This is a genomic window from Crocosphaera sp. (assembly GCF_030064895.1).
In the GTDB taxonomy this organism is placed as follows: domain Bacteria; phylum Cyanobacteriota; class Cyanobacteriia; order Cyanobacteriales; family Microcystaceae; genus Crocosphaera.
In genome coordinates this window covers 1-49,599 of the sequence record NZ_JASJEB010000115.1, presented here as the reverse complement: position 1 = coordinate 49,599, position 49,599 = coordinate 1, and the positions used below count along the sequence as shown (strand labels likewise).

The 49,599-nt window shown below is 34.4% G+C and carries 51 protein-coding genes and 1 tRNA gene; 29 read left to right on the top strand and 23 right to left on the bottom strand.

The window, feature by feature from the left end; all coding sequences use genetic code 11:
• Both QNJ66_RS21860 and cimA read right to left on the bottom strand, forming a co-directional pair.
• Positions 1 to 1,738: hypothetical protein (locus QNJ66_RS21860; protein ID WP_300510749.1), on the bottom strand; the 1,738-nt coding region annotated here is incomplete at its 3' end.
• Between the two features lie 64 nt (positions 1,739 to 1,802).
• On the bottom strand, positions 1,803 to 3,431 hold the full coding sequence (gene cimA, locus QNJ66_RS21855) for a citramalate synthase (protein WP_300510747.1): 1,629 nt from the start codon (positions 3,429 to 3,431) through the stop codon (positions 1,803 to 1,805).
• 280 nt (positions 3,432 to 3,711) lie between these two features.
• On the opposite strand from cimA, the gene QNJ66_RS21850 reads away from it, so the two are divergent.
• A complete protein-coding gene (locus QNJ66_RS21850; RefSeq protein ID WP_300510745.1) occupies positions 3,712 to 4,077 on the top strand; it encodes a hypothetical protein in 366 nt (121 codons plus the stop codon).
• Between the two features lie 129 nt (positions 4,078 to 4,206).
• Here the strand turns inward: QNJ66_RS21850 and QNJ66_RS21845 are convergent, their stop codons facing one another.
• Positions 4,207 to 6,006 carry an SLC13 family permease gene (locus QNJ66_RS21845; protein WP_300510742.1) on the bottom strand — a complete coding sequence of 600 codons (1,800 nt, stop codon included), beginning with the start codon at positions 6,004 to 6,006 and terminating at the stop codon, positions 4,207 to 4,209.
• 161 nt (positions 6,007 to 6,167) lie between these two features.
• Between QNJ66_RS21845 and hpsL the strand changes: the two genes are divergently transcribed.
• The 7 genes from hpsL to QNJ66_RS21810 all read left to right on the top strand — a co-directional run bounded on the left by hpsL (position 6,168) and on the right by QNJ66_RS21810 (position 13,692).
• Positions 6,168 to 7,913, top strand: a complete 1,746-nt coding sequence (gene hpsL, locus QNJ66_RS21840) for a hormogonium polysaccharide biosynthesis protein HpsL (protein WP_300510740.1) — start codon at positions 6,168 to 6,170, stop codon at positions 7,911 to 7,913.
• Positions 7,914 to 7,932: 19 nt separating this feature from the next.
• Positions 7,933 to 8,967, top strand: a complete 1,035-nt coding sequence (gene hpsN, locus QNJ66_RS21835) for a hormogonium polysaccharide biosynthesis glycosyltransferase HpsN (protein WP_300510738.1) — start codon at positions 7,933 to 7,935, stop codon at positions 8,965 to 8,967.
• Positions 8,968 to 8,996: 29 nt separating this feature from the next.
• Complete coding sequence (hpsO, locus tag QNJ66_RS21830) at positions 8,997 to 10,172, top strand: hormogonium polysaccharide biosynthesis glycosyltransferase HpsO (protein WP_300510736.1); 1,176 nt, start codon at positions 8,997 to 8,999, stop codon at positions 10,170 to 10,172.
• A gap of 61 nt (positions 10,173 to 10,233) precedes the next feature.
• A complete protein-coding gene (locus QNJ66_RS21825; protein ID WP_300510735.1) occupies positions 10,234 to 11,079 on the top strand; it encodes a hypothetical protein in 846 nt (281 codons plus the stop codon).
• A 203-nt stretch (positions 11,080 to 11,282) separates the two neighbouring features.
• Positions 11,283 to 11,453 (top strand): NAD(P)H dehydrogenase subunit NdhS, encoded by a 171-nt coding sequence (locus tag QNJ66_RS21820; protein WP_007304908.1) that lies wholly within the window; start codon positions 11,283 to 11,285, stop codon positions 11,451 to 11,453.
• Between the two features lies 1 nt (position 11,454).
• Positions 11,455 to 12,123, top strand: coding sequence for an HAS-barrel domain-containing protein (locus QNJ66_RS21815; RefSeq protein ID WP_300510730.1), 669 nt, complete (start codon positions 11,455 to 11,457; stop codon positions 12,121 to 12,123).
• Positions 12,124 to 12,237: 114 nt separating this feature from the next.
• Positions 12,238 to 13,692: a HAMP domain-containing sensor histidine kinase gene (locus QNJ66_RS21810; protein WP_300510728.1), complete on the top strand. Its 1,455-nt coding sequence runs from the start codon at positions 12,238 to 12,240 to the stop codon at positions 13,690 to 13,692.
• A 216-nt stretch (positions 13,693 to 13,908) separates the two neighbouring features.
• On the opposite strand, the gene QNJ66_RS21805 is transcribed toward QNJ66_RS21810, so the two are convergent.
• From QNJ66_RS21805 to QNJ66_RS21790, 4 genes are all read right to left on the bottom strand, one after another.
• Entirely contained in the window at positions 13,909 to 15,339 is a 1,431-nt protein-coding gene (locus tag QNJ66_RS21805; RefSeq protein ID WP_300510726.1) for a glycosyltransferase family 2 protein, read from the bottom strand.
• A 128-nt stretch (positions 15,340 to 15,467) separates the two neighbouring features.
• Complete coding sequence (locus QNJ66_RS21800; RefSeq protein WP_300510724.1) at positions 15,468 to 16,271, bottom strand: ADP-ribosylglycohydrolase family protein; 804 nt, start codon at positions 16,269 to 16,271, stop codon at positions 15,468 to 15,470.
• 135 nt (positions 16,272 to 16,406) lie between these two features.
• Positions 16,407 to 16,619, bottom strand: a complete 213-nt coding sequence (locus QNJ66_RS21795) for a DUF1517 domain-containing protein (protein ID WP_300510722.1) — start codon at positions 16,617 to 16,619, stop codon at positions 16,407 to 16,409.
• Positions 16,576 to 16,704, bottom strand: a complete 129-nt coding sequence (locus tag QNJ66_RS21790) for a hypothetical protein (protein WP_300510756.1) — start codon at positions 16,702 to 16,704, stop codon at positions 16,576 to 16,578. The genes QNJ66_RS21795 and QNJ66_RS21790 overlap by 44 nt, the downstream gene beginning before the upstream one ends.
• A 308-nt stretch (positions 16,705 to 17,012) precedes the next feature.
• Between QNJ66_RS21790 and QNJ66_RS21785 the strand changes: the two genes are divergently transcribed.
• The 4 genes from QNJ66_RS21785 to QNJ66_RS21770 all read left to right on the top strand — a co-directional run bounded on the left by QNJ66_RS21785 (position 17,013) and on the right by QNJ66_RS21770 (position 24,277).
• Positions 17,013 to 20,276, top strand: a complete 3,264-nt coding sequence (locus QNJ66_RS21785; RefSeq protein ID WP_300510720.1) for an NACHT domain-containing protein — start codon at positions 17,013 to 17,015, stop codon at positions 20,274 to 20,276.
• A gap of 202 nt (positions 20,277 to 20,478) precedes the next feature.
• Entirely contained in the window at positions 20,479 to 21,606 is a 1,128-nt protein-coding gene (locus tag QNJ66_RS21780; protein ID WP_300510718.1) for a class I SAM-dependent RNA methyltransferase, read from the top strand.
• Positions 21,607 to 21,781: 175 nt separating this feature from the next.
• A complete protein-coding gene (locus tag QNJ66_RS21775; RefSeq protein WP_300510716.1) occupies positions 21,782 to 23,140 on the top strand; it encodes an OB-fold nucleic acid binding domain-containing protein in 1,359 nt (452 codons plus the stop codon).
• 39 nt (positions 23,141 to 23,179) lie between these two features.
• The gene (locus tag QNJ66_RS21770) at positions 23,180 to 24,277 is read left to right on the top strand and encodes an AI-2E family transporter (protein ID WP_300510714.1); all 1,098 of its coding nucleotides are present in this window, start codon (positions 23,180 to 23,182) and stop codon (positions 24,275 to 24,277) included.
• A 108-nt stretch (positions 24,278 to 24,385) separates the two neighbouring features.
• Here QNJ66_RS21770 and QNJ66_RS21765 read toward each other — a convergent pair whose 3' ends face one another.
• From QNJ66_RS21765 to QNJ66_RS21745, 5 genes are all read right to left on the bottom strand, one after another.
• The gene (locus QNJ66_RS21765) at positions 24,386 to 26,173 is read right to left on the bottom strand and encodes a mechanosensitive ion channel family protein (protein ID WP_300510712.1); all 1,788 of its coding nucleotides are present in this window, start codon (positions 26,171 to 26,173) and stop codon (positions 24,386 to 24,388) included.
• A gap of 3 nt (positions 26,174 to 26,176) precedes the next feature.
• Positions 26,177 to 26,734 carry a biopolymer transporter gene (locus tag QNJ66_RS21760; protein WP_300510755.1) on the bottom strand — a complete coding sequence of 186 codons (558 nt, stop codon included), beginning with the start codon at positions 26,732 to 26,734 and terminating at the stop codon, positions 26,177 to 26,179.
• Entirely contained in the window at positions 26,715 to 26,987 is a 273-nt protein-coding gene (locus QNJ66_RS21755; RefSeq protein WP_300510710.1) for a helix-turn-helix transcriptional regulator, read from the bottom strand. The genes QNJ66_RS21760 and QNJ66_RS21755 overlap by 20 nt, the downstream gene beginning before the upstream one ends.
• A gap of 476 nt (positions 26,988 to 27,463) precedes the next feature.
• A complete protein-coding gene (locus QNJ66_RS21750) occupies positions 27,464 to 27,964 on the bottom strand; it encodes a DUF1772 domain-containing protein (protein ID WP_300510708.1) in 501 nt (166 codons plus the stop codon).
• Positions 27,965 to 28,011: 47 nt separating this feature from the next.
• On the bottom strand, positions 28,012 to 28,641 hold the full coding sequence (locus QNJ66_RS21745) for an NAD(P)-dependent oxidoreductase (protein WP_300510706.1): 630 nt from the start codon (positions 28,639 to 28,641) through the stop codon (positions 28,012 to 28,014).
• A gap of 145 nt (positions 28,642 to 28,786) precedes the next feature.
• On the opposite strand from QNJ66_RS21745, the gene QNJ66_RS21740 reads away from it, so the two are divergent.
• The 5 genes from QNJ66_RS21740 to QNJ66_RS21720 all read left to right on the top strand — a co-directional run bounded on the left by QNJ66_RS21740 (position 28,787) and on the right by QNJ66_RS21720 (position 34,142).
• Complete coding sequence (locus QNJ66_RS21740) at positions 28,787 to 29,611, top strand: AraC family transcriptional regulator (protein ID WP_300510704.1); 825 nt, start codon at positions 28,787 to 28,789, stop codon at positions 29,609 to 29,611.
• 37 nt (positions 29,612 to 29,648) lie between these two features.
• The gene (locus QNJ66_RS21735; RefSeq protein ID WP_300510702.1) at positions 29,649 to 30,416 is read left to right on the top strand and encodes a DUF2092 domain-containing protein; all 768 of its coding nucleotides are present in this window, start codon (positions 29,649 to 29,651) and stop codon (positions 30,414 to 30,416) included.
• Between the two features lie 69 nt (positions 30,417 to 30,485).
• The gene (locus QNJ66_RS21730; RefSeq protein ID WP_300510700.1) at positions 30,486 to 31,394 is read left to right on the top strand and encodes a DUF6515 family protein; all 909 of its coding nucleotides are present in this window, start codon (positions 30,486 to 30,488) and stop codon (positions 31,392 to 31,394) included.
• Between the two features lie 68 nt (positions 31,395 to 31,462).
• Positions 31,463 to 33,001, top strand: coding sequence for an N-6 DNA methylase (locus QNJ66_RS21725; protein WP_300510698.1), 1,539 nt, complete (start codon positions 31,463 to 31,465; stop codon positions 32,999 to 33,001).
• A gap of 148 nt (positions 33,002 to 33,149) precedes the next feature.
• Entirely contained in the window at positions 33,150 to 34,142 is a 993-nt protein-coding gene (locus tag QNJ66_RS21720; RefSeq protein ID WP_300510696.1) for an aspartate carbamoyltransferase catalytic subunit, read from the top strand.
• A 115-nt stretch (positions 34,143 to 34,257) separates the two neighbouring features.
• Here QNJ66_RS21720 and QNJ66_RS21715 read toward each other — a convergent pair whose 3' ends face one another.
• A complete protein-coding gene (locus QNJ66_RS21715; RefSeq protein ID WP_300510694.1) occupies positions 34,258 to 34,662 on the bottom strand; it encodes a PIN domain-containing protein in 405 nt (134 codons plus the stop codon).
• Positions 34,659 to 34,979: a hypothetical protein gene (locus QNJ66_RS21710; protein ID WP_300510692.1), complete on the bottom strand. Its 321-nt coding sequence runs from the start codon at positions 34,977 to 34,979 to the stop codon at positions 34,659 to 34,661. Before QNJ66_RS21710 ends, QNJ66_RS21715 begins: the two co-directional genes overlap by 4 nt.
• Positions 34,980 to 35,172: 193 nt before the next feature.
• Here QNJ66_RS21710 and QNJ66_RS21705 point away from each other — a divergent pair, with 193 nt between their 5' ends.
• Complete coding sequence (locus tag QNJ66_RS21705; RefSeq protein WP_300510690.1) at positions 35,173 to 36,114, top strand: RluA family pseudouridine synthase; 942 nt, start codon at positions 35,173 to 35,175, stop codon at positions 36,112 to 36,114.
• Between the two features lie 76 nt (positions 36,115 to 36,190).
• Here QNJ66_RS21705 and QNJ66_RS21700 read toward each other — a convergent pair whose 3' ends face one another.
• Together QNJ66_RS21700 and QNJ66_RS21695 are read right to left on the bottom strand one after the other, a co-directional pair.
• Complete coding sequence (locus QNJ66_RS21700; protein ID WP_300510688.1) at positions 36,191 to 36,871, bottom strand: PEP-CTERM sorting domain-containing protein; 681 nt, start codon at positions 36,869 to 36,871, stop codon at positions 36,191 to 36,193.
• Between the two features lie 40 nt (positions 36,872 to 36,911).
• Complete coding sequence (locus tag QNJ66_RS21695) at positions 36,912 to 37,508, bottom strand: ribonuclease HII (protein ID WP_300510687.1); 597 nt, start codon at positions 37,506 to 37,508, stop codon at positions 36,912 to 36,914.
• Between the two features lie 52 nt (positions 37,509 to 37,560).
• Between QNJ66_RS21695 and QNJ66_RS21690 the strand changes: the two genes are divergently transcribed.
• Both QNJ66_RS21690 and QNJ66_RS21685 read left to right on the top strand, forming a co-directional pair.
• Entirely contained in the window at positions 37,561 to 37,734 is a 174-nt protein-coding gene (locus QNJ66_RS21690; protein WP_300510685.1) for a hypothetical protein, read from the top strand.
• Positions 37,735 to 37,811: 77 nt separating this feature from the next.
• Positions 37,812 to 38,126, top strand: a complete 315-nt coding sequence (locus tag QNJ66_RS21685; protein WP_300510683.1) for an STAS domain-containing protein — start codon at positions 37,812 to 37,814, stop codon at positions 38,124 to 38,126.
• Positions 38,127 to 38,146: 20 nt separating this feature from the next.
• Here QNJ66_RS21685 and QNJ66_RS21680 read toward each other — a convergent pair whose 3' ends face one another.
• On the bottom strand, positions 38,147 to 39,295 hold the full coding sequence (locus QNJ66_RS21680) for a SpoIIE family protein phosphatase (RefSeq protein WP_300510681.1): 1,149 nt from the start codon (positions 39,293 to 39,295) through the stop codon (positions 38,147 to 38,149).
• A gap of 145 nt (positions 39,296 to 39,440) precedes the next feature.
• Here QNJ66_RS21680 and QNJ66_RS21675 point away from each other — a divergent pair, with 145 nt between their 5' ends.
• The 4 genes from QNJ66_RS21675 (at position 39,441) to QNJ66_RS21660 (ending at position 41,700) form a co-directional block, all read left to right on the top strand.
• A complete protein-coding gene (locus tag QNJ66_RS21675) occupies positions 39,441 to 39,905 on the top strand; it encodes an anti-sigma regulatory factor (protein ID WP_300510679.1) in 465 nt (154 codons plus the stop codon).
• Positions 39,906 to 39,928: 23 nt separating this feature from the next.
• Positions 39,929 to 40,759 carry a sulfurtransferase gene (locus QNJ66_RS21670; RefSeq protein WP_300510677.1) on the top strand — a complete coding sequence of 277 codons (831 nt, stop codon included), beginning with the start codon at positions 39,929 to 39,931 and terminating at the stop codon, positions 40,757 to 40,759.
• Between the two features lie 142 nt (positions 40,760 to 40,901).
• Positions 40,902 to 41,438: an NYN domain-containing protein gene (locus tag QNJ66_RS21665; protein WP_300510675.1), complete on the top strand. Its 537-nt coding sequence runs from the start codon at positions 40,902 to 40,904 to the stop codon at positions 41,436 to 41,438.
• Between the two features lie 13 nt (positions 41,439 to 41,451).
• Positions 41,452 to 41,700 carry a hypothetical protein gene (locus QNJ66_RS21660; RefSeq protein WP_300510673.1) on the top strand — a complete coding sequence of 83 codons (249 nt, stop codon included), beginning with the start codon at positions 41,452 to 41,454 and terminating at the stop codon, positions 41,698 to 41,700.
• A gap of 80 nt (positions 41,701 to 41,780) precedes the next feature.
• Here the strand turns inward: QNJ66_RS21660 and QNJ66_RS21655 are convergent, their stop codons facing one another.
• Positions 41,781 to 42,245, bottom strand: coding sequence for a VOC family protein (locus QNJ66_RS21655; protein ID WP_300510672.1), 465 nt, complete (start codon positions 42,243 to 42,245; stop codon positions 41,781 to 41,783).
• 233 nt (positions 42,246 to 42,478) lie between these two features.
• Positions 42,479 to 42,919, bottom strand: coding sequence for a pentapeptide repeat-containing protein (locus QNJ66_RS21650; protein ID WP_300510670.1), 441 nt, complete (start codon positions 42,917 to 42,919; stop codon positions 42,479 to 42,481).
• Positions 42,920 to 43,211: 292 nt separating this feature from the next.
• Between QNJ66_RS21650 and deoC the strand changes: the two genes are divergently transcribed.
• The 3 genes from deoC to QNJ66_RS21635 all read left to right on the top strand — a co-directional run bounded on the left by deoC (position 43,212) and on the right by QNJ66_RS21635 (position 44,578).
• Positions 43,212 to 43,877: a deoxyribose-phosphate aldolase gene (gene deoC / locus QNJ66_RS21645; protein WP_300510668.1), complete on the top strand. Its 666-nt coding sequence runs from the start codon at positions 43,212 to 43,214 to the stop codon at positions 43,875 to 43,877.
• 146 nt (positions 43,878 to 44,023) lie between these two features.
• Positions 44,024 to 44,461, top strand: coding sequence for a Holliday junction resolvase RuvX (gene ruvX, locus QNJ66_RS21640; protein ID WP_300510753.1), 438 nt, complete (start codon positions 44,024 to 44,026; stop codon positions 44,459 to 44,461).
• Positions 44,462 to 44,506: 45 nt separating this feature from the next.
• A tRNA-Gly gene (locus tag QNJ66_RS21635) sits at positions 44,507 to 44,578 on the top strand.
• 50 nt (positions 44,579 to 44,628) lie between these two features.
• On the opposite strand, the gene QNJ66_RS21630 is transcribed toward QNJ66_RS21635, so the two are convergent.
• The 3 genes from QNJ66_RS21630 to QNJ66_RS21620 form a co-directional block, all read right to left on the bottom strand.
• Positions 44,629 to 45,507 carry an aspartoacylase gene (locus QNJ66_RS21630; RefSeq protein WP_300510666.1) on the bottom strand — a complete coding sequence of 293 codons (879 nt, stop codon included), beginning with the start codon at positions 45,505 to 45,507 and terminating at the stop codon, positions 44,629 to 44,631.
• Positions 45,508 to 45,581: 74 nt separating this feature from the next.
• Positions 45,582 to 46,085, bottom strand: coding sequence for a YceD family protein (locus tag QNJ66_RS21625; protein ID WP_300510751.1), 504 nt, complete (start codon positions 46,083 to 46,085; stop codon positions 45,582 to 45,584).
• A 41-nt stretch (positions 46,086 to 46,126) separates the two neighbouring features.
• Positions 46,127 to 46,906: a biotin--[acetyl-CoA-carboxylase] ligase gene (locus QNJ66_RS21620; protein ID WP_300510664.1), complete on the bottom strand. Its 780-nt coding sequence runs from the start codon at positions 46,904 to 46,906 to the stop codon at positions 46,127 to 46,129.
• 95 nt (positions 46,907 to 47,001) lie between these two features.
• Between QNJ66_RS21620 and QNJ66_RS21615 the strand changes: the two genes are divergently transcribed.
• Positions 47,002 to 47,340 (top strand): P-II family nitrogen regulator, encoded by a 339-nt coding sequence (locus QNJ66_RS21615; RefSeq protein ID WP_300510662.1) that lies wholly within the window; start codon positions 47,002 to 47,004, stop codon positions 47,338 to 47,340.
• A gap of 37 nt (positions 47,341 to 47,377) precedes the next feature.
• Here the strand turns inward: QNJ66_RS21615 and rdgB are convergent, their stop codons facing one another.
• Positions 47,378 to 47,953, bottom strand: a complete 576-nt coding sequence (gene rdgB, locus QNJ66_RS21610; protein ID WP_300510660.1) for an RdgB/HAM1 family non-canonical purine NTP pyrophosphatase — start codon at positions 47,951 to 47,953, stop codon at positions 47,378 to 47,380.
• 333 nt (positions 47,954 to 48,286) lie between these two features.
• On the opposite strand from rdgB, the gene QNJ66_RS21605 reads away from it, so the two are divergent.
• A complete protein-coding gene (locus QNJ66_RS21605) occupies positions 48,287 to 49,561 on the top strand; it encodes a transposase (RefSeq protein WP_300510658.1) in 1,275 nt (424 codons plus the stop codon).
• The last annotated feature ends 38 nt before the right edge of the window (positions 49,562 to 49,599 follow it).

Here is a 49,599-nt window from a genome sequence, read left to right as displayed (position 1 = left end):
TAACTGAAAATAAAATAATAATTTCAGCAGAATTCTTTTTCATAAATGACAATAGTTTTTTTGTTTTAAACGAGATACTCGGATCATTATATAACTCAAAAGAAGACCCCTTGTTTAAGGCGAAATGTTCTATTAAATGTATCTTTTCTCGTAAGTTTCTACATTTATTTGTGTCTCCTTCATGCAATATAAAAAATCTCCAAAATTGCCACCATCTTCTACAATTTAGTTCTTTATATTTATTAAAAACTCTAGCATAATGATAATTAGCACCTAATTGAATAAAGTGACTTGAAAAATCTAATAATGGTTTATCCTCTTCAAACCAATTATTTCTTAAACAATTCTCTAGTTCAAAAAAAGGATCAAAAGAAGCCCAAACTGTTACCTTATCATCTTCCCAAAGTGCAGGATAAGTAAATAAACTAAAAATTGTATCAAATTGGATCAAATCATTTTTAATTCCCAAACCTAAAGATTCATAAAACAGATGAATTGCTCTATAATCTTGAAATATATCTGAATAAAAAACTTCGATTCCAGTTCTGGTTTTTGTATATGGTAAGAGTGCTTTACAAGCATTAGTGTATCTTTTCTGAGTTTTTTCTATTCGATCTATTTCTGTTTTCACTTCTTTGCTTTTTGGTATTTTACAGCTTTCGTATTGATATAAACCTTCTTTATTTTTTGGTTTATTTATCATTTTCCTCATCATCTTTATTCTTTGCTCATTATTTCTATAACCTCCTGTTTGTTCATCATAGAAACAATTGTCAGCTTCCTTATATAAAAGAAAACACTGAGTTTCCTGTGTTTGAATAGGTGTTTGAATAGGTTTTTGTAGTTTTTGACATTGTTCTTCATCATTTACAAAATGAATCGTAACAATTTTAGCCATTTGCTTCTCATCAATTTCATTTTCAATATTATTATAATATTTAAGTTCTATTGAGCTAGATAGACTATTGTGAATAATCTTAAAACAAAATTTTTTTTGCTCCTTTGTGTCCTGACATTCTTTCTTAAGTTGGCTATTAATTATGTTTATTTGTTCTTCAATAGACAATTTTTTTACCTCAGATATTTTTAATTCAGTTGATTTATTTTTTTCACTTTCTTTGATTTTAATTGCTTCTTTTTCTCCATTAATATTCCCTAACCTAATAATTTTTTGTGGTGAATGTTCTGTACCTGGTATTCTAATATAGTTAATCTCAAAATCATTCAAAAATTGACTGATATTAGGTTGAATAATCTCATGATAAGTTGTCAAATATTCCCCATAATCTTTATAAGTTGATAAATCTCTTCTTGTGGCAATTTCATCTTGTCTGCTTTGGGAATCAATATATACACTAGCCGCATTTATCGCTGTGATTAGTGCGATGAATCCAACGAATATATTGACAATAGCTTCAGCATTTTCAATATTAGATTTTTGATTCCAATCTCGCCTAAAATCTTTGAACCATTGTTTGATTCTAGACTGTAATGAGTCAGATTGATTAACTTCTTCTATTGTTACAAGTTTCCTAATAATAGGTAAAACAGAATTTACTGCTTTTCTTCTGGCTTCATTTTTCTTTTGTCCAAGTTTGGTTTTTGTTATTATAGTCTCTTCAAAAATAATAACACAAGTACACTGCCATTTACCCTCCTTCCATTGATACTGAAATTCAGGTTCTTGTAGTTGATATTTTTGAGCGATTTCTCTTAACTCATCAATAGGATCATTCATGTTTCATAAGCGATATATGTTGCTATCAGAACCATTGAATCGAGAATATTATCTATGTTTTTATTCACAGTGAATTAACTATGTTTTTAACATTAGATTTTAACAATAAACCGTATTCAATACCTTCTACCACTGCTTGATAAGAAGCTTCTAAAATGTTAGGAGAAACCCCAACAGTTGTCCAGCGTTCATTACCATTACTAGACTCAATTAAAACCCGAGTATTAGCTGAAGTTCCGGCACCTCCATCTAAAATTCTAACCTTATAATCAGTGAGATGAAATTTTGCAATTTCCGGGTAAAAATTAACTAAAGCTTTGCGTAATGCACTATCTAAAGCGGAAACAGGCCCGTTACCTTCTGCTACTTCTAATCTATCTTCCCCATTAACCGTTACTTTAATAGTAGCTAAAGCATTACTGTAAGGCATTCCTTCCCCATATAACATATCACAATGAACTTGAAATCCTTGTAACTGAAAAAAGCTTTTTGTTTGCCCTAAAGCTTGACGCATTAATAGCTCAAAACTCGCTTCTGCTACTTCAAATTGATAGCCTTTGTGTTCTAATTCTTTAATTTTTGCCAAAATTTCCCGACAAGCAGGATCTTCTTTCTTTAACTCAATCCCGAAGGTTTTGGCCTTAGATAAAACATTACTTAAACCCGCCATTTCTGAGATAACAATGCGCCTTTCATTGCCAATATTTTCTGGTTTAATATGTTCATAAGTTAAAGGATTTTTCTGCACCGCAGACACATGAATACCTCCCTTATGGGCAAAGGCAGAACGTCCCACAAAAGGCGCGTGATCATTCGGGGCTAAATTAACCATTTCGCTGATCAAACGGCTCGTTTTTGTCAGTTGGGTTAACTCGGTTTCTGCTAAACAGTGATAACCCATTTTTAACTGTAAATTAGGAATTAAAGTGCATAAGTTAGCATTACCACACCTTTCTCCGTAACCGTTGATGGTTCCCTGGATCATTCTCACCCCTTCTACCACACCGGCTAACCCGTTGGCTACGGCGGTTCCTGAATCATTATGAGTATGAATGCCTAACTGGGGGCTATCATTGTCGGGTTGAATGTCTAAGGCCACCACCACATCTTTAACAATACGGGTGACATCGTGGGGTAAGGTTCCCCCGTTGGTGTCGCATAACACTAACCATTCTGCACCGGCTTCTTTGGCGGTTTTTAGTGTTTTTAGGGCATATTCAGGGTTATTCAGATAACCATCAAACCAATGTTCTGCATCGTAAATTACACGCCGTCCCTGACTGCGGAGATATTCAATGGTATCGGCAATCATGTTTAAATTTTCTTCTAGGGTGGTTTTAAGCCCTTCTGTGACGTGCAAATCCCAAGATTTACCAAAAATGGTCACCCAACGGGTTCCGGCGGCTAAAATCGCTTTTAAGAGGGGGTCTTCTGCTGCTAGTTTATTGGGGCGACGGGTGGAACAAAAGGCCACAACTTCTGCTTGTGTAAGAGGTTCTTCTTGTAATTTCCAGAAAAACTGCACATCTTTGGGGTTTGCACCTGGCCAACCCCCTTCAATGAAGGGAATACCCATTTTATCCAGTTGACGGGCAATTTTCAGTTTATCTTCTAAGGATAAGGATATTCCTTCCCGTTGGGCCCCATCTCTGAGGGTGGTATCGTATAGCCAAATGCGCTTATCAGTCCCCATAGAATTACTTTGGTTTGATGAAATAGTTGAAAGATAGTTTGTCCTATTTTCTAGATTACCTCATGATAAGCGATCGGGCTGATTAATTATTTCTATAGATAGGTTAAAATAATTGAACAAGTTACTCGTTTTATCCTCCTTCTGGTTTTCTCACAACTGAAACCTGATTGCTATAGGAGTAAATTTTTTCTTAACTCCTAGCAATAAAAGGTGTAAAATAGAGATAGAAGAATCTAGGAAAAAAATTAAGATTCTCTCATTAGAGTTGAGGCCAAGACCAATGATCAATAAATCATTAAGTTTATTTCTAGGAATTACTCTATCTTTAGGTGTTTTAGCTACAGAAACCTTAGCTTATCCTCGCCGAACGCGTGTCAGTCCTAGTCCTGGAATTCATCGCACAATTACTGCCCCAAATAGAAGAATAGGCAATAATTATTCTCGAGGTAATTCTTATTATAGAGGTAGGGGAAATTATCCCTTCCGAGAAAGAGTTGTCATTCAAAGAAATCAACGGGGTTCTTGTTACAATTGCGGTTACTATAATAACTATAATCCCTACCAAAGTTATCGTGGTCGTGGTCGTGGTCGTGGTCGTAATCGTCATGTTGTTCCTAATTCCCAATACTATCGTTATTATAGGTAAATTCATGTCAGTATTCAGCTATCAGGTATTAGATATTAGCTTATTTTATATGTTTCTAGAAAGTAACTGGAATTATACAAATGCTGCTTTTTTATCTCTTAGCTGAATACCAAATGGTTATAAATTAACTCACAGTCCGTAAACAATAATAATTAATAAAGGAACAATAAAAGTAAACATTAGGGTTAGGGGAAGTCCTACACGGGTAAAGTCTAAAAAGCGATAACCTCCTGGTCCATAAACCATTGTATTTGTTTGATAACCAATGGGGGTTATATAACTGTTGGAAGCAGCAAACATAACCGCTAATATGAAAGCGATAGGATTAAGATTGAGATTTTTAGCAACTTCAGCAGCTACAGGTAACATCAATAAAACAGCAGCATTATTAGAGATAATTTCAGTTAATAAAGCTGTCAACAAATAGAAAATAACTAGAACTAAATAGTTAGGTAAATAAGAAGCTAAATTGACAATATACTCAGCAATTAATTGATTAGTTCCTGATGTATCCATAGCAATACCTAAAGGAATTAATCCTGCTAAAAGAAAAATAATATCCCAACGGACTGCTCCATAAATTTCTCCTGGTTTTAAACATCCTGTAAATATCATCAACATTACCCCCACTAAACTACTGACCAAAATAGGTAAAATTTTCAAAGCAGCTAGAATAACAACCCCCAAAACAATAGCGATCGCAATATAAGATTTATTTTGTCTTAAAGTTTCAACGTCTCTTTCTTCTAATACCAATAATTCCCTGGTTGTTTGTAATCCAATAAAGCTTTCTCTTGGTCCTTGTACTAACAATAAATCACCAAATTTTAAGCGTACTTTTCCCAGTCTTTCTCGTAATAATTCTTCCCCTCGACGAATAGCAATAACTGTCGCATTATATCTTTGTCTAAAGCGTAAATCTTTGAGAGTAGAACCAATTAAACGAGAATTAGATAATATCAAAACTTCAGCTACTTTATCCTCTCCAAAAGTTAGTTCTTCTTCAATTTTTTCTTGATCAAATTGTACATCTGCCAAAATATCCACCCCCCTTTCATCTCTAATTTGTAATAAATCTTCTTTTCTTCCTCTTACTAATAAAATATCGCCCAAAGATAAAATTTTATCGGCTAAAGGTTGAGGAAAATGAATATCATTATGGATGATTTCTAGAACATCAACATCAAATTTTCTTTGTATGCCACTTTTTCTTAAAGTTTGTCCAATTAAACTAGAACGAGGAGTAATAATAATCTCACTCACATAGTCTTTCATTTCATAATCAACATCCAAACCATTGTTATTAACAGATTTGCGATCGGGTAAAATTTTCGGAGCAATAAAAGTTAAATAAATTAAGCCAATAAAAAATACAGGAATGCCAATGGGTGTTATCAAAAAAATACTAAATTCCCCATAACCTAATTTTTCTGATAAACCACTAGCTAAAATATTAGTAGAAGTTCCAATAATAGTAAGAACTCCCCCTAAAATTGCCGTATAAGAAAGTGGAATTAGTAATTTAGATAAAGATATTTGACGCTTTTTACCCCAACCTTCTATGATAGGTAAAAAGACAGCAACAACAGCAGTATTATTAATAAAAGCACTGATAAATCCCACGATAATACCCAGAGCCGCAATTTGCTTTTTTAAACTTTTTCCCCCCAATTGAAACAGTAAATCTCTAACAATTTGTAAGCCCCCTGTTCTTGTAATTCCTGCACTTAAAATAAACATAGCCATCACTGTGATGGTCGCTGAATTACTAAATCCAGAAATTCCCTCTTCTGGGGTAACTAATTTACATAATATCAATAAAACTGTAATGCCAATCGCTGTAGTATCCACAGGAAAAAATTCACAAACAAAGCTAATTAAAGCTAATACTACAATAATTAAGGTTAAAATAATGGGTGAAATAGACATAACAAGAAAATTTAATCTCTTTAGAATTAACCATCATATCATAAGATCAGTGTAATCCTTCGACGCGAAATAAGGTGATCTCAAATCCTCAGAAAAAAGAGAAGAATTTTTAAAATAAGTGGGTATAATTTATAAAGACAGTCGAAACTTTTGCATATCTAATGACGCGTTCTCTAAGAAAAAGACAATCAAGAAAACGGAAACCAGATAATTCATCTGTTGACATCAAAGATAAACTCGCACAAAAACGTAAAGCTAGAGAAAGTCGAAGAAAACTAATGGGGTTAATTGGCTTTTCCCTATTCTTTGCCATTCTTGTTGGTGTTCCCCTGACTTTTACTGTAAGTCCTAAAATTGGTGGCGCTGTGGGGTTACTAATTCCTTTGTTTGTAATGTGTTACAATTACCCCCGCACAGCTTTGTGGGCTTTTCTAATTTATATGCCATTTAGTGGGACTGTAACCTATTGGATTGGTGGTGGTAATGCCCTATTCCAGCTTTCTAAAGATGCTTTTTATATTCCTGGACTTTTGGGTTTGATGCAGTATTGTAGAAGCAAACGACAAAGCATTATTGTCTATAAACCACTTCTGACTACCTTGATACTACTAATTACTTGTGCCTTATTAACTTTATTTTTAGTTAATGGATTCAAGCAATTTTTACCCACTTGTGATTCTCTTCCCGAGTTCGACAGATTATTGCGTGATGCTAATGGAGAACCTATTTTAAATGCGCAGGGAAGAGTCATTGTAACCCCTTGTAAAGAGTCAATTCCCTTTGCCCAAGGACTTTTAGGGTTAAAAGTTTTAGCTGGTTACATCCCTCTAATTTTTTGTGGTTATTACTTAGTCAAAGATAAAAAACAGTTATTGTTTCTAGGCCGTTTATTAGTGTTGTTGGCAATTATTTGTTGTGGCTTGGCACTGATACAATTTTGGATGTTTAAAACTGGAAGATGTCAAGGCACAAATCATTTAGGCGGATCACAATTGTTTAAACCAAACCTAGACGCAAAATGTTTAGTTGGAGGTGCTGCTTTATACTCTCCAAGTCAGGGGCAAATACGTATGCCTGGAACTTTTGTTTCTCCTTGGCACTGGGGGTGGTTTTTAGTGGCAAATGCTGCTATTTGTTTTTCGGTTGCTTTTAGTGATACTGCATTCTTTTGGAGAAATTGTGGTTTGGTTGGCATGGCCATGGTCTTTATTAATGCTGTTATTTGTGGTCAAAGATTGGCCTTAGCTGTGGTTCCAGCTGTGCTAATTATTATGCTAGTTTTAACTGGAAAAATTGCTGATTTTAAACGATTTATTCCCATTGCTGTCGGTTTATCTGTGGTCTTATTTCTAGGATTTTCTTTTTTCAATCCTGACTTTATTCAAGAGCGAATTGATAGTTTTGTCGGGCGATGGAATGCCTCTCCCCCTTACCTATTCATTCAAGAACAATTTGATTTTGCATTCAGAACTCAACGAGGTATTTTAGGACATGGCTTAGGTTCAGCTACCAACTCAACCCGAATATTTGGAAAAGTTTCTCTCGTAGAAACTTATCATCCTAAACTTTTCTTTGAAATTGGTCCTGTTGGTTTGATAGCTTTTATGATTTTTGTCAGTCATTTATGTTTTTTAACCTTCAAAGAATACCGTGGTTTAAAAGATGAATGTCTAAAAAGCTTTGCCTCTGGTTTTTGGGTATTTCTATTAATCATTAGTTATTTTCCTTACTGGTATCCTCTGGATACAGATCCAGTCTGTGTTTATTTTTGGTTGTTTGCTGGAGTTCTTTTGAAACTTCCTGTAATAGATAAAGAAGAACAAGCTAAACTTAAAGCCCAAAAAGCAGCCGAAGATGCACTTAAAAAGCGTGTTAAAATTCATAGAAAAAAACCATCCGCCATTTAATTTATAAACCTTAAAAATCATGTCTTATCCTTCCATTTCCCTGATTATCCCAACCTATAGACGAGAACAAATTTTAAAAGATACCTTAGAGGATGTTCTTAAACAGGATTATCCTCATCTGGAAATTTTGGTAATTGATCAAACAGAAAACCATGCTCCTAAGATTCAAACTTATCTAGAAAACCTAGCTAAGACTGATAAAATAAAGTTGTTTTCTGTTAGTTGGGCAAGTTTACCAGCAGCTAGAAATTATGGGGTTCGTCGTTCTCAAGGTGAGATTATTATCTTTATCGATGATGATGTTGAACTACCCAAAAATTACTTATATACTCATGCAAAGGTTTATCAACAAAATTTAGAAGTTGGAGCGGTAGCTGGAAGGGTTTTAGATAGAATGAAATTGGCTGATTCTGAAAAAATTAATGATTCTCAAAATCCTTATACCATAGAACTATTACCCCCAGAAGCAATGGACCCTGGTATTGCTTGGTATCATATCGATCTAGTTCATACTACAAAACCTCAAGAAGTTATTTCAACTCGCGGTTGCAATATGTCATTTAGACGAGAAATTTTTACTAAGTATAATATTTGGTTCGATGAAAGATTTAGAGGAAACGCTGTTAGAGAAGAATCAGATTTTTGTTTACGTTTACGTCAAACAGGTTATAAAATTTGGTATGAACCTGATGCTTACTTGGTTCACTTAGGGGAAGAAACTGGTGGTTGTCACGATCTAAGTACCCGTTCTTTTTCCTATCAAATAACTTTCTATCACAACCATTTTTTAATGGCACTAAAAAACTTAAATTCGCCACAACAATTCCGTTTATACACAAAACTTTTTGACTGCCATGTATTGGGGAACCCTCCTTGTAATAAAGGGGGATCTCCTCTTAAGATTATAGTACGTTTCTTCTTTTACATTTTGGGATTTATAGATGCTGTTAAAACTACCTTTCTATCTCGCTGGGACGATGGACAAATATACAGTAAAAATGATAGCTACAATCAGCAATTAAAACCTAATAATTCTCTTGAATCTGTATCTTAAGTTTTAATAATAAAAAACACGAAAAGCTCATGAAAATCTTAGTTGCTAGTCACACTTATATTGTTGACCTTAATTGTGAAAAATTTGAAACTTTAGCAAAACTTCATCCTGATATTGAAGTTACTATTATTGTTCCTAAAAAATGGAAACCTGGAGGAGTTCAAAATAAAATTATTGAGACTAAACCCCAGAATAAAGGCAATTTTCGAGTTGTTCCTATCTCCAATTTTAGTCAGAATAATCAGGGATTACTGACTTTTGGAAGTGATATTATTAAAATATTGAATGATTTTAGACCCCACATTATCCAGGTAGAACAAGGTGTTAAATCTTTTGCTTATGCTCAATTAATAACACTGAATAAATGGTTAAATTTGCAAGCAAAAAATGTATTTTTCACCTGGTGGAATCTTCCCTATAAATCGAAATTTCCTGTTTCTTATTTAGAAAGATACAATTTAAGTAATACAGATGGTTTAGTGGCAGGAAATCAGGATGCAGCCGATATCCTTCGAGATCATGGTTATGATCAAGATGTCGTAGTTATGCCACAATTGGGAGTTAATGAAGACTTATTTTGTCCCCAAAAACAACCAGATTTATCTCATCAATTAGGTATTAAAGAAGAAGATTTTGTCATTGGTTTTGTAGGAAGATTTGTGGAAGAAAAAGGTGTTTTAACTTTATTAAAAGCTATTCAATCTTTACCAGAAAAAAAATGGAAATTTCTTTTATTAGGAAGAGGAGAACTGAAAGAAAAAATTATTCAAGAAGGTCAAAAAAATGGCATTAACAAGCAAATAATAATTGTGGAAAGTGTTGCTCACGATCAAGTTGCTAAATATATTAACTTAATGAATGTTTTAGTCTTACCTTCAGAAACAACTTATAAGTTCAAAACCTTAACTGCTGTGGGTTGGAAAGAACAGTTTGGTCATGTTTTAATCGAAGCAATGGCTTGTAAAGTTCCTGTGATTGGTTCAAATTCTGGGGAAATTCCTAATGTTATTGGAAAGGCCGGTTTGATATTTCCTGAAGGAGATGATCACGCTTTACAAAATTGTTTAACTCGATTAATGTTAAATAAAAAGTTAGCTGGTGAATTGTCGGAAAAAGGCTATAAAAGAATTTTAAATTATTATACAAATAAAGCCCTAGCACAAAAATCACTCAGTTTTTATGAAAGCCTTGCTAAAATCACCTAAATAAAACAAAAATCTGCTACACTATTATTTGTTATTTTCCATTAAATCCTGAGATGTAAAAATGTTAGACTCTACTTCAAAAGCTAATGAACCATTAGATATAGAAAACAACTTTGCCTTGATTTTAACAGCTACCATCTGTGTGGATAATTTACCAAGAGTCTATCCTGCTGAGAAATCAGTGAGAGAACAGCAATACTTGAATACTTTAAATTATTATCTCCATAATCATCCCAGACTAAAAAAAATTATTTTTATTGAAAATTCTGGAAGTTCCTTAAATGCTTTAGAACAAGCAACTAAAAATAATCCCTATCAAAAGCAAGTGGATTTTATTTCTCTCAATAATAACCTCAGTTACGGTTTTAAAGGAAAAGGATTTGGAGAATGTTTGCTGATTCAAGAAGGCTTAAAAGAATCAAAGCTAATTCAAACTGTAACTCACTTTGGGAAATTAACAGGGCGCATTTATCTTGAGAATATTACCCAAATTTTAGAAACCTGTCCTGCTAATTTTGACTGTATTTGCGATTATAAAGATCAAGGTTATAAATTTAAAAATGCTTTATCTAAACAAAATAATATTACTCCTTTTTGTGATACCAGATTTATTGCATTTAGCTGGAAATTTTATAGCAAGTACATTGAGTCTTTACATTTACAGTTTATTGAAAAACATCCTAATAAGGGATTTTTCATCGAACCTGAATATTATCGGATAATCCACTCACTAGAAAAAGAAGCAAAGATTATCAAAAGATTTAAAAATGAGCCAAAATTTTGCGGAGTTTCTGGTCATTCAGGAGGAAAAAAATATGGAGGTAAGGACTATAATAGTTTCAGTGAACAACTAAAGTATAAGTTCAGATCCACTACTCGTCAACTGCTTCCTTGGTTGCACATCTAAACCTGAGTTAGGAGTTCGGGGTTGCAACTTTGTTAAGGAAATAATCAATGTTTGAAATTTCCGATTTTGACAAGTTATCTATCAATTTACTTATATAGAACTCAGGTATCTAGGAATAGGGAATAATAGTAAGCTTATTATTAATGGTGAATTCAACAGAAATAATATGCTATACTTAACCCAGTATATACTTACAAAAAATTATGCTAATTTTACCAGGAACCACTGTTAAAGTAACAAACCCTAATGATACCTATTATAAGTTTGAAGGCTTAGTACAACGAGTCAGTGATGGCAAGGCCGCTGTCTTATTTGAAGGAGGTAACTGGGATAAATTAATTACTTTTCAACTTTCTGAAATCGAACCTGTTTAGTATGAGACTGCCTTTACCTCAGTTTGCCACGGATGATCATCACCCTGATCATATTGCCGAGGTTATAGAAACATCAAGCACGCAATTTTTAGCCCAATGTTTGGAACCAGAAGACCTAAGTTTTCCGGTGATGCCACCCTTTGGCAGTTGGCTGAAATCTTTAGATGAAGAATCAGGTAATAAAATAATAGCTGTTGTCACCTATGCTACCACTACTCCCATTGATTCTGTACATCGTGCCAGAGCATTAGGGTTGTCCTTAAGCGAGTTAAGAGAACAACAACCCCAAATTTTTGCTATGTTGAAAACAGAATTTAAAGCCACTATTGTTGGCTTTGAAACTTATCAAAATGCAGCAAATGGCAATGGTCATAACTTAGGTAAAGTTTATCAATACTTGCCTCCCCGTCCCCCTCAAATTCATCAAGGAGTTTATCGTTGTGAAGCGGCAGAAATTCTGAATTTTAGTGAGCAAGTTGAATTTTTACGTATCTTATTACAGGTTAGAGATGCACCAGTAGATGCTCTAATGGCCGCTGCTATTCGAGATATTTATCTCTTGAGAAAAGGTGATAAAGATTGGTTAGTAAAAGTGGGAAGAACCCTCAGCATTTTATTACGAGATGATTACGATCGCCTACAATACATTCTCAGTCAAGTTACTTTGTAAAAAAGCCTAGCAGGAAATTGCCACTTTTTCGGTTCGGTTCCACCACTGTTTTAAATGAGTTAATCAGTTTATCATCAAAGAAGTTAGAAGTCAGTGGCAGACTGAGAAAGATTTATGATGGTTTCCGAGGCGTTATCAGAAAAATTAAGCGATATTCTCAACCGCGATCGAGGGGTCAACTTGATACCCTCTCCCCCTCAACCTACCCAGACAGAAGTTGAGCAACAACGACTGAAAGCTCAAGGACAATGGGTTAGTGCGATCGCCTCTCTAGAAACCCTCTTATTATCAGACGGAGAAGGCACTCCAAAGAAAACTCCTCAAGGACTGATTATATCTGCCCCAACCCCTATTTTATGCCATCCCCATCTAACGAAAACACTGCACACAGGGATTTTTACCCTACAACATCCTCATCATAGTTATCAACAATTTCAACTTCCTGGGGTATCTGAGGACGCTGAGGATAGGAATACTTCCAATTTAACCGAATTGCCAATTTTTCCCCAAGATCCCCTGGCAACAGAGCAATTTTGCCTTGTTTTAACCCCGAAATTTCCTTTGTTGATGGTACTAGGGGAAGATAGCTTAGGACTGCCGGCTTTTCAATTTTCTTTTGCTCCCCAGGTGGTTACTCAAGGGTGGTTAAGTTTGCGATCGCGTCTCAAATTAGTTAGCCATCCCCAACTTGCTTATTTAGATCAATTAGTTAAACAATTTACACCTGTAACTCCTAGCTATGAAGTGGTTACAGAGTTTACTCGCTTATTACTTAATTATTTTCCGCAAATTCCCCCTATTATTAGCGGCAAAAATTCTTATCTTCAAGACTTAGAAAAAAACCATCATCAATCCCATTCACGTCAACAGAAACCAGTAAAGGGTTCTAAGGTTGAAGAAACCACCGATGTTGCTTTACTGCAAGCCTTAAGTCACGAAATTCGTACGCCTTTAACCAGTATTCGTACCATGACTCGCTTACTGTTGAGGAATAAGGACTTAGAGCAAAAAATGAGACGCTTATTAGAAAATATTGATCAAGAATGTAGTGAACAAATTAACCGCATGGAGTTGATTTTTCGGGCAACAGAATTGAAAAGTAAAAGTTATCAAGATTGTTCTATAGAATTGGTTAAAACACCGTTAGATAGTCTATTTCGTCAGTCTATTCCCCGTTGGAAAAGACAAGCACAAAGACGAAACGTTGATTTAGAAATCGGACTTCCTAAAAAATTACCGCAAGTGGTCAGTGATGCAGGAATGTTAGATCAAGTGTTAACGGGGTTGATGGAAAAATGTACCCGTAGTCTTGCAGGTGGTGGAGAAATTAAGGTACAAGTAACAACAGCAGGTCATCAATTAAAACTACAATTTGAAACAGAATCTCACCGAAAACATAACCCTTTCAAAGCTTTAGGACAACTATTATTATTACAACCAGAAACCGGCAGTGTTAGTTTAAATTTAGATGTGACAAAAAACTTATTTAACCGTTTAGGGGGTAAATTAATTGTTCGTCAGCGATCGCAACAAGGTGAGATTTTTACTATTTTCTTACCGTTAAATTAGAAAATCTTTATTGTAAGCTGTTGTGCATTTAAACCGCACATCATGAGGTTAAGCAACAAATTAGCTTTCCCCTCTCCCCGTCTCCCTTTCCCCCCGTCTCCCCGTCTGTCTAGTATAGTAATTTAGATGCTTAACAGCTTAGGGGTCAACGGTTCTTGACCCCTACGTCAATGTGTGTTTTAAAATAGGGATGCGATCGCATCCTTATTGCTCAGCCTAAACTTGATAACTTTCTTCTGGGGTTCCTTCATGAACAGTTTTCACCCATTTTAAGCGTTTGGGACGAAAGGACATCCGCGCAGTGACACAGGGCATAATAATTAACCAGTGCATCATATACACCATTCCTCGTAAAGTTTGCCACCCCAAACCAAAGATATCCATAAACTGAAACGTCTCTTGATTTTTGATCCGACGTAACCCTGTGAACATTCCCCAAAAAGAAAGGGATAACATTAACCCAGTCAATGGCCCCAATACAGGTAAACGATGACGAGTAACCACCATCATTAGATCGGGAATAGCTGCGCTAGGGAGAAGATATTGCATCAAAATAAAGGAGATCAGGTCAAATTTTTTCCCTAACCCCATAGGTTGATTAAAAATAAACCGCCAATAATCTAAATAGCGTTGATAACCACCTTCGGCCCAACGGTTTCTTTGGTGCCATAATGCTTTAGCAGTGGTCACTCCTTCTTCTTGAACCGCCGGATGGTTTAAAAAGCCAATTTTCCAATCATCCAAGTGTAAACGCATGGTTAAATCTAGATCATCGGTGATTGTTTGTTCGTTCCATCCCCCGCAGTTAATTAAGGCTGTACGGCGCACAAATTGACCGTTACCTCGTAATTCGCCAATACCACCGAGGGCTATGCGTTTTTGTTGAAAAAAGCTGTCTAACGCCATTTCTGCTGCTTGTCCTTTCGTCCAGAAGTTGAGGGGTTCATTGGCGATCTGTTTTCTCACTTGAACGGCCCCAATGTTTTCTTGATTAAATAGGGGAACTACCCGTTTTAATAGGTCTGGTGTTACTTTTGCATCTGCATCAAAGACAGCGATAATGTCTCCTTTGGTTTGGGGAAAGACACCATTTAGGGCCCCAGACTTACCCCCTTGGGCCCCGGCCCCACGATGAATAACATTGAGTTGGGGATAGTCTTTGCTCAAGCGATCGAGTATTTCAGGGGTTTGATCCGTACTATGATCGTCAACAATCCACAAATCGTATTTTTCCCTAGGATAGTCTAGATTGCACAATTGCTGTACTAATTTGCCGATAACCGCTTCTTCGTTTTTAGCTGCCACTAATAAGGAAACGGAAGGGGCCTGTTGTAAACTTTCCCCGGATAAGGGTTCGGGAATGGGATCGGGTTGAGCAAAAATAAGACGAAAAGCTTGTAAGGTAAAAACTGTGGTTAAAGCAATAATAATTGCTGTTCCCCAAGCGACTACATGGAGAGTCATCACAATACCCCAAACTCCCATCAAGACAAAGGCCGCTTTTTTGCGTCTTCCTGATAACCCCTGAAAAAAATCGCTTCTAAACTCTTCTTCTTCCTCTTCTGGGTCAGACCATTCTGATAAGAGGGAAGTGATGGGGTCTAAGTTGTCTTGTTCGTCTTTATCTATCCAGTAATTTTTTGCCATAATTCAAGGGTTAGTTTAATTTTGTTTTTTTCTACTAAGAGCGGGGGAGGATGATTTTTGATCCCCTGTGTTTGTTAATATCGTTTATTCCATATTCTAACCAAAAATGTGACTTGTTTTACTAGGAATTAACGGTTATTGATCTTGACTGGGTTAATAACCTGATTTTTTACGGGTCTAATTATCTTGAAGGGATCATCTACACCAACCCATTTTTTCCATAATTGAGTAATTTGTTGTTCTCTTAAGTTATTTTCGTTGTCTAAACTCATAGTTAAACGCCAAGGTATACTAATACCAGAATAACCGTTATAACCCCCAGATAGGGCTGCTGTAATGCCAAGAATTAGGGGATGGTTAAATTGAGATGCTTGTAAAATACTCAATTTAAAGTTGTCTGGAGTTCGAGCAAAACAATATAAAGATAATAATAAATAGTTACTATTTAAAACTTTTTTTTCTCGAAACTGTCGCTTTATTTCTGTTAATGGTGTTTGATTATTTAACAAATTTTGTACTTTTTCTAGAGATTGGGATAGATTACAGATATTTTGTAATAAGTTTTCTTTGTTTTCCAAAATCAAGTTAATGATTTGCCTAAATAATACTACTTCTTGGATTACTTCTTCAGTTAAATTTATATGTTTTGATATTGTTGCTAACTGTTCGGATAATAGATATTCTGTTTCATGAAAAAAGAGGATTAAAGGTAATATTTTTAAGATGAATTCTCCAGAAATAATTTCCTCATCTTTTGAGATAATTGTTTGACAAGTTTCTGGAGATATTGTTTCTTTTTGAATCAAATCTATGATAATTTTCTCATTAGTTATTTCCCAATTTAATTCAGTTTGCTTTTGAGCTATAATTTGCTTAGCAATAACAGGTCCTAATAAAATACCTCGAAAACTATTTAAGAGAGATTGAATCATAGATTTTTTTGTTTGAAACTAAAACAATAAAGTTTGTAGTAATATCTTGTTTATTCCTAATTATACCCTATTGTTAAAGACTTGGTGTAAATTTTTCTTATCATTATCCATTATTCATTGTTCATTATCAACCCCTTATATTAATTCCATCATATTAGTATATTCAAGGATAAATTCATCATAAGTTAAACTATCCTTTTCTGTTTGTGGACTCCAAATTAGTTCAAATTTAAGTAAATAATCAGAAGGTATAGAACCTAGACTATTTAAAGTTTGTTTGAGGTCATCTGGTGTTCTAATATTTTCAAATAGAACTAGAGGAACCCTTATTAAATGATCCTCCCCCACTACGTCCCCCACTGCTTCTTGCTTGCGCTTCTGGTTGAGGTGTTAACCAACTATGAGAAGTGTTGGGTATTTGTGTGTGTTTCAATAGTGTTTATAGTGGCGATCGCTAAGATAGTGGTGAGGAATAATTTTGTTGTTTTTCGTAGCATGATTTATCATTTCTTTTTGTCTATTATTATAAGAGTTCCCAAAAATTGTCTGTAAGTTCAACAAAAGTTAGCAATTTTATATCAGTTGTTAAAAATGACCATACTTTTAAAATTACAAATTAGCTATATTATGGTATTATATAACTGGAATAAAGATGCTTAATTACCCGATATCTATTTTTATACTTATACGTTTTTAAGCAAGATATCGAGTATCTAAGTAAACACCTAGGTAAAAATTAATATGAAAATTGGTCCCTTGGATTTGTTCAAGATAGCTGAACAGTTGAACGAGCTAATATCAAATATATTTTTTGAAGGACAAGCACCAACATGGTTATCTCACCTAATTAACTACATTTTACTAATTGTGCTAGTTTTATTAGGTATTTGGGGAATTTTATTTGTAGTCAGTAAAATAAAAAAAATATTGATAGAAGAATTTTTGCCGTTATTTTATAATAAAAAACAACAAAAGCGAAGAGAGGAAAGACAAATATTTGCTAAACATATTGTTCGTGAGATTGATGCTTTAAATCTTGATGAAGAGTGGAGAGATGAACGTTTTACTGAATTAGAAGCCGAAATTGAAGCTGAAGGAAAAAGAAAAGTATGGGATTTAATTCCTTTTGTTCAATTAGATCAGAAAGGATTACGCCGTGAAAAATCCCTTTCTAAAGCTTTAAAATTTAGCACTGAAAGACTTATTTTGATTGAGGGAGAACCCGGATCAGGGAAAAGTGTAGCTTTGCGTCATCTTGCTGAAAACTTAGCCGAACGTGCTAGATATAGTAATAATGTTAAAAGTTTGATTCCTCTTTATATTAATTTAAAAAAACTAGAAAGAGATTCTCAACCTATTGATAGAAATTTGATTGAGAATTTTGTTAAACAAGAATTAAATCGAATTAATGACAGTTATATTGAAAGGTTTTTGGATGATGAATTTAAGAGAGGTATTCAGGAGGGAATTTGGTTATTTTTATTTGACTCTTTTGATGAATTGCCAGAGATATTAAGCTCTGTTGAATCTGATGAAATTATCAGAAATTACGCTGAAGCCATCGATAATTTTCTGGGAGGTTTTAATCAATGTCGGGGTATTATAGCGTCTCGTAAGTTTCGTGGTCCAAAACATTTAAGATGGCCTCGCTTTAGTATTTTACCCCTAGAAAATCGCCGTTTGGAACTTATCCGTAACGCAAAACTTGATTCTTCTAATACAAAACTTGATTCTTCTATTGAAAAGAAATTAATTAACGAGTGGAGAAATTCGTCTCCAGAAATTCAAGAGATGACTAAAAATCCCATGTTTTTAAGTATTCTCTGTGAGAATATGCGAAATGGGATTCCTTTTCCTAAGAATACTCATAGTGTATTTGAAATTTACTTACAACAACGATTAAACCGTGACCAAGAACGTCTCAAAAAGCGTTTTAATCTCGAACCCACTGAAATAAGGGCGATCGCAGAACAGGTTGCTTTTTGTATGACCCTAGATCAAAATTTAGGTCTAAGTCCCACTCGTGACGCTATTCGTCAGGGAATGGAGAATGCTAAGTTTAGGGTTCCCGGCCATTTTGATAAGCTTTTAGATGCTTTAGTATATCTAAAATTAGCCCGTTCTGAAGATGCAACGATTGAAAAAGATAAAAAATTCACCTTTTCTCATCGTCGTTTTCAGGAATATTTTGCGACTTGTGTAGTTCTTAAAGAGACTGATCGCGTTAGTCCCCCAGAGTTATTAAAAGATGGTCGTTGGAGAGAAACAACGGTTGTTATTTTTCAGACTCAACCTTCAGAAAAGTTTACCGCTATTTTGACAGAAGCAGATAATATTTTGACCGAGATGGTAGGAAATGTCTCAGAATTAATTGATGATCCGAAAGGATATGTTAATGATGAGTCACAACAGAAAAAAAATTCATCTCTTCAAACATTTTCTTGGCCGGATGGTGTTATTCATTTATTGGGACTTTTACAAGATGGTTTTAGAGGTCGTCTCGAAGATTTAGGGGATAATATTCAAGATCAAGCAGAACGTTTGTTATTATCTGCAACCGTTAAAGGAACACTTCAGGATCGCAAATGGGGTTTAGAAGTTGCGGGGATTACTTCTCAACCTATTTTAGTTTGGTTACTTCGTGATGCTTTTGCGAGTGATAGTCAATGGTTAAAAGAGGTGGCTTATCGACAGACTGCTAGACTAGGAAAAAGAAAAACTCCTGATGATATTGCGGCTGGTATTCGTACAACATTGTTACATTTATTTTCTACGGGGCGTTTATATAAGGAATATTTTACCACTGAAGCACATTTATCTCGACTTGATAATTCAAAGCAGTATCTTAATAGTTTGAGACTTTTAAGATGGATTAGACCTATTGATCTTATTTTGCATTTTTTCGTTCTTATTTTTTTACTCTATATCTGCTATACTTTTCCATACAAAATACAATTAACCATTCTAGGTTTTATCTTTCTAATTGTTTCTTATTTCAGTTTACAGCTATCTTCCTTAGAGATCTCATCCAATAATGTTTATAACAACAAATTAGCAGGAGGAGTATTCTTTTCACCCAGATTTATTATATCACCTTACGTACGTTTCTTTCTTTTTCCTCTTCTATGGTCCATTTTTGCCATTTTAGCTGCTAATACAGGAAAGTTTACTGAATGGTGGTGGTGGCTTTTTTTACTTTTCTTTCCGTTATTTTATTTTTTTTGTAATCTGAGAAAATTCTTGAAATTTTGTAAATCTATTGTAGGTAATGTTTGGAGTTATATAATACTTGTGTTTTATACATTATTACTGTATTTAATATGGTGGAGTACTGAAAATACCGAGAATATTTTGGCTAAAATATTAATCGGTATTTGTATTACTTTTATGATTTTTTTTATCTTGTTGTATTTAAGATTTTTGTACCAATTTGTAACCAAATGGTTACGAGACTGGAATCAGTGGAGAAAATGGGTAAAACAAAACAAATACCCAAATACTATAGATATTCAAGAATTGCTAAGATTAATCAATTCATATCGAACTGAAGACTTTAGTAAGCAACTAATAACTATTAGTCGTGAACGTGAGCTTATTATCGTAAATAAAAATACAGAAAAAATTTTAAGTGAACTAGCTATGGTAATAGAAAATTCATTATTCTTACAAGAGCAACAACGTAATCGAAATATAGAAGTACATGAAAGAATGAGACGTAAAAAACAAAAACAAAAACTTTTCAAAAATAGTTTTAAAAAGCCTAGTAATATTGTTAAAGTTTTAATAAGTCTATTTAAAGGTTCTAAACGTTCAAAACGTAGTCCAGTAGGAAGAATGATAGAAACTTATTCAGGGTCAGAAGTTTTTACTAATTGGTTAAAAGAATATACTCGTAAAGATAAATATCGATTAGTTAAGTTAGGAAGTGAATTTTTAGACGAACTTTATATATTAATTGAACAAATACGGGTTAGACAGAAAACAGATGAAAATCAAAATAATTAGAAAGAGTTTATTATTGAATCAAAATAATATGCTAAAATGAATGAAAAGCCCACAAAAAATTAGTATTGTATTAAAAACGACTATTGCTACTAACTAAAAAACTAGCGAGTAAGATTCTCGAACTACTTGAAATTTAATATAATAAATTAACTATTTCAATCTACTATATCTAACAATCAAATCCAAACAATTACTATTATTAATGAATAATCAATACTTTGCTACGGTTGCCAGAGGGTTAGAAGAAATTGCTGCTAAAGAGTTAGAAAACTTAGGAGCAAATAACGTTAAACCTGACTTTACAGGGGTTTATTTCCAAGGAGATAAAGCCTTATTATATAAAGTCAATATCTGGTCAAGAATTATCTTCCGTGTTTTGGTTCCTATTAACACCATTAACAGTAAAAATGCAGAAGAATTATACAAGAATGTTAAAAAAATAGATTGGTCTGAACATCTACAAATTGACCAAACTTTTGCAATTAATTGTACGGGTAAAAATTCCCAATTAAACCATAGTCATTTCACTGCCTTACAGATAAAAAATGCTATAGTTGACCAACAAAGAGATCGTTATAATAGACGCTCAAATATTGATGTCAAAAACCCCGATATATTAATCAATGCTCATATTTATTATGATCAATGTATACTCAGTTTAGACAGTTCTGGAGACAGTTTACATAGAAGAGGATATCGGCCAGCAATGGGACTTGCACCCCTCAAAGAAAGTTTAGCTGCTGCACTATTAGAGATGGCAAACTGGACACCAGAAATACCCTTTTTAGACCCTATGTGTGGTTCAGGAATTTTACCCATTGAAGCTGCCTCAAAAAGCTTAAATATTGCTCCAGGTTTATCAAGAAATCGTTTTAATTTTGAACAGTGGTCAGACTTTGATGCAGATTTATGTGATGGAATAATAGATGAAGCAATACAACAACAAAAACACCAATTAGATGCACCAATTTTTGGTAGCGATCGCAACATGGAAATGGTGAGACAAGCAACAATAAACGCCAAAAAATGCGATGTTAATCACCATCTTAAACTAACACAAGTAGCTTTAGAAAATCTTGAACCACCCACAGATAATGGCATTATAATTTGTAATCCTCCCTACGGTAAAAGGTTAGGTAAGTCTGAAGAATTAGGAGCATTATATAAACTATTAGGAGATATATTTAAACAGCGTTTTAAGGGTTGGACAGCATACATTTTAAGTGGAAATAAAGAACTAACCAAAAAAATTGGTTTAAGAACATCAGGACGTATTCCTGTGTATAATGGTACTCTACCCTGTACCTTGCTTAAATACGAGTTATATTAAGTCAATCTTAAGGTGTAATTTCATTTATCATTTAACATTTATCATTTATCATTCGTTTGGAAGTAGGCTTGAAACCTCTCCCAAACTTCTTTCTCCCTAAAGGGAGAGGCTTGAAACCAAAATGTTCAATGTTCAATGTTCAATGTTCAATGTTTGGTCATTAGGAGAAAACATTATGGTTAAAATTATTAGTCGTCGTTCTTTAAGCACAGAAAAAGTTTACGATATTGGAGTAGAAAAAGATCATAATTTTTTATTAGCTAACGGTTTAATTGCTTCTAACTGTTTCAATAAATCTCATTCCACAGCTTATGCTTATGTTACCTATCAAACTGCTTATTTAAAAGCTAATTATCCCGTTGAATATATGACTGCTTTGTTAACAGCTAGTAGTGATAGTCAAGATAAAGTAGAAAAATATCGGGAAAACTGTCAAAAAATGGGTATTGATGTTTTGCCACCAGATATCAATCGCTCAGAGAAAGATTTTACCCCCATAGATAAACAAATTCTTTTTGGTTTATCGGCAGTTAGAAATTTAGGAGAAGGTGCGATCGAGAATATTTTAAAAGCACGGGAAGAAGCAGAAGGAAACTTTGAATCTTTAGCAGATTTTTGTTGTCGTGTTGACTTACGTTCAGTGAATAAAAGAGCATTAGAAACTTTAATTTATGCTGGAGCATTTGATGCAATTAATTCCAACCGTAAACAATTGATTAATGATTTAGAATTAGTAATACCTTGGGCGCAAAAAAGAACCAAAGAAAAAGAAAGTGGACAACTAAATATTTTTGATTTAATGAATACAGATAATACAGAAAAAACAGAATCAAATAATGAATTTAAACAGGCTCCCAGTGCATCATCTGTGGAAGATTATTCCCTACAAGACAAACTAAAATTAGAAAAAGAACATTTAGGATTTTATGTTTCAGAACATCCTTTAACGGCGGTTAAAAAAGCAGCTAAGATATTATCACCAATTAACTTAAATGAAATCCCAGAACAGAAAAAACACACAAAAGTTAGTGCTGTCATTATGGTTAATGAAGTCAAACAATACACAACAAAAAAAGGAGATCCAATGGCCTTTTTAGTCTTAGAAGACGGTTCAGCACAAGTAGAAGGCGTTTGTTTTCCTGAAACTTATAAAAAAATTCGAGAGATTTTAACCGAAGATTCTCGCCTCATTGTTTGGGGAAAAGTTGATTATAGAGATGATAAAGTTCAACTAATTGTTAACGATGCTGAGCCAGTAGAAACAGTAAAAATGTTGATGGTTAACTTGAGTATTGAACAAGCAGTTGATCAAGTTTCTTATCATAATTTAAAAGGAATTCTGCAAACATATTCTGGGAACAAAAATCAGGCAAAAATTCCAGTAATTGCTATCATTGGTAATGGAGAAAATCGGCAGTTAGTTCGCTTAGGTGAAGATTACTGGGTAAACAATGATAAATCAGTGGTCGAAGCTCTCAAAAAAGCTAATTTTAATGCTTATCCTACTCCCTTAGTGAGTAATTTATCATCATAAATTTGTTTATTATACCTTATCAAAAATCATAAATAACTCATGAATGCTTGGTTTTCTCGCCCTCAAAAAATTCTTTTTACTTGGCTACTCATTTTAGTCACAGGTTGGTTAACAGTCAAGACCTTAACTTATATTGGTGGTTTAATTAGTTTGATTCTCACTGCTTCGTTAATTGCTTTTTTATTAAACTATCCAGTACGCGGTCTAAAAGCAATTTTACCCCGTTCTTTAGCTGCTATATTAGTTTATTTAGGAGCGATTCTAATTATCAGTTTTTTAGGAATTACTTTGCTGCCTCCTGTAGTTAATCAAGCAAGACAGTTAATTACAAAATTACCAATTTTACTAGAACAAGGACAACAACAATTAATAACATTACAAGGTTTAATTGATGATAAAAACTTTCCTATAAATCTTGAATTTTTAGCATCTCAAATATTAACAAAAATACAGGAACAAACAGAAGGAATTGCTTCCACTAGCTTCGGTTTAGTGGTGGGAACTTTTAACTGGTTTATTGACCTAATTGTTGTTATTGTTGTTTCTTTTTATATGTTATTAGACGGTGAAAAACTTTGGAAAGGAATAATTAGCTTTTTTTCTCCTCAAATACGTGGGGTTTTAACCACCACATTAGAAAAGAATTTACAGCGATTTTTGACAGGTCAGTTAATCTTAGGTTTATTCATGGCAGTGAGTTTAACTATTGCTTTTAGACTATTAGGAATTCCCTTCTTTCTTCTTTTTGCTGTGTTCATTGGAGTAATGGAAATATTGCCATTTATTGGGGCAACTTTGGGTATCGGAACTGTTACCATTATTTTGATTTTTATTAATTGGTGGTTAGCTATACAAGTATTAATAATATCCGTGATAATTCAACAAATAAAAGATAATTTAATTGCCCCACGAATTATGGGAAATTTAACAGGACTTCCTCCAGTTATAATTTTTATTGCTTTGTTACTTGGAGCAAAAATTGGTGGTTTATTGGGGGTAATTTTAGCTATCCCTTTAACTGGAGTAATTAAAGGGGTAACAGAAATTATCGGGGACCCTACCTTACCACCCCAAACCGGCAGTCTTTTTTATAATCCTTTTTCTCAACTTTCATCGACAAAAGAAATAGAATTATAGCAGTTCCCATACTTGTGAGGTACACAGTTTTCTAGTTTTACGAGTTAGGAGTTAGGAGTTAGGAGTTAGGTGTACCTCATGAGTCCGAGAAACGCTATATAAGAGTTTTTATTGATTATGATTATTTTTCTTCGGAACACCTCCTAAAGATTCAACCCGAAATCTTGGTGCTTGATAATCGGAGGGAAGATAATTTTCAGGAATAGTAATTTGATGTCCGTCTCTGATAGCTGAGTAATGAGGTGAGAGAATTTCAATATCTGCTTCATTACATTTATCTTGAATACTTTGATGCAGTGTTGAATAAGTTAATGCCATTTTTTCGGGAATATTAGTAAACGCTTTTATAGTATAGGCAACATAAAAGTCATCTAAACTGGTTTGTAAGACAAAAGGTTCTGGATTTTCTAGGATTCCTTCGCTATCTTTAGCTGCATTGATGAGGACTTCATGTACTTTTCTCCAAGGAACATCATAACCTAATGTAACCGTTGTTTTTAAAACCAATGGTCGTTTTTGATCTCGAATCGAAGCAGTATAATTAGTAATATCACTCGCAAGAAGTGTTGCATTAGGAATAGTAATTACCTCATTATCTGGTGTCATAATTCGTGTTGTTAGCATACTTTTTTCCAGCACACGACCAGTTTTATCATTAGCTGTAATCACGTCTCCTACTTGGAATGAGCGTGTATAAATAAGAACAATTCCACTAACAATGTTACCAACAATAGCGGTTGAACCTAAAGTAAATAAAGCTCCAGCAAAAATAGAAATTCCTTGAAATCCAGCCGAATTAGATGCCGGTAAATAAGGAAAAATTAGAACCCCTGCTAATCCAACAATAAAGAACATTATCAGGTTATAGGTAGGTTCTGCCCACTCTGGATAAAAACCATTAATACGAATTCGTTCGTCTCCAATAGCATTAAAAAATATATGAGCAAACCTAATAGAATAATAGGCAATCATTCCAATAACTACAATAATAAATAGATTCGGTAAATAAGAAAGGATGCCACTAATAACTAAATTAATTGTATCCCAAAAATTAGTTAATAACTTAATTCCAATGGGTTGAGTCCAAGGAAAATAACTTAAAACTAGGGGAACATAGATATAGAAAACTAGAAAAACTAAAAAGATCCGAGTAACTGTAAACAGAAAAGAAATAAACTGGGCAACTTGGCGACCCGATATAAATTGTAGTCCTTGAAATTCCACTGATTCCAGTCTTTCTCTTTGCCAAGCTCGCATACGATCAAACAAAGAAGGGAGAACTTTTCTTAATAAATACAAACTAAAAATTGCGATAATTGTAGCAATTATAGCTTTAATTACTCCTTGAAAAATTGATGTTTTAGTTCGGGCTTTTCGATAGTCAATAATAGCAGTTTCTATATCTTCAAGACGATCATTAACAAATTCCAAAAAAGTTAAATTTTCTGCTTCTGCATCTTCTTCTGCAAAGGTTATTATAATAGTGTCACCACCTTGAATCAATCCTAATTCTTTAACATTAACGATCTTAATCTCTTCAGGACTAATAGCCGTATTTTGAGCTACATCTTCCAGGTTACTCATTGCTGTTTTTGCTCTAACTTCTGGAGAAAGTTCACCTAAAAAAGTTTTAATAGTAAAAATAGCTTTTCCATCCACTAAAACATCAGCTTCTTCAACTTCTTCGGCATTTTTTTCTTCTTCCTCCGCCGTTTTTTCCTCATCTTTTTCTGAAGATTGAGCAACAATAATTGATGAAGATGGCGTTATGGTATAACTTAAATAGTTAAAAGCAAGGGTGTATGAATGAAAACTAGGGACGATGATAACCGTTAAAAAAGAGACTATGAGACCAATAATGGTTATCCTAAAATATTTCCAATATAATTTAAGCATAGGTCAATTGTTTAATTGGGAAGGCAAAGATAAGGGTGCATTTAAACCTCGATCATAGATAATGATATCCCATTGTCCCGAACGGTTGGACTCAAAAGCAACTAAACGTCCATTACCGCTAATGGTGGGATGACGCACTTCTCCTAGTATGTTTTTTGTAATGTTATCAGCCCGTGACGTTTGGCGATCGTAAACAAAAATATCTTGTTTTCCCTCTTGTTCGGAAACATAAACAATGTAACGTCCGTCTGCACTAATATCGGGTTGATCCTGTACGCTGCCAAGTTGATTTAACCCAGGTAAGGGCAACAAACGGGCATTTATTTGATCGTACAGCCAAATGCTACGCTTTCCTTGACGATCAGAGGCAAACACCAAGTATCTACCCTCGTAAGAAAAACGCGGATGTTGTTCAGAAGAACGAGTATTTAAGACGTTTCCCAATGGTTGAGTTGGAGGGGTAATAAACCCAGAATCACTACAACTCACTAAACTAATCAGAAGACTACTGCCTAAAAGCTTGACGTAACCTTTGAACCTTTTAGGACGCAACTTCTTCATCAGGTGGAAGAACGCAGCAATTGACATCATCAAGGCAAACTTTACCCCATTGCAATCCCCAACGAACTAATTCTACACGATTGTCTGTTTTGGTTTTGGTCAAAATGTTGCTGATGTGATTATCAACGGTACGCTTACTAATCTCCAATTTCTGGGCAATTTGCAGATTGGTCAAACCAGTTGAAACGAGATCCAGAATTTGCATTTCTCGGCCAGACAGAGACACAGGGTTTTGAGACTTGGCACTGGTCATAGGTATTTGTTGCGCTAGTACATTTACTTATCTGTTGTCTCTATTGTAGTGGATAGTTGACCGTTAGGGGAGATAAGTTTGCAAAACGCAAATTATGATATTGCGATCGCTTCATAGCAGTTTTTCGTTAGGTGTATCAATATTTCGGTTTGGGAGGTGTGGGGAGATGGGGAGACGGGGAGACGGGGAGTGTGGGGAGTGTGGGGAGTATTTTTCTTTGAGTTTGTAATCTATAGCAATCAGTAATGATTTATGAGAATTGCTCAGGACATAATAATATTATGTCCCTACAAATAACTCTTGTAGGGGTTTAACAGTGTTAAACCCTGCTCAACATTTTCTCACAACTGAAACCTGATTTCTATATGCAAATGAAAATTGCTATCAGATAAGAAAAGGAAGGGTTTTAAACCTTCCTCACACCTCAATTTATAATTTATTTGCGTTTAAGTGAATTATTTTCGGGATAATTTGGTTCAAATTTCTAGTAGTAGAATTATTAACAAAGTAGATGTTAAACAGGCAAAAAATGTCCTGATTACATTCCATCGATTCCAACGGTATTCAAAGTTTAAACGTGCTGCTTTTAATGTGCTTTCATTCATATCCATAACATCCCAAGTTTGTAATTTATTATTTAAGGGGACATTAATAGTGAAAGTAGGTAATTGAACACCAAAAATGTAAATAATCGTACCAGCAATCAGCAGAGGCAAAAATTCATTTAATTGTCCAATACCAAGGATGGCAGAAGTTATTAAAAATATTACCGAACCAACCCAAACAAAGACAAAAATTGGTTGATTGTTCTGAATAATACCATCTATAACTTGGAAAGCACGAATAAACTCTCCGTCATTTAAACGTTGTATTCCTGGCATGACTACTAAGACAAAAGCAAACAAAAATCCAGCGACCAAAGAACAGAAAAGTGTGGCTATAGTTAACGAAATTGGCAAAATTATTTCTGTTGACATGAAACACTCCTTTTATCAATTATTTTTCAAATATTTGGCTCATAAATTTAGTAAGATAAACTCGGTGCTTGATAGAGATAGAAATCATCAGCAAATTGTTTCAAGATGAAATCAGCTACATCAGCATGAGTAATTGTTAGTTTTGATGTCTTATCTGTTCCTGGAAAACCGTGACGGTATTGACCTGTAAGTTCACCTTCTATAAAAGCTCCGGGGCGAATAATTGTCCAATCTAAACCACTATTTTGCACCATATCTTCTTGTCGTTCATGGTCTGCAAATACCTTACGTAAAATGAAGCCAAACATAATATATTTCCAGTAAAAATTGAGATTTTCCCAACTCTCACCTACTCCTAAAGTGCTTTGACAAATAAAGCGTTTTATTCCACATTTTTTCATAGCTTTAATAATATTTTCACTTCCTTTTGAGCGCACGTTCCCACTTAAATTTTTTCCAGAACCCAAGGTACAAACTACTATTTCTTGTCCTTGTAGTGCCTGTTCTACCCTTGCATTGTCCATGACATCTCCTTGAAATAGCTGGAGTTTAGGGTGTTTAATATCGAGTTTTAGGGGGTTACGAGCAAAAGCTGTCACCTCATGACCTTGTTCTAGTGCCTGTTTGACCACTTGTTGACCGATATTGCCAGTTGCGCCAAATACTACGAGTTTCATAATTTAATTTATCATTTCGTAACAACACTCTTAGCTTAGGAATTTTCCAGTTAGGAAACTATCTCATTCTTGCTTTACTTGAACAATCTTGCTGTCAGTTTTCATTTTGTGCATATAATTTAGCAAAAACCTTAAAAAGTTAACTGTGAATAAAACAGAGACAACAGTGGAAAACATCCGAGTTGAACACCTGCAAAACCCCCCTGGAGAAGGCAACTATCTTTGTGAGGATAGACATACCGTGTTTATCACTCTCTCCCAGCGTCCCCTTGAGTATTTGCAGATTCAAGATGGTGTTACCTACAACGGTTTATATCGTCCTGGGGAGATATTGATTACTCCTGCTAATGTCCCTTTATTTGTTAGATGGAAGGGTCAAGAAAATTGTTTACAGATTCAAATCAAGACTGAGTTTTTGGATAATATTGCTCAAGAAACTATTAATGTCGATAGTAACTTGTTTCAACTAATGCCCCAATTTCAGATTAATGATGCTCGTCTTCAAGGGATAACTAAGATGGTTTTTGAAGAGTGCCAACAAGAAGTTTCCAATAATCAACTTTATCTAGATTCTTTAGCTAATATTTTAGCTGTTAATCTAGTGCGACATCATGGCACAACTAAGCCAGTTGTACCGGTTTATCAAGGAGGTTTATCACCCTATCAACTCAGGCAAGTTTTTGATTATGTTGATGCTCATCTTGACCAAAATCTTAAACTAGAAGACTTAGCAAAATTGCTTGATATAAGTCAATTTCATTTTAGTCGTTTATTTAAGCAGTCTCTGGGTTTATCTCCTTATCAATATTTGATCGAACAACGCATAGAACGGGCTAAACAATTATTAAAAGAAACTAATCAATCTATTCTCGATATTGCTTTAAATTGTGGATATAATAGTCACAGTCATTTAAGTAAACAGTTTAGACAAGTAACTGGTATGACTCCAAAAGCTTACCGCATAAATTAGATACAATATAAACTGAAAAAATGGAGGAATAAAAACTATGGGATTAATTAAGAAAATGGCAACAAGCATCAGTGTTTCTCTGATGGGTTTACTATATTTAACTCCTAGTTTAGCTGAAACACCACTAATTGAAGTTAAAGCAGAAAATACTCTGCAAGAAATGCTTAACTATCTTAAAGATCAATCCTCTTTAAAATTTAAAGCAGATGTTGCTCAAGATTTGGTTTTTAGTAATGGTCAAAAAATTCAAGTTGGTGCCATAGTTAATGTTAAAGTACGCCGTCCCGATAAGCTTAATATTGATTATCAAGGCGATCGCAATCATATTCGCTTTTATTTTGATGGCAAAACTTTTACTATGGAGGGGTTAACTAATAATGTTTATGCTAACTTTTTAGATCCTTCCGAGGTTGATAATATTAATGCTTTAGTTAGGCGAATAGGAGAAAGACTAAATATCACTTTACCCTTGGGAGAAATTATCGCCACAGATAATGATTTAGAAAGCATAAAAAATAGGATAAACAGTGGTATTTATGTGGGAGAAAGTCAAGTTAATGGAGTTATTTCACATCATTTAGCTTTTACTCAAGATAATCTTGATTGGCAAATTTGGATCGAAAAAGGAGACAAACCCCTTCCTAGAAAGTTAGTGATTACCTATAAACAAGATCCTTCTTCTCCTCAATATTCTGCTATATTATCTGATTGGAATTTTGAACCCATTTCAGAACAAGATCCCGTCTTTTCTTTTCAACCTGCAAATGATGCTGACAAAATCGATTTTTTGATTATACAACCTTGAAAATCAAACTATAATTTAAGTATCATTTCTCAAATAAAAGTTCATTGTATTAAATTAGTAAACAAGATTATGAAACAATTAATACCCCAAAAATCACCATTTTTTTCTGTTATTTTTACCTTTGTATTAATTTTTAGTTATTGTCTGCCAAGCAATTTTATTGAAGTAGAGGCCAGAGGATTTAGAAGGGGTGGAACTCGTGGTGGTGGTCGACAGATTAATCGTGGTGGCCGACAAGGATATCGGGACTTTGATCGTGGATATCGTCAAAATAACCGTCAAATTAATCGTGATGGCCGGGACTTTGATCGCGGATATCGTCAAGAAAATCGTCAAGGTAATATTAATGATCGTCAAGGAAACTTTGATGAGCGTCGAGAAACCCGTCAAGGTAATATTAATGATCGTCAACAAAATCGACAAGAAAATATTGATAATCGTCAACAAAACCGTCAAGAAAATATTGATAATCGACAAGATTTTAGGGACGATCGCTGGGATGATGTTAATGATTGGCGTAACGATCGCTGGGATTATTGGAACGATTGGAATGACTGGGTAAATACTAGATACTGGGTTGGTTTAGGAGTATCTTTATTAGCGATTCCTGCTACTGCGATCGCTGTTTCTTCTGCTAACCAAGACTATTATTATAATGAGGGGGTTTATATGCAGTCTCAAGGCAATTCTTATGTAGTAGTTCCTGCTCCTATCGGTGTAGTTATATCGACTCTTCCGGAAGGTTATATACCTGTTTCTGTTAATAATTTAAACTATTATTATTATGGTGGGGCATTTTATCAAGCATCTTCGGGAGGTTATGTTGTTGTACAAGCACCTGTGGGTGCTGTAGTGCCTTTTATTCCTGATGGATATGAGAAAACTCTTATTAGAGGTACAACTTATTATCAATATGGAGGTGTTCGTTATCAACCTGTTTATGATGGTGGTAATTTAGTTTATAAAGTTGCGTCATAAACTGCATAACTATAAGACTAATGGGGTTTCCTTTACCCTATTTTAAGTTTATTTTTACTCCTAATTAAATGCGTGAATCTGATTATATTTCTAACACTTCTATTAGTTATAGAAAAGACTATGGACAGTTTTTTACACCATCTATAGTTGCTTCTATTATGGCAAAATGGTTGATAGAAAATAAACCGAAAAAAATTCTAGATCCTGCTTTTGGTTTAGGAGTATTTTATAAAGAAATAAACAAAATAAATTTACAATATCAATGGCATTTGACTGCTTATGAAATTGATGAGAATATTCTTAGTTATTTAGATGATATTAGCAATAAAAAAAATCTAAATATTCTTAATCAAGATTATTTAGACTCAGATATTAATTATTATGATGCTATTATTTGTAATCCTCCTTATCTGCGGTTTCAGAAATTTATTAATAGACATAACGTACTTCCAAAAATAGAACAACAAATCGGCAAAAAATTAGTAGGTTACTCTAATATTGCTTCTATTTTTCTAATTAAAGCATTACAACAGCTTAATAATAATGGGAGACTTGCTTTTATTCTTCCCTTTGAATTTTTTAATACAGGATATGGAAAAGAAATAAAAAAAACACTGATTGAACAACATTTATTAAAACAGATAATTATTTTTGACAACGAAAAAGATATTTTTCCTGATGCAACTACTACTATTTGTATTTTATTATGTGAAAATAATCAACTTAAACAAGACATCAAAATCACTAAGATTAAGACAACTCAAGAAATAAAAGATATATCTAATATTAGTAATTATTATCATCATAAATTAACTAATAGTCAATTACCCCATAATCAAAAATGGACACCGATTATTTTATCTTTAGTATCTCCACAAAAAATTCCCGAAGGTTTCTGTAAATTATCAGAATATGGTACATTTAAGCGAGGTATTGCCACCGGTGCTAATGATTTCTTTGCTTTGAATAAGAGTAAAATTGAACAGTTACAAATTAGTGATAAAAATGTCTGTCTATGTATCACTAAAAGTAATTTAATTAAAGAAGCTATTTTTACCGATAATGAATTAGAATTACTGATTAAACAGGATAAAAATATTTACTGTTTAGATGTTAAAAAAAGTAACGACAAAACAGTTATAAATTATCTGAAATTAGGAGAAGAAAAAGGATATAATCAAAGATATTTAACCAAAAGTAGAAACCCTTGGTATAAACTAGAAAAACGTGAACCTGCACCCATTTTATTCGGTGTTTTTAATCGTGGAAGACTTAAAGTAATTCGTAATTTTACCACAGCGATAAATTTTACTTGTTATCATGGTTTTTATCCTAATATATTAGGACATAATTTAATTGATAAATTGTTTATTTATTTAATTAGTGATCTCGGACAAGAAATTATTAAAATGAATAAAAGAAGCTATGGAAATAACTTAGATAAATTTGAACCGAGAGACTTAAATAATAGTTATTGTCCTAATATGGAGCAATTTAATTCTATTCAACAACAAGAAATAAGGGAAATCATCAAGGTTGCTACAATAGATGAAAAAAAAGCAATTTTGATGAGCAACCAATTGATAAAAAATATTATTAACCGCTAATAACTTTTAAAATTTTCGAGCATTTTCAATTAAACTAACATCAAAACTATCAAAACATTCTAATAAACTGATACCCTTGGTTAAGATAAAATGAATCAGTGTTATCTGCTTCGTTTGACTTAAACACAAACCTTGTTAGGATTATTTTATGACTTGGACTCGCCATCATGTTTTAGGGTTAAAGGATTGGACTGTTGATGAGTATGATACCCTATTACAAACGGCTTCTAGTTTCCGTGAAGTGTTATCTAGCCGCACAAAAAAGGTTCCTGCACTTCAAGGGTTGGTAGTAACCAATATGTTTTTTGAACCTTCTACCCGTACCCGTAGCAGCTTTGAATTGGCGGCCAAACGTCTTTCAGCCGATATTTTGAATTTTGCCCCAGGAACCTCCTCTTTGACCAAGGGAGAGACCATTTTAGACACAGCTAAAACCTATCTCGCTATGGGAACAAACCTCATGGTTATTCGTCATAAACAAGCAGGGGTTCCCCATGCGATCGCACAAGAAATGGATCGTTTGCAAACTGGGGTTGGTGTTCTCAATGCAGGAGATGGACAACACGAACATCCCTCCCAAGGTTTATTAGATTTATTTACTTTGTGTTGTTTATTAGATTTTGATAACCCAAAATTATCTTTATTAAAGGGCAAGAAAATTGCTATTGTTGGGGATATTTTACATTCTAGGGTAGCTCGTTCTAATATTTGGAGTTTAACAGCTTCTGGTGCTGATGTCCATTTAGTTGGGCCCCCGACGTTAGTTCCTGAATGGTTTAAAGGGATGCAAAATGAGTCCCATGAGGGTAAATTATATTTACATTGGGAACTTAAACCTGCTTTAGAAAAGGCTGATTTTGTAATGACTTTGCGCTTGCAAAAGGAAAGAATGACTAATTATTTATTACCCAGTTTAAGAGAATATAATCAACAGTATGGTATTACTCATAGTCGTTTAGAATTATGTAATTCTGATGTTAAAATATTGCATCCTGGACCCGTTAACCGTGGGGTAGAAATTAGTTCCGAATTAATGGATGATCCTAATTTTAGTTTAATTCAACAACAAGTTACAAGCGGTATTGCTGTGAGAATGGCTTTATTATTTTTAATTGGAACAAGTTCTGAAAAGAGTCTGTAGGGTGGGTTAGGTGGCCATATTTTCTGAGACAAGTTAATTAGTTAATTAATTATCCACCGTAACCCACCATTTTTATTTTAAAAAACAATCTTATTACATTTTTTTCATAAACTTTCTAATTTGAAATAAGCTGAGATGGGGTTAATATTTGTGGATAAGATACGGGAAAATCTTTGGGGTTACGGGTAACAATAACATCCAGATTATTAATGACAGCAACACTATATTGTATTGCGTCTTCAAAGTCCCTAAAGTTACTATTTAAGGCCATTTCTATCACAGCAGTATTAACCGTAGCAACCTGACAAAAACTATATAATCTATTTAAAAAAGTTAATGTCCAATCTTTCCCCCTAGTTTTGTTGATAATGTAGTAAATATCGCTAAAAGTTGCAGCAGAAACATATCCTTCTACTTGCTTTTCTTCAACTTGAATTAAAACAGCTTCACTGTTTAATAAAAAAGGTTCACGTTGAAGAGCAACATCAATAATAATATTGGTATCAATTAGTATTTTCATAGGTTATGTTTTTCTTTTAATGCTTCCCATTTGGCTTGATCTTCATCAAAATCAGGGGGTACAGGTTGACTCTTATCAAATAGTCCTTGAAAGGCTTTAACTTTTGATGGAAAAGATTTAGATTGTTTAGTATCTTCTCTTGGTTCATCTGGAGAAGTTTTAGCTTCATTTGAGATAGGTTTAGTTTGTAAGATAATAACTTCAACTTCCCCAGGTTCTAAGTTTAAGTTATTAGTAATAATTAGTTTACCAGCTTGATCAATTATTCCTTTTATTTTCTTAGCTTGTAAGGTTTGAATATTCGTTTGAGTTTGCATGGTTTTACCTATTGTACATTGTTCTTAAATTATAGCTTAACTAATGATTAGTCGATTCTATTTTGACAATACTCAACAATAATACCAGAGCAACCTTTAGTTAAATTGGAATTAATAACAATAGCAGGTCGAGTTTTCTTATGGTAATCTAAATTGTAACTGTCTAATCCACCGTACTGTAATATAGTGTTATATGACCATAAATTTAACTGTAGAAAATAAAGGCAATCGCTTGGATATTTGGTTATCAAATCAGCTTACAGATATTTCTCGTTCCCGTCTCCAAAAACTCATAGAACAAGGAAATATTACTTTAAATAATGAAGTTTGTACCAACAAAAAAATCAAAGTAAAAATAGGCGATAAATTACAAATAAATATCCCCGAACCTCAACCTTTAGAACTGCAACCAGAACCCATACCTCTCGATATTTTATATGAAGACGAGCAGCTAATTATTATTAATAAATCGGCTAATTTAGTAGTTCATCCAGCACCTGGTCACCAAACAGGAACCCTAGTTCATGCCCTCTTATATCACTGTTCTAATTTAGCAGGAATTGGTGGGGTACAAAGACCAGGAATTGTTCACCGTTTAGATAAAGATACCACGGGAGCAATTGTAGTTGCTAAGACAGATTTTGCTCATCAAAACTTACAAGCACAAATTAAAAATAAAACAGCAAAAAGAGAATATTTAGGAATAATTTATGGTGTTTTGAACAATAAAAAAGATGAAAATAATAGCGAGCAAGGAATAATTAACTTACCTATTGGTCGTCATCCTGTGGACAGAAAAAAAATGGCAGTTGTTCCCATAGAAAAACGAGGCAGAGAAGCAGTTACTTATTGGCAAATAATAGAAAGATTAGGTAATTATAGTTTAGTTAAATTTACCTTAGAAACTGGTAGAACTCATCAAATAAGAGTCCATAGTAGTTATTTCGGTAATCCTATTGTTGGTGATCCTTTATATAGTAATAATCGTTCTTTGAAAATGAATTTATCAGGACAAGCATTACACGCTCATAAATTAACATTAACTCATCCTATCACCTCAGAAAAAATAGAAGCGATCGCACCTTTACCTGATGAATTTATTAAATTATTGAATTATTTACGACAGAAACAATAATTAATGATATCTTCATTATAAAACATTAACAAAGGGGTAACATTTGCCACCCCCAAAAAGACTTTTTTAGTAAATCTTATTTATCTGTTGATTTGCCCTTGCGAACTAATGCACCCATAGAACCCACTGCTAATAAACCTAACAAAGTACCAGGTTCAGGAACTGAAGCTGTATCTTCTGCAAAAAAGATATTCCCCCCTAATAGAGCTTCTCCAGGAGTGTTTAGGCTATCGGGAAATCCAAAAGGTCCGTCAAAGGTTGCTTCTTGAATAGAGTCAATTTTATTGACAGTTACTGGGACAGCATTCGCTATAAAATTGGGGTTATCGATAATATCTGCCATTGAGGCAGCGACTCGGTAAAATGATCCTGAGTTTAAATCGATACCTGAAGACAGATTCTCATAGCGAAAACTATCCTGTAATGGGGAAACAGTGCCACCCTGTACTATAACTTGACCTAAAAGGGTTCCGATATCGTCCCATAAACCAACCCTTACGCCAGTAGGAGCAACTAACCCATCAGCATCGATGTCATAAACCCCTAAAGCGGCAACAGTAGCATTTTCAGTTGCCCTAAAGCGAAACCCTCTACCACTATTATCAGGTATTTGAGTCATCCCAGTAAAGCTTTCAATACCAGAAATCAGAGCAGCTTGTGCCTCAAAGAATCCACTTCCGGCGAGCAGTGCTGCACTTGCTGAACAAATGACAACACTAACATGGATAGAAATTGTTTTTATTGTAGCTAATTTCATCTGATTTATCTTTTTGAGTCGGAAATAACAAATAAAACCCTTATATTATACTCCGTTTAAAAGAATGGCGGTGATGAAAACAAGGACCATATTCTTGTAATGCAAGTCGATGTTTTTTTGTGCCATAACCTTTATTATTTTCTAAATCATAATGAGGATATTTACTAGCTAAACGAATGATTAATGTATCTCGCCAAACCTTAGCTAAAATACTCGCCGCAGCAATAAGAGGAGAAGTGCGATCGCCTCCAATAATTGTTTCTTGAGGAATAGTAAGATTAGGTATTTCTTTATTACCATCCACTAAACAAAGTTCAGGAGTAACCGAGAGTTTAGTAACAGAGCGTTGCATCGCTAATAAGGAAGCATTGAGGATATTTAAGCGATCAATTTCTTGAGAAGAAGCATAACTAATATAATAAGAAATCGCTCTATTTTTAATCTCTGTATCCAAAATTTGCCTACGTTTAGCTGAAAGTTGTTTACTATCTTTAACCCCTATTTCTGCAAGTTGAGAAATAGCTGCCTTTTCAAACACAACCGCAGCAGCAACCACTGGACCAAATAAACAACCTCGCCCCACTTCATCAACCCCGGCCATTAAAATTTGCGAATCAGAAAATAATTGAGTAGACATCAACCTAGTTTGATATAATCGGAGGGTATAGATAAATTCTAGAAATTTTATTATGGCATTTTTCCGTCAATATATAGCTCCTCTCTTAATTGTGTTAATGTTTTTGGTAGCTTTGGTTGCTGTTACTGCTCGCGCTTTCTTACCATCAGATTTATCCGCCCCTGCCCCCATAGATGATATCAGTTATTTATTGAAAGTTGACAATACTGACAACATGATACTTTAGTTTTTTGATTTTCTATGATAAAATAACGAGTATCGGTATGGATAAATTTTTACTCTAACTCTTTAGTTTTATTATCAATGGCAGAATATTTCCAAGTTTATGAACCTTCTGGGATTATTGATGGAACAAAAGGGTATCAATTTCGTCAACAAATCCGAAAACTATTAGAAGAAAAACCAAAAGTTATTATAATTGACTTCAAAAATGTTAGTTTTATGGATAGTTCAGGTTTAGGAGCATTAGTTTTATCACTAAAAACAGTCCGTGCTGCAGGAGCCAAACTATTTTTATGTTCTGTTAATGACCAAGTAATGACCCTACTTCAGTTAACAGATATGGACAAAATTTTGAAAATTTTTGAAAGTCGAGAAGAATTTGAGAAAATGATGTAAGAAATGTGTAAATTAGTTATCTAAACACTCTCATTGAAACCAACTTCAATAATAGATAAATCGTCATCAAACTTTTCCTTGACGTTAGAGCGTTTTAGACAATCGATTAAACAATCTAAATTAGGTGAATTATCTTTTTGATAGTCTTCAAGCATGAACAAAAAATTGCTTAACCCTATCATATTCCCGTTTTCTTGTTCAATTTCATAGACACCATCGCTAAAAACGTATAACTTAGATAAACTATCAATATTAATTGATTGATTCACGTATTTTGCTTCAGGAAACATTCCCACTGGTAGGCCGCGAGTTTTCAGTTTAGTTTTTGTCAGTTTTTGTTGCGAGTTTTGGGTTAATAAAATAGCAGGAGGATGACCGGCACTAGCATAGATAAGTTCACGACTTTTGCCATTATAAACCCCATACCAAATAGTAAAATATTTATCATTAATATCAGTCATTTGAAAAGTTTTATTGAGTCCAGCTAAAACTTCATGAGGTTGATAATAATCAACTTGACTCAAATTTTGAGAACGGAGTAAATTAATAACAGCTAAAGCCGGTAAAGCAGAACGAAGTCCGTGGCCCGAAACATCCAAAAGATAAAGAGCTAAATGATCATTATCTAGCCAAAAATAGTCAAACCCATCGCCTCCCAACTGACTCGAAGGAAGAAAACGGGAATCAATAGTTACACAAGGATGCTGAAGAGGTTCTGGTAAAATAGAGCTAAAATATTCCGCTGCTTCTGCTAATTCTGCTTCTAAAAGTCGCTTTTGTTCCGTTAAATCTTGACTCAATTGATGTAACCTTAAACCTGCCCTAATCCTAGCAATAAACTCGTTCATTTCGATAGGTTTACAGAGAAAATCATCGGCTCCAACATCCAAACCCTTAACCCTATCTTCCACCGATCCCAAAGAAGTCAGTAAAATAAAAAAAGTGGTGGCTAAATCAGGAAGACTCTTCACCTGACGACACACTTCCAGTCCACTTATGCCGGGCATCACCCAATCACAAATAATCATCGCCGGGTGTAACTCCTTCGCCTTAACTAACCCTTCTTGCCCATCATCAGCGCAAACTACATCATAACCCTGACGTTTGAGAGTTCTTTCCAAAAGTAAGCGAATAGTGCGATCATCATCAATCAATAAGATTTGAACCATAATTGAGATATGCGAGGAATTCTAGCAAGAATTGACCCAAAAAATTTAAGAGCAATTCAAAGCTACTTAACTAATATTGTAGAAGTTGGGGTAAACTAGAGCCAGTAATTATGATAGGAATATGTGATTTCTATCCTACCTATATTTGTCAACTTTAGTTGATTTTAGAGGCTTTGAATCATTGAGCGTCCTCCGAGAGATTTCTTTTAAAGTAAACAGCGACCTAAAAGCATTAGACGAGGTTTTAGGTTACTTTGACAAAATAAATCAACCGTGGATACCTAAAAAAGAGTGGTTGCAGTGTCAACTAGCTCTAGCAGAAGGTTTTACTAATGCAGTTCGTCACGCCCATAAGGATGTTTCTGGGGATGTTTTTGTAGAAATTGAAATCAAACTAACGCCTGAGAGCTTAGAAATGAGGATTTGGGACTTTGGACCATTTTTTGACTTACAAGCATTTCTCGAAGCTAATGCTCATAAGGATAACCGTTTTGCTGGTCATGGCCAAGGACTTCCTATTTTACAAAAAATCGCTGCTCAATTAAGTTATGAGCGCAAGGACAATGAGCGCAACTGCTTATTAATTATCAAAAAATTTTCCCTTCCCTAAGCTCAACGGGATACAATATTATCATGTCTAATATTAATCCTATTATTTCCAGTGAATTGCTCGCTGGTCAACTCTCTAACCCTAACCTTGTTATTATTGATTGTCGCTTCCGTCTAGGAAATGCTAACTGGGGATATGAACAATATCTGATCAGTCATATCCCAGGAGCTTATTATTTAAACTTAGATCAAGATTTATCTTCTCCCGTTACCACCCACGGTGGCCGTCACCCTTTACCTGATGCCTCTACTTTTGCGAAAAAATTAGAGTCTATGGGGATTATATTGGGGGAAACTTTAGTTATTGCTTACGATGACCTCCGGTTCGCTTTTGCAGCCCGTTTATGGTGGTTATTACGTTACTTTGGCCACGAAAAAGTAGCTGTTTTAGATGGGGGTTGGCCAGGTTGGCAAGGCAATAATTACCCTGTGGATAATACCACTCCATCGCCAAAATCAGGGAATTTTCTCCCCCAACCCCGTCATGATTGGTTGGTGAATATTGAAACCCTAAAACAACGCAAAGACTTAGACAATGTTATTGTAATCGATTCACGGGACAGCGATCGCTATCGAGGAGAAAGAGAACCCATTGATCCTATCGCTGGCAGTATTCCAGGCGCGGTTAATTCCCCCTGGAAGGGTGTTACTAACGAAGAAGGCTGCATTCTACCTGAAGTGGAACAAAGAGGCTTATGGGCTAATTTTCAGGGGTCTGAGGAAATAATTGTCTATTGCGGTTCTGGGGTTACTGCTTGTGTCAATCTTTTATCTATGGAATCAGTGGGGATAAAGAGGGCAAAATTGTATCCTGGGGGTTGGAGTGATTGGTGTTCCTACTTAGTTAAAGGGTAATTACTGAGATTAACTTAAATATAATCCTTACTACAAAGTTGTAAAGTTTTAAGGTAAAATTTCAGTTAAGTAACCTTACTAATTTAAACAATTAAGCTGCTTATCTATTCTTTATTTTTATTTATACTTAGGTCTCAATTTTATGGATGCTACGAATAGTTGTATGTGTCAGAAAGAGCGTCTTTCTATATTTGTTGACGGTAATAATATGTTTTATGCTCAGCAAAAAAATGGTTGGTTTTTTGATCCTAGACGAGTTTTAGACTATTTTACTAATGATCCCCACGTTTCTTTAATTAATGCTTTTTGGTACACTGGTTTAAAAGATTCTCAGGATCAAAGAGGGTTTCGTGATGCTTTAATTAGCTTGGGATATACAGTCAGAACAAAAATTTTAAAAGAATATTACGATGATACCTCGGGAAGATACTCCCAAAAAGCTAACCTTGATATTGAAATTGTTGTCGATATGTTTAATACTGTTGATCAGTATGATCGGGTTATTTTGTTTAGTGGAGATGGGGACTTTGAACGGGCGATCGAATTATTACGCTCTAAAAATACCCATATTACTGTTGTTTCTACAGAGGGAATGATCGCTAGAGAATTACGCAATGCAACGGATCGTTATATTGACTTAAATGATATCAAAGATAGTATAGAAAAGCAAGACTATTGACTGACTAATTATTATGGACTCTTCCAACAAAAAACGCAGACGTTCCCTCGCTAGAAAAGTTGATAATGAAGTAGAAAAAATTATCTATAAAGTCATGACGAATGAGGGGTTAGAGCAAACTATTGCTCGCGCAGTAGTAAAGGGGTTAATTGCTTTAATTCGTCGCTATTTTTTGCTTGGTTTAGTAGGGATTTTTCTTTTGTTAATATTACAGTCAGTTTTAATTAGTTTGTGTCTTAAATTTATGTTAGGATTGGATTAAATAGTTAACTAAAGCTGTTGTAATTACTATTATAAGGTTAAAGAAATTCTTCGTACTTAGGAATGACAGTTATAAATTTATTAGTGTATAGGATCACATCGTATTTCTATCATAAAACCATCGGGATCGTAAAAATAAATTCCTCTTCCAGTGGGACGGATCACTGGTCCGTGATCAATTGTTATCTTGTTATTTTTTAATACTTCTAAAGCTTCATCAAACAAGTTAGCATCGATATGAAATGCTAAATGATTCGCTCTGGTAAACTGTTGTTTAGGATCGGCATTAGGTGGCAATAAATCGGGTTCCCAAAATAAGTCTAATACTAAACCATCTGGGGTTACAAAATTAGCCACTTTTCCTTGAGAAACTAAATTTTTGAGGGTACTAGGAACTTCATCTCCTGTTAGTTCATGTAGTCCTAAGATTTCACCGTAAAAGTGACGAGAAACTGTCATGTTTTTCACATTCAAAGCAATATGATGTACTCGTTTTAAGGTTCCGATGTTTAATCCTTTATTTGTCTGATTTTGTTGAACCGCCATGAGAAAATATATAATATTCTGAAAACTTCTATGATAGTAAACTATTTTGTTTAAAATTTCAACAAACCATTAAAGAGTGTGGAGAAGTTAAGATGAGTTTGTAAGTATCCAAATCACTAATTATTACTTACTAGGAAAAGATATTACTGTTTTTTGAATTTGTCAATACATAGTTTAAATACGTATTTAATTAGAGAGAAACAGCAAAAAATAGATAAAAGAAAGATGAAAAACTATTCAGGTAATTTTCCTCCCACACTAATTCCTGTGTGAAAAATCTCTGCTTCATCGATTGTTAAAGCAATCATAGATGCACCATACACATCAACATCATATACTATGGCTTTAGTGAGGTTAACACTGTCAAGAATGCTATCATTAAGAGTAGCATTGGTTAACATAGAAGAAGTAAGATTTGCTCCTTCTAGGTTAGCTCCTGTTAAGTCTGCTCCTTCTAGGTTAGCTTCGGTTAAATTAGCCCCTTTTAGGTTAGCATCTCTGAGGTCTACACCGATTAAATGAGCGGCGGTAAGATCGGCACCAGATAAGTCACAACCTTGACATTCTCGAGTTGATAATAACTGTTGGATATGATCCGGGTTAGCTGCTTTAACTTCCGGGTTCAAGAGAAAGGAACTAAGCAATCCTAAAATGGCAATAATTGATGATTTCATGGCTTATCTCCATAAAATGAATTTAATAATAGCCTGTTGTTACTACTTAAGGACGAAATTCATCAATAGTGAGTTCCCAAAAATTAAGGATAAATTCTTGATATTTTTTAAGATTTTTGTTAAGATATTATTTTACTTTTGATGTCCGAAAAATCCCAAAATTTAGTTTTAAAAATAATAAAAATATTAGGTTTCAATTACTCTTAAAAATAAAAAAAGAACAAAGATTTTTAATCATTAGGTATTTTATGTTTTAAAATTGACAAGTTAAGTAACTTATTGGAATATTGAGATGATAGAAAAAGATGTAACCATTGATATTGCTACTTATATTGATCATTCATTACTCAAACCAACTGCTACCCCAGAAGATGTAGAACAATGTTGTAAAGAAGCACAATATTTTAGCTTTCCTACGGTTTGTGTTTACCCGAGTGCTGTCTCTCAAGCGGTTAAATTAGTTTATGATAAAAAGATTAATGTTTGTAGTGTTATTGGGTTTCCAACAGGGGCAAATACTTCATCTACTAAACTTTATGAAGCCCAAGAAGCTACAGAAAATGGTGCTACTGAATTGGATATCATGATTAATTTAGGGTTTTTAAAAGCAGGAAATTATGAGGCAATTTATAATGAATTTTCTGCTATTTTTGAAGCAACAGGGCAAACAATTAAAGTTATTTTAGAAACTAATTTATTAACAGATACAGAAAAACGTTTAGCAGCAGAAATTTGTATGGATGCAGGAGTAAACTATCTAAAAACCAGTAGCGGTTGGTTTGGGGGTGCAACAGTATCGGATGTGCGTTTTCTGAGTAAAATAGTTGAGGGAAAAGTGGGTATTAAAGCATCAGGAGGAATCAAGACTTTGGAGCAAGCTTATGCTTTAATAGAAGCGGGTGCAACCCGTTTAGGTACTTCTCATGGAGTGGCTTTAGTTAACAGTCAAAATGGATGATTTTTTTTGATATTAAATCTGCAAAAGTTGCTCAGCATAAAAGTTTACGTCAGTAAAAGCGACTGGTTTAAAGTTTCTATTGGGGTATCTTGAACAATTCTTTCCATATCACCATTAAAATAGTGTTATTGTTAATTAATTATGCTATGCACCGAATTTCTGCACTGGGTTTAGATGTAGGTAAAAAACGCATTGGGGTGGCAGGATGCGACGGAACAGGATTAATTGCTACAGGGTTAACCACCATTGAACGTCAATCTTTCCTTCAAGACGTACAAAAGTTACAAGCATTGGTTAAGGAACGGGAAGTACAAATATTAGTGATCGGTCTTCCTTACTGTATGGATGGAAGCATCGGGTTTCAGGCCAAACAAGTCCAAAAGTTCGCTAAACGCATCTCCAAAGCCCTAGAATTGCCCATAGAATACATAGATGAAAGACTGACATCTGTTGAAGCAGAAACGCACTTAAAGGCTCAAAAAAAGTATTCCCGCCACAATAAAGGCTTAGTCGATCGCCTGGCTGCTACCATTATTTTACAACAGTGGTTAGATCAACGTCGTGCTTCTTTGATTGAGGGTTGACATTGTAGTAATCCTATGCAATACTGGAGTATAGCATAGAAAAATGCGGGTGTAGCTCAGTGGTAGAGCGTCACCTTGCCAAGGTGAATGTCGCGCGTTCGAATCGCGTCACCCGCTCTTTAGTTAGAACGGTATTGTACAAGGGAAATAAGAAAACAAATGTGACTTTAATTAAATGTCACATAACTCTCTCGTTTTCTTGTTAAACACATAGCGGTACTTTTTTCATAATAAGCTGCTTCATTAATAAAAACAGGATAAACTGTAGCATTTCCCTCATAATTAATAGTTTCCCCATCAAAAGTAATAAATAAAGGATCACCAGGATGAAGGGGTTCATAATCTTTAGATTGTAAATTAGGATGAATCATAGCTATTATATCACCTTCTTCCCTTGGATAATCAATGGTTTTAAACACTTCATAAAAAACTAAATTATGACTTTTTTTCTCAATTTTATTTTGATTAAACTTTTCTAAATAATCTAATAAGTTATAAATAATTTTTTCGGTTTTCATAAATAAGTCTGCATTCAAAACATTTTGAGGAACTGAACCCACTTCAAGGGTTATCCCTAGTTTTATATTACTCCTTAATAATTGATTTTTTTGCGCGGAAGCATAGTGTAGTATTTTAATTTCAGGCTCAATTAAACTTAAATAACTACCTAATTCTAGATGAAACTGGTTAGTATCAGAAAGAATAATAGTTAACCCCATATTGGCCGTTGTACTATGGAGATCAATTAAAAAATTAACTTGATTTTCCTGGATTTTTTTATGAATATTTTTCGCTAGTAGTTGTTCGTAGAGAATAGTATCTAAATTCTCTAAATCTTCTGGTGCAAAACATCGATTGAGATCGGTTTCAACATATCTTTGTTGTAATTTAATTGCTTGAAGATTAGCTAAAAAAGGTAATACTTTTAAGTTTGAACGTTGAAGAAGATCAGGATTTTTAATGAATTTTTTGACTAAATAAACCCCTGTTATTTCGTTACCATGAGTGCCGCCAAAAAGAGCAATTTTATCAATTTTATTCACCATTCATACTCCATTATTAACCTTAATTTAACTTTTGTAAAATCACTTTAAACCCGTCGCTAACGACGGGATATTACTTAATTTTGTAATTGCCGTTTTAACGCTTCTAAACCAGACCAACGACTATCAATTATTGGTTTATTTTCCTTTGTTTTTATCGTTGGTGGTTGACAATCTTTGCCACATAATTTTCTTAAAGGAACCGCCAAAGATAATTGTTCATAAAGCCAACCTTGAGGATCAAAATGTCCGTCTGGCGACAAAGTTTCTGATAAATCTTCCAAAGAAACTTCCCTTTCTTGAGGGTAATTTTGTGGTAACTCTGCATCTTTATCTAACCAAATAATTTCAGAAGTATCTAAACCAAGACGACGATTATACTGTTGTAAACAGCGATCGCAGGTTAAAGTAATAATGGTTTCTCCTTTAACACCTACTTCCAAAAAAGTTCCTCCGTGACGAACTGTCATTTTTCCACGAAAGGGAGTTAAACTTTCCAATTCAGGGATAAAATCATCAAAAAGAAGGGTTTGGGTTCTATTGGGGGCGTTGAGTAAGTGGGGAATATAAATCGCTTGCATTTGCATAATCTTACACCTTCCTCTTGTTAATTGTCATTGAGCTAGGTTATTCCCTCCCCTTGTCCATAACCAAGGGATAGGGTTCCTGGTGGTAGTTTCAGGGTGGTTTTGGACCCTGGGGCCTGCAAAGAAACCCTTAACTCTCCTTGAGTGCTAACACCGACGATCGTTCCTGTCATCCCTTCAATGATAACTTTACGCCCGACACTATCCAAGATTTCTATATAATTTCTCAGTAAATTATCAATTCCATTGCTCAAATAATAGTGATAACCCCGAAAAACTCCATTGATGGTAATGGCCGCTAAGGTTTCTAAACTGTCTATATAATGGGTTTTAGAGTAAGATTGGATGGTAATCCCTGGATCTGGTACTTGATTACACCAATTAATGCCAATACCAATCACACAGTTGGTAATGATCTCTTGTTTAATACGAGTTTCGCTTTTAATTCCCCCTAGTTTTCTCCCTTGCAAAATAAGGTCGTTGGGCCACTTTAATTTTACAGGTAGCCCATAATTACGTAAATTTTCAGCAATACCCCAAGCACTGAAGAGGGTTAAATGGGGGGCATTTTGGGCTGTTATCTGCAAGTTTAGACCGATGGATAGATAAAGTCCTCCTACCGCAGAAACCCAGTTTCTACCCCATTGTCCTCTTCCTGCTGTTTGTTGAGCAGCGATCGCCATCACAGGGAAAGGGTTTCCCTCTGCCAATAAGTCCCAAACCACTTGATTGGTGGAGGTGACTGTATGGAAAATATGTAGGGGATAAGATGGGTGTTTTAACTGGGTTTCTATGTTGCGAGGATCAATACTCATCAATGCTTAAAAATCTTAGGGTTTATGGGCAACTGGGTGGGAATTTCTATCTATAGTAGACACGAGTAAACCTAGATTACGAGGAGTAACCCACTTTGAAAAAGGTAGAAGCGATTATCCGCCCCTTTAAGTTAGACGAAGTAAAGATCGCTTTAGTCAATGCGGGAATTGTTGGTATGACAGTTTCTGAGGTTCGGGGGTTTGGACGGCAAAAAGGACAAACTGAACGTTATCGCGGTTCAGAATATACGGTAGAATTTCTGCAAAAATTGAAGGTGGAAATTGTTGTTGAGGATAAGGATGTGGAAATGGTGACTGAAAAGCTGATAGGGGCAGCACGTACAGGAGAAATTGGAGATGGCAAGATTTTTGTTTCTCCTGTTGAACAAATTATCCGCATTCGTACTGGAGAAAGCAATCTCGAAGCGATTTAAACTGTTTGGGGACTTGGATTTGTCTAAGTCCTCTGAATTATGCAGATAATTCTTTTAATTGGGGTAAAATATGGGCAAAAGCTTGACCTCGATGGGATATATCTCGTTTCAGTTTCGGTGTCATCTGGGCAAAGGTTTGTTGATATTGAGGAACATAGAAAATGGGATCATAACCAAACCCTTCGATTCCTTGAGTGGTTTTTAGGATTTCTCCAGTACAAATACCTTCGGTTTCTAGAGCAACAGAACCATCGGGACGAGCGATCGCAATGGCACAAACAAACTTGGCCTGTCTGTTTTCATTGTCTCCTAATTCTCTTAAAACTCTATTAATTCTGTCTTCATCTGTAGTACCATATCGCGCAGAATAAAGTCCTGGTGCGCCATTAAGAGCTTCAACAGCTAATCCAGAATCATCGGCAATGGCCCATTCTCCTAATTCTTTGGCTACTTGGGAGGCTTTAAGAATAGCATTTTCTCCGAAGGTTTGACCGGTTTCTTCAATTTCCAGTTGAGGGGGTTTTAATTGCAATTTCCAGTTTAATCCTGTTAAGTATTGTTGCATTTCTTGCAATTTACCTGGATTACTGGTAGCAACGATTAAATTCTTCATGGTTCTTACTTAAATACAGTAATACAGCCTTCCAGGCTGCAACAAGCATAATGGTTATGTTAAGGATAATATAAGTTAAAGCATAAATTATAGTCTATGGGTTACAATTACATTTTCTATTAATTTCCTTCCTCCACTGAAGCGATAATGACCTCTAGCCACTCTCCACCTTTTAATTTATCCTAATGTCGGGCAGAATACCCCATCCTTCTATAAGGTGGGGATGAATGACCGACCAAAATATAAACCGCGAAGCGTCCATTAAAAATAATCACGTTCTATATCTTACTGATATGTTATAATATGAGCAAGAGTGTATCATGAATCTTGACGATGTTAGTCACGCAATCGATACAAATTCGAGGTTTAACAGCAGAGCAGTATGAAATACTGCGCTATCAATGTCGTTTAGCCAAAAATATGTATAATGTGGGACTATATACTGTTAGACAGTTCTTTTTTGCTGAAAATCGTTTCTTGGCTTATGAATCGAATTATCATCATTGCAAAGATAATGAGAATTATGGTTTGTTATATTCTCAAGTAGCGCAGCAATGTCTCAAGTCTGTTGATGAAGCCATGTCAGGGTTTTTTAAGCTACTAGAAAGAAAAAAAGAAGGAAAATTAGCAGCCAGAATATCCTTACCTCATTATCTCAAAAAAGAAGGTTATTTTCCTTTAGTTTATCCTCAACCCAATATCAAAGAAGGAGCAATACAATTTTCTGTTTCTAACAAGTTTAGAAAAAACTATAGAGAGGAAACAGGGAAAACCTTTAAAGCGTTTAAATTCTCAATACCTCCTATGATAAAGGGGAAAAAGATTCATGAGTTTAGGATTATTCCTAAATATAACGGTCGCTATTTTGTCGCTCAATTTGTTTATGAAATCTCCGAGGAAATAGTAGAAAATATAGATAAAAATCAATGCTTAAGCCTAGACTTAGGACTGAATAATTTAGTAGCAGCAATTGATACAAAAGGGTCGTCATTCCTCGTGGATGGACGAAAACTAAAATCAATGAACCAATGGTACAATAAGCAGCTAAGTAAATTACAGTGTCTGAAGGATTTACACGGTATCAAAAGATTAACTAATAAAATGGCCAAGTTAATCTTAAAGCGAACTAATCAGGTAAATGATTACTTGAAAAAGACAGCGAGATTAGTGATTAATTACTGTCTAGAGCATAAGTTAGGAACCTTAATTGTAGGAGTTAATGAAGGGTGGAAAACGAGGATTAACATTGGCAAAGTCAATAATCAAAACTTCGTTCAAATTCCTTTTCATGCTCTCAGAGAACAACTAGCCTACTTGTGTAAAAGATATGGGATTAGTTACATTGAACAAGAAGAATCCTATACCAGTTTAGCTAGTGCATTAGACTTAGATAATCTACCAGAATATAATGCAGATAATCCAAAAACCTACGAATTTTCAGGCAAGAGAATTAAGAGAGGTTTGTATAGGAGTAAGGATAAAAAATTAGTCAACTCAGATATTAATGGTTCTGCTAACATTGGACGTAAAAGTAAAGCCAATCTCTTTGAAAAGAGAGAGGTATTAGAGGGGCTTTTGGACGCTCCAAGACGATACTTTATCGTGTAAAGAATCCCCAACTTCTAAAGTTGGGGTAGTTCAATTAT

Coding starts and splice junctions, on each gene's coding strand:
- cimA (WP_300510747.1), bottom strand. CDS start 3,431: ATGGGGACTGATAAGCGCATTTGGCTATACGATACCACCCTCAGAGAT.
- QNJ66_RS21850 (WP_300510745.1), top strand. CDS start 3,712: ATGATCAATAAATCATTAAGTTTATTTCTAGGAATTACTCTATCTTTA.
- QNJ66_RS21845 (WP_300510742.1), bottom strand. CDS start 6,006: ATGTCTATTTCACCCATTATTTTAACCTTAATTATTGTAGTATTAGCT.
- hpsL (WP_300510740.1), top strand. CDS start 6,168: ATGACGCGTTCTCTAAGAAAAAGACAATCAAGAAAACGGAAACCAGAT.
- hpsN (WP_300510738.1), top strand. CDS start 7,933: ATGTCTTATCCTTCCATTTCCCTGATTATCCCAACCTATAGACGAGAA.
- hpsO (WP_300510736.1), top strand. CDS start 8,997: ATGAAAATCTTAGTTGCTAGTCACACTTATATTGTTGACCTTAATTGT.
- QNJ66_RS21825 (WP_300510735.1), top strand. CDS start 10,234: ATGTTAGACTCTACTTCAAAAGCTAATGAACCATTAGATATAGAAAAC.
- QNJ66_RS21820 (WP_007304908.1), top strand. CDS start 11,283: ATGCTAATTTTACCAGGAACCACTGTTAAAGTAACAAACCCTAATGAT.
- QNJ66_RS21815 (WP_300510730.1), top strand. CDS start 11,455: ATGAGACTGCCTTTACCTCAGTTTGCCACGGATGATCATCACCCTGAT.
- QNJ66_RS21810 (WP_300510728.1), top strand. CDS start 12,238: ATGATGGTTTCCGAGGCGTTATCAGAAAAATTAAGCGATATTCTCAAC.
- QNJ66_RS21805 (WP_300510726.1), bottom strand. CDS start 15,339: ATGGCAAAAAATTACTGGATAGATAAAGACGAACAAGACAACTTAGAC.
- QNJ66_RS21800 (WP_300510724.1), bottom strand. CDS start 16,271: ATGATTCAATCTCTCTTAAATAGTTTTCGAGGTATTTTATTAGGACCT.
- QNJ66_RS21785 (WP_300510720.1), top strand. CDS start 17,013: ATGAAAATTGGTCCCTTGGATTTGTTCAAGATAGCTGAACAGTTGAAC.
- QNJ66_RS21780 (WP_300510718.1), top strand. CDS start 20,479: ATGAATAATCAATACTTTGCTACGGTTGCCAGAGGGTTAGAAGAAATT.
- QNJ66_RS21775 (WP_300510716.1), top strand. CDS start 21,782: ATGGTTAAAATTATTAGTCGTCGTTCTTTAAGCACAGAAAAAGTTTAC.
- QNJ66_RS21770 (WP_300510714.1), top strand. CDS start 23,180: ATGAATGCTTGGTTTTCTCGCCCTCAAAAAATTCTTTTTACTTGGCTA.
- QNJ66_RS21765 (WP_300510712.1), bottom strand. CDS start 26,173: ATGCTTAAATTATATTGGAAATATTTTAGGATAACCATTATTGGTCTC.
- QNJ66_RS21760 (WP_300510755.1), bottom strand. CDS start 26,734: ATGAAGAAGTTGCGTCCTAAAAGGTTCAAAGGTTACGTCAAGCTTTTA.
- QNJ66_RS21755 (WP_300510710.1), bottom strand. CDS start 26,987: ATGACCAGTGCCAAGTCTCAAAACCCTGTGTCTCTGTCTGGCCGAGAA.
- QNJ66_RS21750 (WP_300510708.1), bottom strand. CDS start 27,964: ATGTCAACAGAAATAATTTTGCCAATTTCGTTAACTATAGCCACACTT.
- QNJ66_RS21745 (WP_300510706.1), bottom strand. CDS start 28,641: ATGAAACTCGTAGTATTTGGCGCAACTGGCAATATCGGTCAACAAGTG.
- QNJ66_RS21735 (WP_300510702.1), top strand. CDS start 29,649: ATGGGATTAATTAAGAAAATGGCAACAAGCATCAGTGTTTCTCTGATG.
- QNJ66_RS21730 (WP_300510700.1), top strand. CDS start 30,486: ATGAAACAATTAATACCCCAAAAATCACCATTTTTTTCTGTTATTTTT.
- QNJ66_RS21725 (WP_300510698.1), top strand. CDS start 31,463: ATGCGTGAATCTGATTATATTTCTAACACTTCTATTAGTTATAGAAAA.
- QNJ66_RS21720 (WP_300510696.1), top strand. CDS start 33,150: ATGACTTGGACTCGCCATCATGTTTTAGGGTTAAAGGATTGGACTGTT.
- QNJ66_RS21715 (WP_300510694.1), bottom strand. CDS start 34,662: ATGAAAATACTAATTGATACCAATATTATTATTGATGTTGCTCTTCAA.
- QNJ66_RS21710 (WP_300510692.1), bottom strand. CDS start 34,979: ATGCAAACTCAAACGAATATTCAAACCTTACAAGCTAAGAAAATAAAA.
- QNJ66_RS21705 (WP_300510690.1), top strand. CDS start 35,173: ATGACCATAAATTTAACTGTAGAAAATAAAGGCAATCGCTTGGATATT.
- QNJ66_RS21700 (WP_300510688.1), bottom strand. CDS start 36,871: ATGAAATTAGCTACAATAAAAACAATTTCTATCCATGTTAGTGTTGTC.
- QNJ66_RS21695 (WP_300510687.1), bottom strand. CDS start 37,508: ATGTCTACTCAATTATTTTCTGATTCGCAAATTTTAATGGCCGGGGTT.
- QNJ66_RS21690 (WP_300510685.1), top strand. CDS start 37,561: ATGGCATTTTTCCGTCAATATATAGCTCCTCTCTTAATTGTGTTAATG.
- QNJ66_RS21685 (WP_300510683.1), top strand. CDS start 37,812: ATGGCAGAATATTTCCAAGTTTATGAACCTTCTGGGATTATTGATGGA.
- QNJ66_RS21680 (WP_300510681.1), bottom strand. CDS start 39,295: ATGGTTCAAATCTTATTGATTGATGATGATCGCACTATTCGCTTACTT.
- QNJ66_RS21670 (WP_300510677.1), top strand. CDS start 39,929: ATGTCTAATATTAATCCTATTATTTCCAGTGAATTGCTCGCTGGTCAA.
- QNJ66_RS21665 (WP_300510675.1), top strand. CDS start 40,902: ATGGATGCTACGAATAGTTGTATGTGTCAGAAAGAGCGTCTTTCTATA.
- QNJ66_RS21660 (WP_300510673.1), top strand. CDS start 41,452: ATGGACTCTTCCAACAAAAAACGCAGACGTTCCCTCGCTAGAAAAGTT.
- QNJ66_RS21655 (WP_300510672.1), bottom strand. CDS start 42,245: ATGGCGGTTCAACAAAATCAGACAAATAAAGGATTAAACATCGGAACC.
- QNJ66_RS21650 (WP_300510670.1), bottom strand. CDS start 42,919: ATGAAATCATCAATTATTGCCATTTTAGGATTGCTTAGTTCCTTTCTC.
- deoC (WP_300510668.1), top strand. CDS start 43,212: ATGATAGAAAAAGATGTAACCATTGATATTGCTACTTATATTGATCAT.
- ruvX (WP_300510753.1), top strand. CDS start 44,024: ATGCACCGAATTTCTGCACTGGGTTTAGATGTAGGTAAAAAACGCATT.
- QNJ66_RS21630 (WP_300510666.1), bottom strand. CDS start 45,507: ATGGTGAATAAAATTGATAAAATTGCTCTTTTTGGCGGCACTCATGGT.
- QNJ66_RS21625 (WP_300510751.1), bottom strand. CDS start 46,085: ATGCAAGCGATTTATATTCCCCACTTACTCAACGCCCCCAATAGAACC.
- QNJ66_RS21620 (WP_300510664.1), bottom strand. CDS start 46,906: ATGAGTATTGATCCTCGCAACATAGAAACCCAGTTAAAACACCCATCT.
- rdgB (WP_300510660.1), bottom strand. CDS start 47,953: ATGAAGAATTTAATCGTTGCTACCAGTAATCCAGGTAAATTGCAAGAA.
- QNJ66_RS21605 (WP_300510658.1), top strand. CDS start 48,287: ATGTTAGTCACGCAATCGATACAAATTCGAGGTTTAACAGCAGAGCAG.